The following is a 55,726-nucleotide window of genomic DNA, read 5'->3' as shown; positions in this document are numbered from 1 at the left end:
GAAGGCGGACCTGGAGGCCTTCGCGAGCCGCCTGTCGGCGGTGCGCAGCTGGCTGCGCGCGGAGATTGGCTCGGCGGAGATTTCCGGCCAGGACCTGGCGAGCCTGCGGGTGAAGGACGTGCTGCTGGTGGACGCGTTGTCGGCGCGCACGGACAAGGGCGAGGCGGGCACCGCGCGGCTGCGGGTGGGGAAGGGGACGGCGGGGTGGGCCGAGGCGGAGGTGTTCGTCGGCGAGGACGGGCGCTACCAGGCGCGCATCACCGATTTCGTTCAAGGAGAGCCGGGCCACCCGGGCTCCGCGGACGAGGCGAGCGCGGAGCCTGGGGATGAAGAAGAGGACTTCACGAACCCGGAGCTGGACGTGCCTCCGGAACTGGAAGGGGCGGCCTTGGACGATGTGAGCAAGCCGGACGGAAGCGACCTGCTCGGAGACGTGCCCCTGCAGATTGCGGTGGAGCTGGCGCGCGTGCCCGTCACCGCGCAGCAGGTGGTGGGGCTGCGCACCGGTCAGGTCCTCGAGCTGAACCGGGGGCCGGGAGAGCCGGTGGAGCTGTCCGTCAACGGCAAGGTGGTGGCCCGGGGTGAGCTGGTGGAGTTGGAAGGCCAGCTCGGCGTGCGCATCATCACCCTGGCGAGCTGAGTCCCAGTCGGGGCAGGGCAGGCGAGCAGGAGCGGCCGGCCGGGCGTGGGCCCGTGGCGGTCCTCCGGCCGATGCACTAGCCTCGCGCCCAGCCATGGCAGTCCTCCGTCCCCCCCTCATGCGCCTGTTGCTTGGTGCCGCGCTGGTGTTCGCGCCGCCCGCCGCCATGGCCCAGGCTCCGTCCACGTCCGCACCCGCCGTGAAGCCGGTGGTGCCCCCCGCGGAGCCTGCCCAGGCGCCGGCACCCGCGGTTGTTTCGCCCGCGACGCCAGCGCCGGCCGCTGAGAAGGCGGACCCCACGGCCGACGTCGAGTTGCTGGAAGCGGACCGGGCCCTGGACGCGGAGCTGTCTGCGCGCGAGTCCGCGAAGGCGGCCCGGAGCGGCGCGGGTGGGGACACCCTGTCGGAGTCCGAGGAAACGGACAGCCTGGGCTGGACGCTGGTGCGCACGCTGCTCGTGCTGGGCGTGGTGGTTGCGTCCATCTACCTCACGCTGAACGTGGGACTGCGCAAGCTGATGGGGCTCCAGGGGACGGCCGCGGGCCGTCAGCCCCTGGTCTCCGTGGTGGAGCGGCTGCCCCTGGACCAGCGCCGCAGCCTCTTCGTGGTGAAGGCCGCGGACGAATACCTGCTGTTGGGCGGCGGCGAGGGCGGCTTGCAACTGTTGTCGAAGCTGGATGTGGAGGCGGTGGAGCGCATCCGCGCGCAGCGCCCGCAGACGAATGCAGTTCCACTGAGCCCATTCCTCCAGAAGCTCCTCTCCCGCCGCAGTGGTGGCCCGCCTTCCCAGCCCCCCGGCTCCTGACGACCGTGCCCGTGAACCTCCCTTCCTCCGCCCGTTCCCGTCTCCCGCGCGTCCCGCCCTGGCTGTTCGCGGCCGTGGTCGCCGTTCATCCCTTCGCCGCGCTCGCTCAGAAGCGCGGGGGCGCGGCCATCCCCGACTCGGTGGTCAACGAGGCCGTCAACAGCGACTCGTTCGCCTCGCGCCCGCTCATCCTCATCCTGGCGCTCGCGGCCATGGGCCTGGTGCCCTTCGCGCTGATGATGGCGACCAGCTTCGTGAAGATTTCGGTGGTGCTCTCCATCGTCCGCTCGGCGCTGGGCACGCAGCAGATTCCGCCCACCCAGGTCATCACCGGCCTGGCCATCATCCTCACCGTCTACATCATGGCCCCGGTGGGCCAGCAGATGTACCGCGCGGCCGGCCTGGACATCTGGGCCAAGGGCCCCGGCGTGTTCTCCTCGGAGACGGTGGGCTCGATGCTGGGCGCCGCCAACAAGTCCAAGGAGCCGCTGCGCGAGTGGCTCATCAAGAAGGTCACCACCAAGGACCGGGCGCTCTTCTTCAACCTCGCCAAGAAGATGCGCAAGGGCGAGGACCGCGACGCCGTGGAGAGCAATGACTTCATGGTCATCATCCCGGCCTTCGTGGTGTCCGAACTCAAGGAGGCCTTCCAGATAGGCTTCCTCTTGTTCGTGCCGTTCATCGTCATCGACATGGTGGTGGCCAACATCCTGCTGGCGCTCGGCATGCACATGTTGTCACCGACCACCATCTCCATGCCGTTCAAGCTGCTGCTGTTCGTGCTCGTGGACGGCTGGTATCTCATCGCCAAGGGCCTGGTCGTCGGCTACCTGTAGGGAGAGGGCTCCATGAATCAGCTCACGTTCATTACCCAGGAGGCCCTGTTCCTGGTGCTCGTCGCGTCGGCGCCGCCGGTGCTGATGAGCCTGTTGGTGGGGTTCGTCATCTCCCTGTTCCAGGCCACCACGCAGATCCAGGAGCAGACGCTCACCTTCGCGCCGAAGGTCGTCGCCGTGTTCGGCATCCTGGCGTTGGCCGGCCCCTGGATTGGAAGCCAGCTGGTGCGCTTCACGTTCCACGTCTTCGACAGGTTCCCCGCGCTCATCAAATGAACGTCGCGGACCTCGTCGCAGAGCTGGGCACCCGGGCCAACGTCTCGGCCGTCATCTTCACGGTGGCGCTGGTGATGTGCCGGGTGATGCCCGTGCTCATCTTCAGCCCCTTCCTGGGCGGCGAGGTGGTCCCCACCGAGCTGAAGATGGGCATCGGGCTGACGCTCTCCATCGTCCTCTATCCCCTCATCGCGGGCTCGGTGACGTCCATCCCCCTGAGCGCTTTGCCGTACATCGCGCTGATGGCGAAGGAGGTGTTCGTCGGCTTCACCATCGCCTTCGTCGTCAACACGCTGTTCGAAGCCGCGCGCGTGGCCGGCAACCTGGTGGACACCATGTCCGGCAGCAACAACGCGCAGCTGTACGTGCCCCAGCTCGGGCAGCAGGTGACGCTGTTCTCCAGCTTCAAGGTGCAACTGGCGGTGGTGTTGTTCCTCACGCTGAACGGGCACCACCTGGTCATCGAAGCGCTGGCGGACAGCCTGGTGGCGGTGCCGCTGGATGGCTTCCCGCGCTTCCACGACGGGCCGTGGCCCTTCTTCGACCTGATTCTTCGCGTGTTCGCGGACCTGCTCCGGGTGAGCCTGGCGCTGGCCGCTCCGGCGATGCTGGCGACCTTCCTCACCGACGTGGCGCTGGGCGCCATCAACCGCGTGGCGCCGCAAATCCAGGTGTTCTTCATCTCCATGTCCGTCAAGCCCCTGGTGAGCGTGCTGCTCGTCTTCCTGGTGCTCGGCGCCCTGATGGACCGCATGCAGGGGGAAATGGTCGTCATGCTGCGGACCCTCAACCAAGCCCTGCGGCTCTTGTCCTGAGCCTCTTCATCCGGGACGCGCCATGTCGGACGAGAGCGGCGAAAAAACAGAAGAGCCATCCCAGAAGAAGCTGGATGACTCACGCAAGAAGGGGCAGGTCTGGAAGAGCAAGGACCTCAGCGGCGTGGGCGTGCTCCTGGTGGGGCTGGCCGCCGTCAAAGGCAGCTGGGACATGCTGGAGACGGAGCTGACGTCGCTCTTCCTGTTCTCCTTCGACCACCTGACGAACCCGGTGGACCTGTCGGTGGCCACCGGGCAGCTGCTCTACCTGGGCGTGCGCGCGGTGTTGCTGGTGTCGCTGCCGGTGCTGGCGGGCGGAGCCATTGTCGGCGGGCTGATGGAGTACCTCCAGGTGGGGACGCTCTTCACCATGGATCCGCTGATTCCGAAGATGGAGAAGCTCAATCCCATCCAAGGAATGAAGAACCTGTTCAACAAGAAGGCGATTGTTGAACTGCTGAAGAACCTCATCAAAATCTCCGTCACCGCCTACGTCGTCTACGGCGTGGTGCGTGACTCCATGCCCATGGTGGCCGAAACGCTGCGGCAGGACACGCGCGGCATCATGGCCATCATGGGAGAGCTGGTGACGCGCGTGGCCACGCGGGTGGCGCTCCTCTTCGTCCTCTTCGGCGTCTTCGACGTCTGGTGGCAGCGCAAGTCCTTCATGAAGGACATGATGATGACGAAGGAGGAGGTGAAGAAAGAGTACAAGCAGAGCGAGGGCGACCCGCACCACAAGGCCAAGCGCAAGGAGATGCACCAGGAGATCATGGAGGGGGCGCAGATGGAGGCCGTGCGCGAGGCCGACGTCATCGTCACCAACCCGGACCACGTGGCGGTGGCCCTCAAGTACGACCGGGAGAAGGATGGCGCGCCGCGCGTGCTGGCCCGGGGCATCGACTTCAAGGCCGAGCGCATCAAGGCCATTGCCCGCGAGCAGGACGTGCCCACGCTGCGCAACGTGCCCCTGGCCCACGCCCTGCTGCGGGTGGAGGTGGGGCACGAAGTCCCGGAGGAGCTGTACGACGCGGTCGCCGAGGTCCTCAACTTCGTCTACGGCTTGAAGTCCGGCCAGCCGGCCCCCGAGGGCCGCGCGTGAGGCGGCCGGGTGTGGCTATCATGCAGGGACAGCGGGGCCTCCCATGAGTGACGACGCCGAAATCGCCATCGCGTTGAAGTACGACAAGGAGAAGGACGGCGCGCCGCGCGTGGTGGCCAAGGGCATGCGGCTCAAGGCGGAGAAGATTCGCGAGATTGCCCGCGAGCACAACATCCCCCTCATGCGGAACGTGAACCTGGCCAATGCGCTCTACCGCGTGGAGGTGGGCCAGGAGGTCCCCGAGGAGCTGTATGACGCCGTGGCCGAGGTCCTGAACTTCGTCTACGAACTGCAACGTGAGCAGGCGGCCGCGGCTGCCAGGCGCTAGGGGGGCTGGACGTCCCCCACCCATCTGGAGTGAGGTTCGGTATCACGATGGCCAGAATCAACAATCCGCCTCCGAATACGTCCCTGTGGCCCTGGGGCGGTCCCCGCAGCGTCCGCGAGCGGCTCGTCGACCCGGCGCAGGTCGACCGGAAGAAGCTCCGCAAGACGGGCAACCCGAAGAACCCGGCGCTCGCGTCCGCGGCGCTGCTGGACTTCATCGGTCCGGCGCACTCCTCGGAGGAGCTCCGCCTGCCGCTGCCGCCGCACCCCGGCGGGCATGAGGCGGACCTGGAGCGGTTCAGCGACCGGCCCCACCTGTCCAGCGTGGCGGGCCGGGGGCACGAGGACCAGCGCCGGATGCTGGAGCGGGGCCTGGGGAAGGTGAAGGCGGCGCCCGACCGGCTGGAGCGGCTCAAGGCGCTGCTGCACCGCGAGTCCGCCATGCTCTCCCTGGTGGATCAGGTGAACGAGGAGACGAAGGAGATCATCCGCCGCATGTGGGACGCGCAGAAGGACGAGGGCTACTAGCGTCATGGCGGCCCTGGACCCGGATGATCCGAAGGACGAGGCGAAGCTGGACACGCTCCTGCAGCGCTGGGCGGATGGCAAGGCCACGCTGCGGGACGTGCGTGGCTACTCGGACGAAGAGCTCTACGCCATCGCCAAGACGGCCTACTACTTCTTCTATCAAGGCCGGGTGAGCGAGGCGCGCACGCTCTTCCAGGGCCTGTATGCCGTCAACCCGACGGACGCCTACTTCGCCAAGGCCCTGGGCGTGGTGGAGATGGCGGCTGGGAACGGGCAGGGGGCGCTGGCGGCCTTCGACGTGGCCGCCAAGCTGACGCCGCATGATCCGTCCGTCTACGTGGGGCGCGCGGAAGTGAAGCTGGCCATGGGCCAGAAGCCCCAGGCGCTGGAGGATCTACGCCGGGCGGCGGCGATGCAGCCGGGGGATGACCCCGTGGTGCGTAAGGCGGCGGCCATGATCTCCGCCTTGAGCCGCCGCTGACGGCCGCATTTCACATCCGGAATCGATTGTTCTTCCGGGGAGTCTGGTAGGCTGCCCGACGCTCAATTCTTCGTCGTCAGGGAGGTCGTTGACATGTCGAACCCGAATCCTGATCCGCGCGTTCCCGCCCAGATGCCTCCGGAGGCCCCGCCCGAACTGGTCGCCAAGCGCGAGCGTCTCGTCACCGAGTTGGAGAACCAGGCGAAGTCCGCGACGGGTACGTTGCAGCAGGTGATGCGGAAGATGTCGGCGCTGCTGGGCAACACCAAGCCCGGTGCTTCGCTGAGCTTCCAGCTCTACCAGGACGTGAAGGACGCCTTTACCCGGCACCTGAACGAGGCGACGAAGACGCCGGCCCTGGCCACCATGCCGCCCGTGCTGGTGGAGTCCGTGGAGTGGATGCAGGCGTACCTGAACGCCCGCGGCTTCTCCACCGACGAGGCCGCTGCCGCCGCGCCCGCCGCCACGGCGGCTCCGGCCGCCGCGCCCAAGGCCCCCGCCGGGCCGGGTGGTGCGAAGGACGCCTTTGAGACGAGCAGCAAGAAGCACGCATCGTTGACGGGGGACGTGCCGCCTCCGCCGGCCGCGCCGCCGGACGTCAAGGCCGAGCAGAAGGACCTGGAGTCCTTCAAGGCCTGGATGAAGAACCCCAGCCTGGGCAAGCTGAAGGGCTAGTCGCACAGCGTCGGCGCCTGGGCCCGAAGGACGCAACTTGGGGCCTGGCGCCGACGATAACTCCCTCGAGACGTTCTTTTCTTCCGAGGAGATTTCCCCGTGACCACCAAGATTGCGAACAACGCGCCCGCGACGACGCGCAAGTCGACGACGACGACCCCCGAGGCCCAGAAGCAGGCGTGGGAGGGCGTGCTGAACTCCGCCGTGGACCGGATGAACGAGCCGGAGATCAAGGGCAGCCTCCAGTACCTGGGCGAAGGCCGGATCAACACGGTGAAGGAGAAGGTCCAGGGCGAGATGGAGGCCTTCCTCAAGAGCAACCCGAACGCCTCCGCCGACGACGTCAAGTCGCACGCCGAGTCGACGACGAAGAAGCACGAGACGAACGCGATGTTCCAGAAGATGCGGGACGACAACTTCTTCGGGAAGCTGATGAGCCGTCGCAAGGAGCTCCTCAAGGACATGTGGGGCGAGTAGCCCCACCGCGAGCGGCCCTGCCGCGCGCCTGTCCTTGAAGCCGCCGCCCGGGTCTCTGACCGGGGCGGCGGTTTTGCTTTGCGGGGTGCTGGGGAAGGGGCGTGGGCGGCGCGGCGAGGCGCTCGAGCCCGCAAAAGCAAGGAGCCGGCATCCCGAGAGGGAAGCCGGCTCCGAGAGTCGCGCTACAGCGGCAGGATTAGATCTTGCCGATGACGGACATCGCGATCTCGTTGAGCTTCTTCATCAGGTTGGCCACGAAGGCGGTGGCCTCCTGCTGCTTCTGGAGCATGAGCTGCGCCTCGGCGCGCTCACGGTCCGGACCCGTCAGGCCGGAGAGGGACTTCTGCTCGAGGGCGGAGAGACCCTGGCTGGCTCCGAGGGCCTTCGTGGCGGCGGCGGCGGCGGTGGTGGCGGTGGTCATGGCGTTCTCCAGAAAGTTTGGGAAGCGGGTGGTTTGCGGCGGCGCTGCTTACAAAAGGATTATGGGAGAAAGGGGGCCGGAAGTTTCCTCGGGATTTTCTGATTCTTTTTCCCGCCCTGGCAAGAGGTGCCCCCGCCCCGTGTGATCGGCTCGTACCTTCTTTTTAAGAAAAGCGACGCACCGAGGCGAAACTCCCAGCGCTGAACACCGAAAATCACGGTGAAGCAGCATCGAACATTTCCCCCTCCTTAGGGAGCACCGAATATGTCGAACGGCATCGGCGGAGTTGGCGGTAACCGGCAACTCGCCACGACGCAGGGCGCGGGCAACGTCAACACCTCGACGATCGCGCGCAACGCGCAGCTCATCGAGTCGACGCTGAATCTGGTGGAGAAGGCCGTTGACCTGGCGGGCAAGGCGGTGAACGTCGCCGGCAAGGCCGTGGATCAGATGTCCCAGGCCGCGGCCTCCACGAAGCAGGCGGGTGCGACGGGCACCAACGCCGCCTTCCCCGCCGAGCGTCCCAACCCCCTGGACGCGGTGCGCGAGGCCCACTCCCTGAAGGTGGAAGAGGGCACCGGGAAGATCACCACCCCGGGTGGCTACACCATCGAGCAGCTGGGCCAGTTCGAGTGGCGCGTGACGGGGCCGGACGGCAACAACACCCGCGTCTGGGGTGATCCGCACGTCGACGAGAGCGACGGCGGCAAGTTCGACTTCAAGCGTGACACCTCCTTCGTCCTGGGCGACGGCACCCGCATCAACTGCACCTGCAAGCCCTGGGGCAACGGGATGACGGTGACGGGCCAGTTGGACGTCGTCTACGGCGACAGCCACGTGCGCGTGACGGACATCGACAAGGGCAAGGGCAAGGTCGGCCAGGTCACCAACAAGGGCATGGACGAGGTCGTCCGCTTCCACTCGAACCAGTCCGCGGACGTCTTCCACATGGGGCAGAACGCGGCCGACTGGACGTTCCATGGCAAGGAGATTGTCGGCCACGAGAACGGCGGCGACGTGCACAAGGTGGGCGAGGCCGTCATCACCGAGCGGCGCACCATGGCCTTCAACTACTCGGCGGCGGCGGACTCCCCCGCGGCGGGTGAGGTGGCCCAGAACTGGGACATGAACACCAACCTGCCCCAGGTGAAGCCGCTGCCCTGGGACATGAGCAGTGGCAAGCCCGAGCTGAACAAGCTGAACGAGACGTTCGACTCCATCAGCAAGGTGTTCGACCAGCTCAAGAACACCAACGCGAACGGCTTCAACCCGTTCCGCAAGGCGGACGACCTCTTCGGCGCCTACGACAAGAACCAGCACAAGTCCGGGCTGACCCAGTCCTTCAAGGCGCTGGGTGACATGTTCGGGACGCTGGAGAAGCTGTCCAAGCTGAATGATATGGTCCGCTTCCGCGGTCCCCAGTCGTTCTAGCCGCTGGACGTACTTCATCGGGCCAGGTGGGGGACTGCCTGGCCCTGCTCGAGGCTGTCGTGAGTGACTCCGCCCCCAGGGGTGAAAAAGAGAAGGTCGTCGTCCCGGAAGCACTCGCCGAGGCGGTGATCCGCGGCGAAATCACCCTGGGGCAGTTCCTCAACCTCTCCAACACGCAGCTCTACGCCTGGGCGGACAAGGCCTATCAGCTCCTCCAGGCGGGCAGCTCGCAGCAGGCCCTGCAGATCTTCCAGGGCCTCGTGGCCGCCTCGCCCACCGACGCCGTCTTCCACGCGCAGCTCGGGGCGACCCTCATGACGCTGGAGCGCTTCGACGAGGCGTTCGACGCCTTCCGGCTGGCGCTCCAGTTCAACGACGGCCACGTGGACGCGCTGGTCGGCCGGGGGGAAATCCAGCTGCGCCGGGGCAATGTCCCCGAGGCGCTCGCGGACCTCAGCAAGGCCATCCAGCTGGACCCGGGCCTCAAGCGCCGTGCCACGCAGCGCGCCCACGCGACGCTGCGCACCCTCAAGCAGCAGGCCGACCAGGCGAAGAAGTCCCGGTAGGCCCCAGGGGGGCATGCCCCTTTTCATCGCAACACGCACCAGGCCCGGGCCGCGCGAGTCGTCGCGCAGTCCGGGCTTCGTCGTTTCGGGTGAGGCGCTCGAGCCCGCAAAAGCAAGGAGCCGGCATCCCGAGAGGGAAGCCGGCTCCGAGAGTCGCGCTACAGCGGCAGGATTAGATCTTGCCGATGACGGACATCGCGATCTCGTTGAGCTTCTTCATCAGGTTGGCCACGAAGGCGGTGGCCTCCTGCTGCTTCTGGAGCATGAGCTGCGCCTCGGCGCGCTCACGGTCCGGACCCGTCAGACCGGAGAGGGACTTCTGCTCGAGGGCGGAGAGACCCTGGCTGGCTCCGAGGGCCTTCGTGGCGGCGGCGGCGGCGGTGGTGGCGGTGGTCATTTGCGTTCTCCAGGAAGTTTGGGAAGCGGGTGGTTTGCGGCGGCGCTGCTTACAAAAGGATTATGGGAGAATGGGGGCCAGAAGTTTCCTCCCCATTTTCTGATCCATTTTTTCGCGCCGGCGGCGCGAATATCGCTTCCGAAGTGGCGCACCGTTTTGGTGGAAAAGCCGATAACAGTCTAAGCTCCCGGCGCCCGGAACCGCTTGCCCTACCGGCTCCGGGGCCGTCCTCCCGCCCTCGTGAGGGATGTGTGCAGATGACGACTGAATCCAAGGCAACGGTGACCAACGACGACGTGAAGCCCCTGTCCGGCCCGGAGATGCTCGAACGGGCCACGGAAGGCTTCAACCTCTTCCAGGACGGCCGCTTCCGTGAGTCGCTGACCTTGTTCCAGTCCCTGGCGGCCATGGACCCCACCGAGGCCTACTTCCAGACGGCGCTGGGCGCCTGCCACCTGGCGCTGGAAGACCTGGACCTGGCCGAGTCCTACTTCAACCGCGCCATCGAGCTGGACCCCTCCGACCTCACGCCCTTCGTCAACCGCGGGGAAGTCCACCTGCGGCTCGGCAAGGTCCACGAGGCCGCCCGGGACTTCAATCACGCGGTGGGGCTGGATCCCGAAGGACAGGATCCGCTCAGCGCCCGGGCCCGGATGCTGGCCGCCGCGGCGCTGGAGAGCGCCGAGGAGTCGCCGTCCTCTGAATCCGACGGCGCGGCGTAGGCGCGGGCGGGGCCACTCGAAGGCCCCGGCCCGCCTTCCCTGGCCCTTGGGCTCAGGGGAACTTCAGCTCCACGTCCAGGCGGTACAACCCCTCCATGACGGGCTGGAAGTCGGCCGTCACGGATTCGGCGTAGGTGCCCTGGTCCTGCACGCGCACCAGCAGCGGCCGGACGGCCTGTCCCGGCGGCGCGTAGCGGCCCGTCACCGTGTAGCGCCCCAGCGGGAGGTCCGGGAGGCCGAAGCCGTCCGGCGTGTTGGTGCCCCGGGCCGTCACCGGCGTCCCGGCGCTGCCGTCCACCAACGAGCCCACCGGGGTGAGCGTCAACTCCACGTGCTCGCGCTGCAGGGCTTGATCCGGGTCGGCCGGATCCACGTAGTCCGTCAGGTTGAAGTAGACGCCGCTGCCGTAGGCGCCGCCCTCGGGCTTCGCGCCGGTCAGCTTCCAGCTGAAGTCCCGGACGGCGCCCTCGTTGCCCGCGAAGGGGGTGGCGTTGCTGGGGTGCAGCTCGAAGGTGTAGCTGCGGCCGTTGAAGTCGCGCTTGAGCCGCGCGCTGGCGTTCCAGGTGGTGGCCGCCTGGCCCAGCTCCAGCCGGTAGGTGCCGTCCGCGCCCGTCACGCCCACCACATTGGAGTCGTAGAGGACCTGATTGTCGGCCACCACCTCCACCCCCGCCAGGGGCTTGCCCGCGGTGTCCGTGGCCTTGCCCTTGACGACGTTCTTCTCCCGCTCGCCAGAGGGGCCAGGGCCGCTGGGGCCGCCGTCCGAGCAGGCCGAACAGGCCAGGGACGCCCCCAGCAACATCAGCGGAAGACCCCTGCTCAAGGCATTCTTCAGTCGCATCGTGTTCTCCCAGGTTTCGTGTGACCTGCCCCGGCCCTCCAGGACGGCAGGGCACGACAGGGGGATGAACCCGCGTGACGGGGCGCGGTGCAAGAACGAATGTCCACTTCGGTTGACTGCCCGGCTGCTTCCGCCCGGGGGAGAACGACGGGTTTCGCCGTGGGGAGGGGCCCTTCGCGACGCCCCCCCTGACAGAAGGCACCCGGGTTGGCCTAGGATGCCTGACCGCTGATGGCTGCCACCAATTCGAACAGCTTCCTCTCCAAGTACTCCGACATCGTCCTCGCCGTGGTGGTCGTGGCCATCGTCGGGATGATGATCGTCCCGCTGCCCACGCTGCTGCTGGACGTGCTGCTGACGCTGAACATCAGCATCTCGGTGGTGCTGCTCCTCGTATCCCTCTACGTGCCAGCGGCGCTGCACCTGTCGGTGTTCCCGACGCTGCTGCTCATCACCACGATGTTCCGGTTGGCCCTCACCATCTCCACCACGCGTCTCATCCTCCTCACCGGTGACCCGGGAGAGGTGGTGGTTGCGTTCGGAAACTTCGTGGTGCAGGGCAACTTCGTCGTCGGCGCCATCCTCTTCATCATCCTGGTCATCGTGAACTTCATCGTGATTTCCAAGGGCTCGGAGCGCGTCGCCGAAGTGGCCGCCCGCTTCACCCTGGACGCGATGCCCGGAAAGCAGATGTCCATCGACGCCGACCTGCGGGCCGGCTCCATCGACCAGGACCAGGGCAAGAAGAAGCGCCGCGACCTGGAGCGTGAGAGCCAGCTCTTCGGCGCCATGGACGGCGCCATGAAGTTCGTGAAGGGCGACGCCATCGCGAGCATCATCATCACCGTCGTCAACATCGTCGGTGGCCTCATCATCGGCGTGACGCAGAAGGGCATGTCCGCTGGCGACGCGGCGCAGAAGTACACGCTGCTCACCATCGGTGACGGTCTGGTCGGCATGATTCCCGCCATCCTCGTCTCCACCTGCGCCGGTATCATCGTGACGCGCGTGGCGGGTGAGGAAGAGGGCAATCACCTGGGCATGGACATGGGCTCCCAGCTGACGGCCTACCCGAAGGCCATCGCCATCGCCGCCGGCATGCTCATCGTCCTGGGCCTGGTGCCCGGTCTGCCCAAGATTCCCTTCTTCCTGCTGGGCATCGGCGCGGGCCTGGGCGCCTGGACGATGCTGAAGAAGCAGAAGCAGGCCGTGGAGGCGGAGGATGCCGGCCCGGCCATGGAGACGGACCTGGGCACGCCCATGGCATCGGAGCCCGCGCCCAAGGAAGCCCTCAATCCGGACTCCGAGCTGTTCATCCCCGTCGTCACGCCCATCGTCCTGGAAGTCTCCGACGCGCTGGTCCCCTTCGTGGACTCGCGCCAGGACAACGGGAAGTTCCTCTTCGAGCTCATCCCGTTCATGCGGGATGGCCTCTTCGTGGAACTGGGTGTGCGCTTCCCGGGCGTGCGTGCGCGTGGCAACGGCTCGCTGCCGCCGGGCGCGTACCAGATTCAAATCAACGAGGTGCCCGTCGTCACCGGCCAGGCCACGCTGGGCCACGTCCTGGTGAACGACACGGTGGACCGGCTGCGGCTGATGAACATCCAGGGCTTCGAGGCGGTGAACCCCGCCACCCGGCAGCCTGCCGCCTGGGTCCCCGAGCAGTACCGCGACACGCTGGAGGCCGCCGGCCTCACGACGTGGGACGTGCCCGGCTACATCATCCTGCACACCGCCGCCGTGCTGCGGCGCAACGCCCGTGAGTTCGTCGGCGTGCAGGAGACGCAGACGATGCTGGAGCAGTTGGAGAAGGCCTTCCCCGCCATCGTGAAGGAGGTCGTCCCCAAGGTCGTCAACGTGCTGAAGCTGACGGACATCCTCCAGCGCCTGGTGGAGGAGGAGATCTCCATCCGTGACTTGCGCGGCATCCTCCAGGCCCTGGCCGAGTACGGGCAGGTGGAGGCCGACAACGTCATGCTCACCGAGCATGTCCGCGCGGCCCAGCGCCGCTACATCTCCCACAAGTACGCGCGTGGCACCGGCACCCTGGTGGTGTACCTGTTGGACCCGAACATCGAGGACGCCATCCGCGGCTCGGTGAAGCGGACCTCCGCGGGCGCGCACCTGGCGCTGGAGCCGGAGCTGGCGCAGGAAATCGTCCAGGCCGTGCGTTCGGAGTGTGGCCACCTGCCGCCCAGCGCGCAGCGGCCCGTCATCCTCACGGCCATGGACATCCGCCGCTACGTCCGCAAGCTGCTGGAGTACGAGTTCAACCCGTCGTTCTCCGTGCTCAGCTACCAGGAGCTGTCGCCCGAGCTGAACATCCAGCCCGTGGCGCGCATCTCCACGCGATAGCCGCGGATGGCCCTCCGCCCGCGCGTGACAGGGACGCGCGGGCGGCAGGAAGGTCCTCTCCTGAGGGCAGGGGCCTGCTCGCGACGCTAGGCGCCCGCGAGCACGGCAATCATCAGCACCAGGAAGACCAGGCCCACCACGCTCATCACCACGAGGGGCACGAGCTTGCCCTTGTCCTTGAGCGCCGCCATCGCGCTCGGCTGGGCGGGCTCATCCGGCATGGGGTACTCCGCCGACACCGGCGGGGGCGGCTCTTCGGAGACCTGCTCCTCGGGCGGGGGCGCGGGCTCCTCGGCGGGTGGCTCTTCCGGCGCGGGCGCGGGCTCCTCGGGCGGAGGCGCGGGCTCCTCCTCCGGCGGGGGCTCCACGGGCTTGGGCTCCGGGCGCGGACGACGGGGCGAGGGCGGAGGCGGAGCCTTGACCTCGGCGGCGAGCTGAACGGGCTCCTCGGCCGGCTCGGTGGGGTCCACGTACAGGAAGCGGGTGGCGCCCACCTCCAGCTCGTCCCCGTCCTTGAGCTGCCGGCGGTTGATCCGCTTCTTGTTCACCTTGATGCCGTTGCGGCTGCCCAGGTCCTCCACGTGTGTCCCGGACCAGTCGCGGCGCACCTTGGCGTGCTTCCGGGAGACCAGGTCATCCTTGAGGATGATGTCCGCGTCCTTCTCGTCGCGGCCCAGGATGACTTCCTTCGCGTCCCCCAGCTCGATGCGCTCGCCTTCGCGGGGGCCGTTCATGAAGCGCAGGTAGCGCTCCTCGCCGCCGCCGGCCAGGCCGCGCATGGCGTCCTTCACCATGCCCCGGGCGATGAAGGACGTCTTCTCCCCGCCAGATTCGGGGTTCAGGTCCATCACCCGCTCGAAGCGGACGTCGAACGTGGCGATGGCGATGACGTCGCCGTTGCGCAGCAGCCGCTTCTCGCCCTTGGGCACGGGCTTGCCGTTGATCTGCGTGCCGTAGGAGCTGCCCAGGTCCTCCACGAAGAAGAGCGGCCCGTCCTGGCAGATGCGCGCATGGTTGCGCGACACCGCCTGCTGAGCGAGCACGACCTGGCAGGCCTTGTCGCGGCCCAGGGTGATGACCGCGTCGTCGAGGACGAACTCGGTGCTCTGGGCAGCGCCGGCCTCGCTGCGCTGCGTGACGGTGAGACGAACGCTCATCGAGAAGGAGGGGAGTCGGGAAGGCGGGACATCAGAACGTCGCGTCGCTCAGGAATCTCTCACACGTCTGGTACTCCGTGGGGAATTCCTCAGACGTCCCGTACTTCAGGAAGTTCTTGCAGGCGATCTGCGCGTGTTCGCGCTTGTGGGCTTCGAAGAAGAGTTCGTAGAGGCCGTAGTGGCAGGCGGCGTACTTCGCATCCAGCTTGACGCACTTGCGGTAGGTGGCCTCTTCCTCCGCCAGCAGGCCCTTCTCGCGGTACTGACGCGCGAGCATGAAGAGCGCGGGCGCGGAGTTCTCCGCCTGCTGCGTGTCCTTGATCTCCTTGAAGGCCGCGTCGGTAAGGGCCGCCTTGCGCTGGGCCAGGGACAGGTTGTTGATGCAGCTGCTGTTGCTGGGGTCCAGCTGGGCGCAGTTGGCAAAGGACTCGCGCGCTTCCTGGAAGCGGCCCAGCTCCATCAACGCGGTGCCCAGGTCGTGCCACAGCAGGGGCGAATCCTGGACCAGTTGCGTGGCCCGGGCGAGGTGCTCGCCGGCCTCGTCGTATTCACCCTCCGAGTAGGAGATGATACCCAGGAGGTGGTGCACGTCGGAGATGCCGGGATTGACGGCCAGGATTGTGCGCAGCTCCTTCCTGGACTCGTCCATCTTCCCCATCTTCATCAGGGTGAGTGCCAGATTGTAGCGCGACTCCAGGTTGTCCGGGTTCACCTTGAGGGCTCGCCGGAAGTTGTCGTGCGCCTTTCCGTACGCGCCTTCCTCCATGTAGATGGCGCCGAGGTTCTGGTACGCCTGGAGGTGTTCCTGGTTGTAGCGCAGGGCCTTGATGAAGTGCTTCTTCGCGTCGTCCTTCCGGCCCGAGGACATGGCGATGATGCCCTTGTTGGACCAGAGGTCCGCGTACTGGGGGGAGAACTCCAAACCCAGGTCGCAGAACGTCTCCGCGCGGGCCAGGTCGCCCTTGGCCATCTCTTGCGCGCACAGCTCGTTGTTGATGAGCGCCCGCTCGTGAGGCGGTGGGGTCCGAACGCAGGCGACGAAGGGCAGGGCGGAGACCAGGGACAGCGCAGCAACAAGTCGGCGGACACGCATGGCGGGGCGAGTGTAGGAGAGCGCCCGCGCCCAGGCAACGCCCGGAGTGGCATGAATCCAGGCTGTTTTCCGAGGGTTACGCCGGTAGAGTGGCGGCCCATGCGTACCCTGCTCTGCACCCTCGGCTTCACCCTGGCCCTGCTGTCGGCCAGCCCCGCGCATGCCCAGTTCGCCAACCGCAGCCTGGGCTTGTCACTGGGCTACATGGACTTCAACCGGACGAACGGCCTGGATGACGCGTTCTTCGTGGGCGTCGACGCCAGCCTCTACATCGAGAACGGCTTCGAGGTGGTCTCCCTGTCGAAGATTGCGTTCCCACGCGACACCACGGACCGCAACGAGAAGCGCGTGGTGGGCCTGGCGCCGTCCATCGGCATCCGGTACCTGCTGATGGAGGAGTCCATCCGCCCCTATGTGGGCTCGGACCTGAGCTACCTCATCGTCTTCAAGAACAGCGTCAGCAACTTCGTGGGCATTGGCCCCAACGTCGGCGTCGACTTCTTCGTGTCGGACTCGGTGAGCGTGGGCGCGCGCGCGCAGTACAACTTCTACATCGCGCTCAACGAGAAGACGCAGCGCACGCTCACGCTGTCTGCCGGCGCTGCGGCGTACTTCTAGGCTGTCCCTTCGGCGGTAGCAGGGCCGCGGCCACCAGCAGCGCCCACTTCTCGTCGGAGAGGTGGGGTGGCTTCTCCATGGCCAGCACGTCCTGCAGCCTTGCTCCCAGCGCCGCGAACAGGCGGAGCCGCGCCTCCATGCGCAGTTCCTCACGGCGCAGGGCCGCTGTCAGCACCACCTCCCGCTCCTCGCTGGACAGGCGCTTCACGCGCGACACGAAGAGCGGATCCGCCAGCAGCCCTTCGTCGCCGGGCATGCCCAGGGCGGAGGGCACCTTCAGGCGCCGCTCGCGCACCACCAGCGTTCCCGCCAGCATGTCCCCCAGCCGCTGCTGGGAGCCAGACACGAGCGCGGTGAGCCCTCCCACCAGGTAGAACAGGGGCAGCCGGTCCACCGGACGCGCCAGGTTGCGCAGCGCCGCGTGGTAGAAGCCGATGCGCACGCCGCTCTCCTGGATGACCCGCAGCGACATCACCCGCTTGCCCACGGTGCGTCCGCTCCACACCGTCTCCAGCGTTATCGCGTAGCCCCAGTCCACCAGGAAGTAGATGACGATGGACAGCGCGCTGGCGAAGCCCGGGAAGGCGAACATCACCAGGCTGAGCGACGTCAGGATGGCGCCGGTGAGCAGCGTGACGATGACGGCGTCCAGCATCCACGCAAGGAAGCGCGAGTACAGGCCCGCGAGCGTGAAGCGGAACTCCACGTACTCGGGGGTGAGCACCGTGTGGGTGCCGTCCAGCAGGGTGTCGGTGGCGGTCGTCACCGACACAGTCTAGCCGCGGCGGCGCACGTGCGGGCGGCTCGAGGCACATTCATCGCGGCTCCAACGATTTCAGTGGGGGCGGCGGAAGTCGGGTGAAGGTGTCGAAAGTGACTTGCCCGCAGCCCGGAGGGCAGGCGGGCGGCACCTCGCACGACAGCGCTATTCTTGGGGCGAGAGGGCGTGGGGTAGTCTGCCGCGCACTCGCACCGTGCTTCCCTCCGACTCCTCATCATGGAACCGCCGCCTTTGGCCGGCGGCAGCCTTTCAGTTCGCGCTCATCGCAGGGGTGACGCAGCTGAAGACGGCTTCCAACGCCCTGGTGCTGTCGCGCTTCGAGTCCCAGGCGCTGCCGTACCTGTACCTGCTGGGCGCGTTGATGACGGCGGCCATGACGGTGCTGCCGCGCTCCAAGCCGGGCTCGCCCTTCGAGTCCCCGGGCCTGCTCACGGGTATGGGCGGCGTGGTGGCCTTGGTGCTGGCGGCGGCCCTGTCCGCGGGGCAGCGCATGCCCGCACTGGCGCTGTACCTCTTCGCGGACACCTTCTCCACGTTCGTGTCCTTCCGCTTCTGGGGCCGCATGGCGGCCGCCTTCGACGCGCGTGAGGCGCGCCGGGCCTTCACCGCGCTCAACGGCTTCGCCATGGGCGGAGGCATCGCCGGAGGTCTGCTGGTGCAGGGCCTGGCGGTGAAGCTGGGCACGCCAGCCATCGTGGTGAGCGGCGCCGTGGGCCTGCTGGCCGCGGGCGCCATCTTCCACCACCTGTACAAGGGCCTGCCGCCCACGCCGCCGCGCGGCCGCCCCGCGTCCTTCCTGGGGCTGCGCTATCTGGCGGAGAGCCCCTACGCCCAGGTGCTGGCGGCGCTGGGCATCGCGTTCGCGGTGCTGTCGTCGTTCGTGGACTACCTCTTCCGGCTGCGCCTGGAAGGCACGCTGAGCGAGGATGCGCTGACGGCGCTCTTCGGTTCGCTCCAGCTCTGGATTGGCTTGTTCTGCGTGGCCTTCCAACTGCTGGTGGCGCAGCGCCTGCTGAAGCGGCTGGGGCTCTTGCGCTACGTGGCGATGGTGCCGCTGGTCCTGGCGCCGCTGGCGGGCGCGGCGCTCGTCACCCCCAGCTTGTGGCCGGTGCACATGCTGCGGCTGGTGGAGACGGCGGTGAGCTACTCCATCCTCCCGGTGGGCATCCAGTTGCTCTACACCGCGGTGCCGGACGACCAGCGAGAGGGCCTGCGCGCCACGGTGGATGGGCTGCTGCGCAAGGGCGGCGTCGTGCTGGCCGGTCTGTTGCTCATTGGCGCGGGACGCGCGGCCAACGGCGTCACCATGGCGGTGGCGGTGGTGGGCATGTGCGCGGCGCTGGGCCTGCTGCTGGTGCGGCTGAAGTCCGCGTACGTGGCCGCGCTGGGCGAGCAGGTGGGGGCGCCCGAAGAAGAGGACGTGGCGCTGGAGGGCGAGGAGGAGCAGCGGCTGCTGGCCGAAGCCCTGGCGGCCCCTTCTCCGGAGCGGGTGCTGCGCGCGGTGGCGATGATGGAGCAGGCGGAGGTGCCGCTGCGTCCGCACCTGCCCGCGCTGCTGCGTCACCCGCACGAGCGTGTGCTGGAGCGCGGCGTCTCCCTGGCGCTGGAGCTGGAGGCGCACGAACTGGCGCCGGTGCTGGAGCGGTTGGTGGAGGAAGGGCCGCGTCGGCCTCGGGACCAGGCCGTGTGGGCCCTGGCGCGGTTGTCACCGGAGCGGGCGGAGCGCTTGCTGCCCGCGCTGCTGAACCACCCGGACGTGGGCCTGCGCTGCGCGGCCATTGGCGCGCTGGTGAAGTCAACGGGGAGCGCCGTGGCGCTGGACGCGCTGCGGGCGATGTTGTCGCGCGGCGAGGGCGCACCGGTGCCCGAGCGCCGCGAGGTGGCTCGGCTGCTGGGGCGCATCCAGAACTCACGCTTCGCGGAGCCGCTGGCGCGCTATCTGGAGGACGCGGACGGCTCCGTGCGGCACGTGGCCCTGGTCGCGGTGGGCAAGGGCGGCTACGTGGAGCTGGCGCCCCGGCTGCTGCCGTTCCTCACCTGGCGGGAGGAACGCAAGGCGGCGCGCGAGGCGCTGGTGGCGCTGGGTGACGAGGTGACGCCGCTGGTGGAGGAGCAGCTCAACAAGCGCATGGCGCCGCTGGCGATGCGGCTGCAACTGCCTCGCGTGCTGCGCGGCATCGGAACACCGGCGGCGCTGGACGCGCTGCTGTTCTCCAACGTGCGCGACGACGCGTCCCTGCACTTCCGGATTGGCGCGCAGATGTCGCGCCTGCGCGATGAGCACCCCGAGCATCCCGTGGACGTGGAGCGCGTGCGCGAGGCCCTGGGCCGGCGTCGGGAGGTCTACCGCAACCTGGTGGGCGCCTTCCGCGACCTGCGCGCGGCGCTGGGGGATGGCTCGCTGCTCACGCGCGCGGTGGGCGACCGGATGGACCAGGCGTTGGAGTTGTCCTTCTTCCTCCTGGGGCTGCTCCATCCGTCGCACGTGATGCGCGGCATCCACTACAACCTGGTGGGGCCGGACCTGCGCCGTCGCGCGTTGGCGCTGGAGCTGTTGGAGAACCTGGTTGACGAAGAGGACCGGGAGCTGGTGATGGAGCAGGTGGAGGCGCACCACCGCGAGCTTCCACCCGGCGCGCCCGGCCGGTTGTGGCGGCGGCTGGCGGCGCTGGTCCAGAGCGAAGACGGCGTGCTGCGCGCGTGTGCCCGCCATGTGGCGTGGGTGAACGGGCTGCACGTGCTCCCACAGGAAGGTGACATGAGCGACAGGACAGTCCAGCGGATGTTCGCGCTGGAAGGAGTGAGTGTCTTCTCCCAGTGCGACGTGGATGACATCGCCGCCATCGCCGCCGTGGCCCGCGAGGCGTCGTTCCGCGCGGGAGAGCGCATCTACGCCCAGGGCGACCCGGGCGACGCGCTCTACGTCATCGTCGACGGCGCCGTGGATGCCTTCCACGACGGCGAGCACGTGCTGCGCTTCCAGGGCAAACAGGCCTTCGGGGAGGTGAGCCTGCTCGACGGCGCACCGCGTCCCACGGACATGGTGGCCGCGGTGGACACGCGGGTGCTCATCATCGACCGGCGTGACTTCTTGGATTTGCTCGCGGACCGGCCGGAGCTGCTGACGGGCTTCTTCCGCGCGGTGAGCCTGCAGCTCCAGGCGCTCATCGACCTGCCGGACTCGCGCGAGACGGGCGAGCGGCTGGAGATGACGGCGCCGCTGGGCCCCCTGGCGCCGCCGCTGCCGGATGGGCCGGCGCCGGATGGAAACGACGACCGCTCGCGCGACGACTCCTGAGCCGAGCGGGGCGGGGACGTCCCTCCCGTCACCACACGTCGGCGGGGCGGGGCACCTCGGCTTCGGGCGGCGAGGCGTTCGCACCGGCGGCGAGCGCCTTCCTGGCCGCGGCCACGTCCTCCTCCAGCAGGTGCGCGGAGGCGACGGGGATGAGCGGCCGGACGAAGAACTTCATCGGAGGAAATGAGCCCAGGAATCGGACCACCGCCAGCCCGGCGAACACCCAGGGGTGGCGCTCCGTGCTGGAGATGGGCGCGAAGACCTCCTCCGTGCGCCGTCCCCAGGACGCGCCGTACCGCTGAAGCGAGCCCCACCGAAAGCCCGGCACGCGCGTGGTGAGCACCGTCCATCCCCGCAGGAACCAGGGCGGCCGCGTGGGCCCCGCGGTTGGCTCCCAGGCCCGCGCGCTCTTGGCGGCGGTGAAGACCACCCACCACCACGCGCCCCAGGCGGTGAACAGGGCGGTGAAGATGAAGCGGGAGGCGCACATGAACGGGAGGGTGATCAGCACCAGCGCCGGCACGCCCACCATGAGCAGCAGGAAGGCCCGCCAGCGTCGCTTCACCTTCTTGCGCAGCCACGCCACGTTGAGGCGCACGCGCGGCGGGAACTCTTCGTCCTCTGGCTCCAGCCCCGTGAGCAGGCTGGCCTTGCGGGAGATGGCGTCGTGGTAGTCCCGCGACAGGGCGATGACCACCCACTGCGCCAACTGCAGCGCGGCGAACAGCGCCGCCCAGAAGGCCAGGCCCCACACGGAGAGGCCCTTCACCATCCAGGCGCTCTTTTCGTGAGCAGGCGCCTGGGTGTCCTCGGCGGTGTGGGGGACATCCTCCGTGGCGTCGGTGCGCTCCTTGGCGGAGGACGCCGGGGCCTCCGACTCCAGGTCCTTCGTGGCCTCCACCACCAACGCGATGATGGCCTCCGCCAGGGACGTGCCCGCATCGGCCCCCTGGGCCGCGGCCTCCACGTCCCGGATGCGCTGCTCCAGCCTCGCATCGGGCGTGTCCGCCGGGATGGGGGAGGGCTTCTGGGCGTCCGGAGTGGCTCTCGCGACGTCCGCTGCCTCTCCGGTGGGGGCGTTCTCGGGGGACTCGTCGTCCGAGAGGGCGGAGGAGGGGCTCGGGGGGGCGCCAGCCGTGTCGCCCGCTCCCGGCGGGGAGGGGACCACGGCCGCGGTCTCAGGCTGCGCTTCGGGACCTGAGGGCGTCCCCTCGCCAGCGTGCTGCGCGGCGGCCTGCTTGCGCCGGGCAACCTGCGCGTCGATTTCTCGGAGCCGTTGGATGGTCTGCGCTTCAACCTCTTTCGCACGCCGGGTGGCAGCAGCCGCCTCCTTCTCGACGTGCTGGTCGACGAGGGCCTCGGCGACTTTTTGAATCCCCGCCGCCTTGGCGCGTGCTTCGGCTCGGGACTCCCGCTTGCTCGCGCTTTCCGCCGCTTCAGTTCCGGAAGTCATGCAACTCAAGGCCAATGCCAGAGCTGCCATGGATTGAAGAAACCCGACACGAATGTACTGTTTGCGTGCGACCGGGTCGCCCAGCAGCGCTCCACCGATGTGGAACGGCAGGCTCATGCCGTAGAAGAACTGGCGCAGGCGCCCTTCGGGCGGTTTCCGGTCTGTCCGGGAGAAGTGACGCGCACCCGCGCTCACCTCTCCCCAGAACTCGCGCGCTCGGGCTTCGCCCTGGCCGGCAAACCCCTGCTCTGTGTGCTTGTGAACCTTGCCTTCGGGTGAGGAACCGCCGTGCCGCGTGTCGCTGTCTGCCACGTGTCTCAGCGTAGCACGAGCCGAGTTGTGCTAAAGGCGCACCTGTGAGCGCGAACCCCCTACGTCCTCGTCCCTTCCGCCAGCCGCTGTCCGGCGTGCTGGTCCTCGCCCTCGGTGCCGTCGCCGGCTGCGAGAAGAGCAATCCCACTCCTCCTCCGGCCGCCGCGCCGGAAGCCAAGGCTCCCGTTGCTCCTTCCGAAGTCACGCTGCTCGTGACGGGGGGCGCGTTCGGTCAGCTCCAGCCCTCCGAGGGCAAGGGCGGCGCGGCGGAGCTGCTCGGCCGCTGGATGGCCGATGAGAAGCACTGTCCCGGCCCCGTGAAGGAGGGCCAGCCTACGTGCGCGGACGCCAGCACGCTGGCGCTCGCCACGGGTGACCACTGGAACGGCCCGGCCATCTCCTCCTTCTTCCTGGGTACGCCCACGGCCGAGGTCATGGGCCGCATGGGCTACGCCGCCTCCGCCCTGGGCAACCATGAGCTGGCCTTCGGCAAGGAGGCCTTCCTCAAGAACCGCGGCGCGGGTGGCTTCCCGTTCCTCGCCGCCAACCTCAAGGTGAAGGACCCGGCGCTGGCGGGCGACCTGTCCATGCCGGCGTTCCAGATTTTCGAGCGCCGCGGCCTCAAGATTGGCGTGGTGGGCCTGGCGTCCGAGAAGACGGTCCGCACCGCCATGCCCGGCCGCGCGGATGGCCTGGAAGTGACGGGCTATGAGGAGGCGCTCACCACCGCCATTCCGGAGGCCCGCAAGGCCGGCGCGGACGTGGTCGTGGTGCTCGCCGACGAGTGCGTCACTGACCTGCAGCCCGCGGTGGCGAAGCACCCGGAGTGGAAGGTGGCGCTGGTGGCCGGTGGCCGCTGCGCGCAGCCCGTCGAGCTGAAGGACGGCGCGACCAGCTTCGTGTCGTTGGACCGTGGCTTCGGCAAGTACCTGCGCGCGCACGTCACCTTCGACCCGGCGAAGCCCGCGGGTGAGAAGCTGACCGGCCTGGAGACCAAGGTCGTCGAGGTGTCGGGCGGCGCGCCGGACGCGGAGACGGCGCAGCTGGTGGGCAAGTGGAAGACGCAGCTGGACGAGGTGCTGGGCCAGCAGATCGGCTTCTCCAAGGCCGGCATCCCCCACGCGTCACCCCAGATGGCGAAGTGGGTGGCGGGCGCGGTGCGCAACGTGCTCGGCACGGACGCGGCCGTCCTCAACAGCGGCGGCATCCGCGGCGACCTGCCCGCCGGTCCGGTGACTCGCGGCAGCATCTACTCGGTGATGCCCTTCGAGAACTCGCTCCTCGTCGTGAAGCTGAAGGGCGAGGACCTGGCCCGGCAGCTGGCCAACCCGAACGCGCTCGTCTCCGGCTTCACGGCCGCGGGCAAGGGCAAGTTCAAGGACGCCAAGGGCAAGGCCCTGGACCCGAACAAGGAGTACACGGTCGCCACGGTGGAGTACCTCTACTTCGGCGGTGACGGCTTCGAGTTCGAGAAGCTGGCCCCCGAGCCCACCGAGACGGGCATGGCGTGGCAGACGCCGGTGGTGGACTGGACCAAGGACCAGGCGAGCAGCGAGAAGAAGCCGCTGGAGAAGCTGCTGAAGTAGTCCTCGCCGTCCTGCTTCTGGCGGACCCCTGAAGCGCCGGAGGAGCCCACCTGGGCCCTTCCGGCGCTTCGTCGTTTCAGCGGGGCCAGGGGCTCACGGCGTTTCCAGGGCAGGCACCGCCGTGGGCGGGGGCGCCGCGGCGGGAGGGGCATCGGGTCCGCACACGGCCTGATAGCGGGCCAGCGTGTCATGCACGGTCCGCCGCAGCCGCTGCGGCGTGCCTTCGTGGAGCATGTCCACCGCGAGCTGCTGGGCGTCCAGCGCCTCCGGGCAGCGACCGAGCTGGAACAGGAGGGTGGACCACGTGTCCAACACCGACGCGTTCCCTGGCGCCAGCGACAGGGCCCGCTGCGCCGCCGTCAAGCCCTTCTCCGGCTGGGCCGTGCGCGCGTAGTAGCCGGCCAGTCCGTTCTGCGCGCTGACGCTGCCGGGCAGCAGCTCCACCGCGCGGAGCCTCGCGGCCTCCTGCTCCTCGGACGTATTGCCCGCGGCGTCCAGCGCCTGTGCCATGGCGTTCCACGCGTGCCCGCTGTCGGGGTGGTGCTCCACCAGCTCCCGCGCCAGGGCGAGCCTGCGGAACGGATCCTCCGTGGAGCGGATGCGCAGCAGCATGGCGTCCACGTTGCCGGGCTCCTCGCGCGTGGCCTCCGCCATCTCCCGTTCGATGTGGGGCAGCCGCTCCTCCATGGGGGACGCGCCCGGTGTCATCAGGAACAGCTGGGCGCGGATGGCGTGGACCTCGGCCGCGCGCATGGGGCGCGTTTGCAGCGGGCTCGTCACGGGCGCCAACGGCGCGGTGATGGTGCGGTAATTCATGTGCCCAGGGCGGCGCACGTAGCCATTCAGCTCGCCAGCCAGGTCCTCCTCGCCGCGGAAGGCGGCCTCGAAGGCTTGGCGGGGGGCCTCGCCCTGCATGAGGCGCTTCTGGAAGTCCTCGAAGCGCGCGCCGTGCCGGCTGATGAAGAAGTGCACCCACAGCCAGGAGGACGCGTAGTACTGCCGCGACTCGGCGGTACCGAGCAGCCCCTTGCTGTCCCACTCCCAGAGCTCGTCGAGCGTGCGCCAGCCGTGCCGCTGCACCTGGTTGTAGAAGGCCCCGTGGATGTGCCCGAGGATGACCTCGCGCCGCTCCGGCCTGAGCGCGATGGTCTCCAGGTAGCTGGCCAGTCCTTCGGAGAGCCAGCGTGGCTGGCGGACGAGCGCGAGCTCGGAGAGGTAGTGCGTCAGCTCGTGGGCCTGGGTGGTGATGTCCGCGGTGGCTTCGCTCAGCGCGTAGGCGTGCCCCGCCAGCACCAGCAGCGGGCCATCCTCGGTGTGGGTGGAGAAGCCTTCGATGCGGATGTTGGTGAACTCCTCCAGCGCGCTGCGGTTGTGGAGGACGATGATGTCCACCGTGCCCTGCGGGTCGAAGCTGCCGCCCCAGGCTTGCAGCAGCCCTTCGCGGAGCAGCTCCAGCTCCTGGGCCGCTTCCTCGGCCGTCTCCGTGTCCAGGTTGGTGCGGACGGTGAAGTGGGGGCTGCGCACCTCCACCCAGGGGCGGCCTCCCTCCAGGGGACACTGGGCGCGCATGCTCGTGCATCCCGACAGCAGGGCGAGCAGCCATCCCAGGAACGCCATCCGACACGTCATGGTCCCGCGTTTTCCCACAAAGCTTCATCGGAGGGCAGGGTGGGCCGCCACGTCACTGGGGTAGAGTGCCGGCCCATGGAGATGGCGGAGTTCATCGAGTCCCGCAAGCCGCGCTGGGAGCAACTGGAGTCGCTGCTGGACCGGTCCGAATCCCACGGCCTGCGCGAGCTGAGCCTGGAGGACGCCAGGACGCTGGGCCGGCTGTATCGCGCCGTCTCCAGTGACTTGCTGTGGGTTCGCGCGCGCAGTGGCTCGGCGGACGTGAACGCCTACCTCAACGATCTGGTGGGGCGGGCGTACGCGCTGACCTACCCGGGCCGGCGTCCGCGCCTGGCGGACGTGTGGGGCTTCGTGGCCCGGGGCTTCCCCGCGCTGATGCGGCGCGAGTGGCGGATGTACGTGGCGTCGTTGCTGCTGCTGCTGGCGGGCGTGGGCTTCGGCTACGTGGGGATGATGGTGGACCCCGACGCGGCGCACTATCTGGTCCCCGCCGAGCACCTGAACCTGGACCCCGTCGAACGCGCGGCCGACGAGGCCGCGGGTGACGGCATGTCGGTGGGAGACCAAGCCCAGTTCACCACCTACCTCTTCACCCACAACATCCAGGTGGCCTTCCTGGCCTTCGCGCTGGGAATCACCGTGGGCCTGGGCACGGCCATCATGCTCTTCGTCAACGGCCTGTTCCTGGGCGCGCTCGCGCAAGTCTATGCGGCCAAGGGAATGGCGGGCTGGTTCTGGGCGTGGATTCTTCCGCACGGCATTCCGGAAATCACCGCCATCTGCATCGCGGGCGCGGCGGGATTGGTGATTGCGCGAGGCATGGTGGCCCCACGAGGACTGCCCCGTGGACAGGCGGTGCGACAGGAGGCGGTGACGGCGGTGCGGCTGCTGTTCGGCACGCTCGTCCTGTTCGTGCTCGCGGGCTTCATCGAGGGCACGGTGTCCCAGATTCATCCGCCCAAGCTGTCGGTGGCGTTCAAGGTGTCCTTCGCGTTGACGGTGGGCGCGGGCGTGTACGCGTACCTGCTGTCGGACTGGCTGCGTGGGGGCCGCGCGGCGCCAGACGGCGGCGCTGAGTCCGCCCATGGATGAGCGCTTGTGGCTGCCTCCGCTTCCGAGTGAGCCGGAGGTCCTCATCGAGTGCCCGCGCTTCTCCTTCGTGAAGCGCCGCGCGGACGGGGCCGTGGACTTCGTGTCGCCGCTGCCGTGCCCGTACAACTACGGGAGCATCCCGGGCCTTGCGTCGGATGAAGGCGACCCGCTGGACGCCGTCGTGATGGGGCCCCGGCTGGCGCTGGGCCAGCGGCTGCGCGTGCCGGTGGTGGGCGTCATCGGCTTCGTCGACGCGGGGCGGGGGGACCCGAAGGTGGTGTGCGCCGCCGCGCCCCTGACGGACGCCGAGCGCGCGGGCCTGGAGCGCTTCTTCCGCGTCTACGCCCTCTTCAAGCAGGTGCTGCACCGCGTGCGGGGCAACGTCCCGGACACCCGCTTCATGGGGTGGTTGCCGCTGCCCGCCCCGGCGCCGGACGTGGCCCCGGAGGCTACAGCACGCCGCGCGCCTTGATGTCCAGGTAGCGGTTGACGGCGGCCAGACTCAGCTCGTCCGGCTGCACGTCGAGCATCTGCACGCCGCCCTGGCTCACCCGCGCCTTGAGCACTTCGCGGTCGGTGAGCAGCTCGGAGGCCACCGCGTGCTGGAAGGCCTCTTCCGGGCTGGGAGGCGGCGTGCGCAGCAGCTTCTGGAGCGCGGTGTCCTTCACCGACAAGCACAGGGGGACATGGCGTCGCGCCAGGCGGTGCAGCGGGGCCACCATGGTGGAGGCCTGCTCCTCGTCCAGGAAGTCGGTGAAGACACACAGCAGGCTGCGGCGCGTGAGGCGGAGGTTCAGCTCCTTGAAGAGGGCCAGGTAGTCCACGTACGTGAGGCTGGGCGTGGTGCCGTAGAGCGTGTCGACAATCTTCCGGTACTGCGTGCGTCCGGCCGCGGGCGGCAGGTAGGCCTTCACGCCATCCGCGAAGACGGCCAGCCCCACGCGGTCGCCGTTGCGCACGGCCACGAAGGCCAGGAAGAGGGCCGCGTTCACCGCGTGGTCCAGCTTGGTGAGGCCGTCCACCTGCGCGGCCATGGAGCGGCCCGCGTCCACGCAGATGAGGATGGACTGCGAGCGCTCCGACTCCAGCACGCGCGTCACCGGCCGCCCACGTCGCGCGGTGGCCTTCCAGTCCACGTCCCGCACGCTGTCGCCCTGGGCGTAGTCGCGCAGGCGGGCGAACTCGCTGCCACGCCCGTCGCGCCGCAGCTGCCTCAGGCCCAGGTTGACCAGGTCCAGCGCCGCGCCCGAAAGCAGCAGCCGGTTGGCGCCGCGCAGGTCCGGGTACACGGCGATGTCCTGCGCCGCGGGAAACACGCGCTCGTGGGACACCAGCCCCAGCGGCCCGCGCACGCGGACGTGCACGTCTCCAAACTGGAAGCGGCCGCGCTTCACGGGCGTCACCCGGTACACCCAGCGCGACTCGCTCCGCGCGGGCAGGTGCAGCGGGGCCTCGTCGGGCGTGGCGGCGAAGCCGTCCGGCACGTCGTCCCGGACGCGCACCTGGACGGCGCCGCCGCTCCGGTGAATCAGCCGCACCACCACCTTGTTGGCCACACCCACGTTGAGCCGCGCCGGCAGCACCCGGTGGACCTCCAGCCGGGCCCTCCGCGCGGTGAGCACGTCGAACACCGCCAGCGCCAGCACCAGCGCGTCCAGCGCGAGCACGGCGCCGCCAATGCCGGGGCTGAAGCCCGCCAGCATCATCGGCAGCGCGAGCAGCGCCAGCAGCACCCAGAGGCGCGGGGTGGGAATCACCGGGGGACCTCGACGCCGCGCACCACCTCGCGCAGCACGTCCGTTGGCGTGGCCCCATCCAGCTCCGCGTCCGGCGACAGCAGCAGGCGGTGCTTCAGCACGGGCGCCGCCAGGAAGCGCACGTCGTCCGGGGTGACGAAGCCGCGCCCGCGCAGCGCCGCCAGGGCCTTGGCCGCCAGCAGCAGGTGCACGCCCGCGCGAGGCCCGGCTCCCAAACGAATGCGGCTGGAGGCGCGCGTGGCCGCCACCAGCTTGCGGACGTAGGCCAGCACCGGCGGCTCCACCGTCACTTCATTCAGCGCGCCGCGCGCGGCCAGCAGCCCGTCCTTCGTCACCGCGGCATTGACGCCCGCGCGTTGCAGGTCCCCCGAATCGAAGCCCCGGTGCACGGAGGCCAGAATCGCGTCCTCCTCCTCCGGCGCGGGGTAGCCCACCTCGATTTTCAGCAGGAAGCGGTCGAGCTGCGCCTCGGGCAGCGGATAGGTGCCCTCGGACTCCACGGGGTTCTGCGTGGCGAACACGGTGAAGAGCGGGGACAGCGGCAGCACGCGGCCCTCCATGGACACCGAGCGCTCCTGCATGGCCTCCAGCAGCGCGGACTGCGTCTTCGCCGGGGCGCGGTTGATTTCGTCCGCCAGCAGCAGGTCCGTGAAGATGGGGCCGCGCACCAGCGTGAAGCCCTGCGTCTTCAGGTCGAACACGCTGGTGCCCAGGATGTCCGCGGGCATCAGGTCCGGGGTGAACTGGATGCGCTTGAACTCCGCGCCGATGCTGCGCGACAGGGCCTTGGCCATCAACGTCTTGGCCACGCCGGGCACGCCTTCCAGCAGGATGTGGCCGCCGGCGATGAGGCCACAGAGCATCAGCTCCAGGGCCTCGTCCTGGCCGACCACGGCCTTGCGCACCTCGGACAGCACGGCCTCGCGGATGGCGTGGGCGGCCTGCACGGCGTTACCAGCCGGGGCGGGGGAGGGGGCGGACAGGGTGTCGTTCATGTCGTTTCGGGAGGGCTGGGCCGGGCGGCGCCGGCGGAATGAAGGCGTTGTCGCAGCCGCGCCGCGCGCTCTGCGAGCTGCTGGAGGTCCGTGTCGCGCGTCACCGCGCGGCTGTCCGTGGTGAGCGCCTCGAGCCCCTGGGCCAGGTCCGCGCGGCCACGCTCGCGCAGGCCGTGGGTCACCGCGTCCGCGGACGCATGCGCGGGCAGGCCCGCGTGCAGGGCCAGGTCCTGGGTGAGGCCCCGGAGGATGAGCTGGGCGGAGAAGCCGTGGTGCCGGCCCTCGCGATAGAGCCGGCCCATGGCGAAGAGCGCGTCGGTGGCGCCCACGCGCGAGGACTCGGGCGGAGGCCGCGGCCGGCCGAAGCGCTTGAGCGACACCGACCACAGCGCCACGCCGAGCAGCAGCTGCAACACGGCGAAGTGCAGGCCGTAGCGGCGCGCGAAGTCCACCACCGAGCGCTCGTTGGTGAAGCCGTGGTGGAACTCATCGAATTCGATGGGGCCGGGGCCGATTGACGCCAGGGCGCTGAGCCAGAACTGCGCGTTGTCCGCGCGCGCCAGGGCCTGGTTCATCGCCAGCTCCGGGGCGCCCACCACCAGTACGCGGCCCTGCCCGTACGGCACCACCGCCGCCACGAACATGCCCAGCCGTTCATCCTCCAGGACGGGAACGGCCGTCTGCGGCAGCTCCAGGTAGGCCTGGACCTTCGCCTCCACGCGCTCCACGCCCAGCGTGTACGGCGTGGGCTGGGGCGGCACCAGCGTGCGCATGGGGAGGGTGGTGTCGGCCTTGAAGAGCTTCACGTCCAAGGCTTGCAGCACCGGGTTCTCCCGCGAGCCCCACGGCACGTAGATGGCGCTGCCGCCCTCGCGCACGTGCTTCAGCAGTTGCTCGGTTTCATCATCGTCCAGTTCGGCCGCGCGGAAGGCGTTGAAGCCGGTGCGGGGGACGTGTTCGTCGGCCAGGCCCGCGTCGGGCTCGGCGGCCAGCGCCGTCTGGTCCGGGTCGTGCTCGTAGGCGCCGGACACCTCCACCGCCAGCAGCACCGGCGTGCCCAGTCCGGACACGATGCGCAGGTCCGCCATGCGGCGCGTCACCGGCAAGCCGCTCTCCTGGGCCAGCAGGAACAGGGCCCGCGCGCCGTCCTCCTGCGCGCGGTACGTGGACAGCGTGTCCGCGAACGTGTTGCGCCGGGCGCCTCGGACCAGGAAGGTGGTCAGCACCGCGGTGAGCAGCAGGCCCCCCACCACCAGCAGCGGGAAACGGTCACGCACCGGCCACCTCCGGGCGCGCCGGCGCGGCCAGCAGGGGCTCGGTGAGCGCGCGGAACTCGCGGTAGCCATCCACGCCCACCGGCAGGTTGCCGTACCAGGCGAAGTCGAAGCGCCGCGTCAGCTCTCGGAAGGGGGCCTTCCATTCCGCGCGGCCCCGGAACTGAGACAGGTAGTCCCAGTTGCTCAGCGTCTCGTCATAGAGGATGGCGCCGTCGCGGTGGAGCCGGGACAGCAGCGCCAGGTAGAGGCTGCGCACCGCTTCGCGGTAGGCCCCCCGCGCCGCCAGTTCGTCCGCCAGGTGGGCCCAGCCCTCGGGAGGGCGTGACAGCGCGTGGTGGGCGTCCCCCGCCAGCGTGGACGCGTCCACCGTGGACACCTGCACACCTTCGGCGCCCGCGCGGCGCTTGTCGCGGTTCAGCGCCCGCAGCAGCACCACGCCCAGCACCGCGAGGGTGAGCGTCACCAGCACCACCACCAGCACGTTGGCCAGGCTGGCGCCAGTGAGGAATGGCTGTCCCGTCTCCTGCCGCGGTTCCGCCGGCTCCCGCTCGAACAGCTTCTTCAACTGCGCCCCCAGCCAGTCGATGAAGCGCTGCCACCAGCCCGGCGTCTCGGGTGGGACCGCGGGCTCGGGGGCGTCCTTCTCCGCCTTGGGCGCGGCCTCCGCGAACTCGGGCCGGGCCAGGATGTCCTTCGCCCGCGCGGCGGCGGCGCGTGCATCCGCCCGGGCCTGGGCGTCCACGGTGGCGCCCATCGTGGTGAGCCCCTGCGTCAGCGTGGCGCGGGCCTTGTCGCAGTCCTCCTCGTCGAAGGCCTGCCGCTCCACGCGGCGGACGAAGCGGTCCAGCTTCACGGCTTCGGCGGGCCCCAGGGACTCCAGGGGCGCGTACAGGCCCGCGGTGTCCTCATCCGTCGAGGCCTCACACGCCTCCGTAACCTCGCCCAGCCGCCGCAGCGCCTCGGCGGGGGCCAGGGGCTTCGCGTCCTCGGTGTCCTGGGCATGGGCCGGCGCCGCCGTCAGCAGGCCCAGGCCCAGCACCACCGCCAGCATCGCCGCGCCACGTGTCGCGCCCGGCGGAGGCAGCGGACGCCCCAAATCCCGGGACGGAAGCTGCTGGACGCTGGCCAGCAGGTCGAGCCCTTCCTGACGCACGCGCCCGTCCACCAGCAGCAGCGTGGCCGTCGCGGCGCGCACCGGCTCGAAGAGGGCGAACGTCGTCACCGCGAGGAAGATCAGCCACTGGCCGTTGTCCAGCGAGGCGAAGCGCTCCGCGAACGTCAGGTCCACGCCCACCAGCTTGCGCCCCAGGAACAGCAGGAAGTTGAAGGCGATGTGCAGGTTGAAGAAGGCCAGCACCTGCACGGACATCAGGACGCGAACCCACAGCGCGGTGCCGCGCGCCGGTCCCAGCAGCCGTGAGCACGTGCCGTAGAGCTTCAGCGGGCTGCCTCGCCCCTGCATCACCGCCGCGTAGCCCACCCCATGGGACTGCAGCAGGAGGTAGCCGAGGCCTCCCGTCACCATCACCACCAGGGTGTTGAGGCCCAGCAGGTACGCCACGGCGATGAAGAGCGCGGGCATCCGGCCCAGCGCGGCCTTGAGCGAGGCCCACGCGGAAGGCTCGCCCTGGGTGCCCAGCAGCAGCTCCTGCACGTAATGGCACGTCGCGCCCTGGCCCAGGCCCCGGAGGAACCACGCCAGCGTCAGCAGCAGCGAAGGCACCACGAGCGGCCAGCCCATGCGCACCGACTCCGCCAGGTACAACATGGCGGCCACCACGGCCGCGCCGCCGGGCAGGGTGAGGGCCCAGACGCCCGCGTTGCGGGTACACAGGCGCAGCGCGGCGTCCATCAAGGCCACCGCGTTGCGCGGGCGGAGTTCGAGCGCGGAGACGGCCATGGGCTAGCTCGCCGCCACTTGGGCCAGCAGGAGGATGCCGCCAAAGACGAGCGCCAGGCTCATCAGCGCCAGCACCACGTTGCCCGCCGACCACTCGCGGCGCTCACCCGGGCCCTCCAGCGCCTTGAGGCGCTGGTCCAGGCAGCTGGCGCAGCGGTTGATGCCCTCGAACTGCGTGGTGCATTCCCGGCAGATGACACGCCGGCACTCCACGCAGACGCCGAGGCCGGCGCGCTCCGGGTGGTAGTGGCAGCGGCCCGAGCCTTGAATCATGCCGCCACCTTAACGCACACCCGGGCCCGCCGTACCACTCCCGAAGCGGGGGACTACAGCTCGTCGAGGAACTCGTCGTTGTACGTGTAGCGGGACAGCCGCTTCACGAGCGCCTCCATGGCCTCCACCGGCTTCACGGAGAAGAGCATCTGCCGCAGCTTCTTCACCTTCTCGTACTCGCGCAGGGTGAAGAGCTTCTCCTCCTTGCGCGTGCCGGACTGGGCGATGTTGACGGCCGGGAAGACGCGCTTCTCCGCCAAGAGCCGGTCCAAAGTGACCTCGGAGTTACCCGTTCCCTTGAACTCCTCGAAGATGACCTCGTCCATGCGGCTGCCGGTGTCGATGAGCGCCGTGCCGATGATGGTCAGCGAGCCGGCCTCCTCCGTCGCGCGGGCGGCGCCGAAGATGCGCTTGGGGCGCTCCAGGGCGCGGCTGTCCACGCCGCCGGACATGGTGCGGCCGGAGTTGTCGACCTCCTTGTTGAAGGCGCGGGCCAGACGCGTAATCGAGTCCAGGAGGATGACCACGTCCTTGCCCGACTCCACCAGCCGGCGCGCGCGCTCCAGGGCCAGCTCCGCCACCTTGAGGTGGTCCGCGGTGGGGCGGTCGGAGCTGGAGGCCAGCACCTCCGCCTTGATGCTCCGCCGCATGTCCGTCACTTCTTCCGGACGCTCGTCGATGAGCACCACCATGACGTGGCACTCCGGGTGGTTGGAGAGGATGGCCTGGGCGATGCGCTGGAGCATGATCGTCTTGCCCGTCTTGGGCGGGGCGACGATGAGCGCGCGCTGTCCCTTGCCAATGGGGGAGATGAGGTCCAGCACCCGGGTCACCATCTCCTTGTGACCGTTCTCCAGCTTGAGCCGCTCGGTGGGGTCCACCGACGTCAGGTCCGCGAAGTGCGGCAGCCGCGGCGCGCCCTCGAGCGGCCGGCCGTCCACCGTGTCCACCTTCTGGATGACGCCCTTGTGGCCCCGCATCTGCGCGAAGGCGGTGATGTACTGGCCCTGCCGCAGCCGCAGCTTCTGGACCAGATTCTTGGGCAGCTCCGGGTCATCCGGCGCCGCCAGCAGGTTGCGCTTGAGCTGGCGCAGGAAGGCGTTGGGGCCCTTGGCCTCCGTGTCCAGCACGCCCTCCACCGGCGACAGGTTCGCTTGCTGCGAGGCCTGCTGGCCGCCGCCCCCGTGCTGCGCGTGGCGCGCGTGCTGCTGGCCCCCGCCGCCGTGCGCCGGCTGCGGTGGTTGCTGCTGTTGCTGTTGTTGCTGCGCCTGCCGCTGGCGGTACTGCTCCAGCTCCTGCGGCGTGAGGAAGACCTGGACCTGCTGGCCGTCCGGCCCCGGCTGCATCCGGTAGGCCTGGCCATCCGGGGTGAAGAGGACCTGCGCGCCACGGCGGCGGCGGCGACGGCGGCGGCGGCGGCCGGTGGCCTGGCCGGGCTGCCCGGGGGCGCCACCCTGTGCGCCCCCCGCGCTGGAGTCACCATCGTCGGGCCCCTCGTCGTCGCCCTCGTCGCCACCGTCATCGTCCGGCTCGGGCGGCGCCACGGCGCGGGCGGCGGGAACAGGGGGGGCATCACGTGGGTCGCGGTTATCGGGGTTTTCGCTCATGAACGTTCCAGACTGTGTGCGCCCCGGGCGGCCGCTCCAGGAGGAGGGCGGGGACGCAAGGTGACTCAGGCCGTGGGACAGGAAGCGGACGCGGGGCCCTGGTGACGAGCAGGCCGAACCGCCGTTTCCTGGAGCACCCTGGCGGCCCAAAGCCGTCCGGGGTGCAAGGGTAACAGTAACAGAGGCCGGGGACGGCGCCGCCGCTTTTTTCACGCGGTGTCGTCCGGCCGACCTCCCACCTGCTGATTCAGGCCGCCGCCAGGACCTCAGCGGACGGTTATCTGGAAGGGCAACATCGCCTTCACGCCCGGCTGGAGCAACATCAGATTCAGGCCCGCCGAGCGGGCCAGCGCCCGCAGGGACTCGGGCAGGGCGGGCTCTTGCGCGGGCAGCAGGGACAGCGCGGCGCGCACCCCGGGCTCACCGCCCAGCGCGGAGAAGAAGCCCCGCGCCTCGCCCATCACCACCAGGTCCAGCTCCTCGTCCGGAGGGATTCCGGCCCGCATCCGCGCGGAGTCCACCGCTTCCAGCAGGCCGCCCAGCTTGTCCACCAGTCCGCGGGCGAGCGCGTCCTGGCCGCTCCACACCCGTCCCCGGGCGACCTCGTCCACCTTCGCCTTGTCCATCCTCCGCCGCAGCGCCACCTCGGTGATGAAGCTGTCGTAGGAGGCGTCCGCCCACGCCTGGGCCGCCTCCTGCTCCTCCGGCGTCCAGGGGCGCCACACGTCCAGGATGTCCGCCAGCGGCGCGCGGGTCAGGCTCTCCTGGTGCACGCCCAACAGCCCGCCCAGCAGGCCCTCGACGGCGGGCTTGATGTAGAAGACGCCGATGCTGCCCGTCAGCGTGGTGGGCAGGGCGAACACCTCATGCGCGCCAATGGCGGCGTAGTAGCCACCGGACGCGGCCATGTCCCCCATGGAGGCGACGACGGGCTTGTGTTTGGCCGCCTCCATCACGGCTTCGTACATCAGGTGGGACGCCAGCACCTCGCCGCCGCCCGAGTCCACGCGCACCACGATGGCCGCCACGCTCGGGTCCGACTGCGCCTGCTCCAGCGCGCGAATGACCGTCTCCGCGCCCGCGAGGCGGCTGAAGCCCAGCGGGTCCTCGCGGCTGCGGCCGCCGATGATGTCGCCCAGCACCGGCACCACGGCGATGCGGCGCCGGCGGGCCCAGCGGCCATCGCGCTCGTCGCGCGGCGCGTACGTGGTGCTGAAGCGTCCACCCGGCACCAGCTCCGCCACCTTCTTGTCCAGCTCCGTCGAGGAGATGATGCCGTCCATCAACCCCAGCTCCACCGCGCGCTTCGGGTGGGGCAGGCCCAGGGCCCACAGCGCGTGCAGCCGCTCCACGGGCACCTTGCGGCCCTCCTGCACGGCCTTCTCGTAGACGGCCACCTCCGTGTCCAGGTAGGCGTTCGTGGACTCCAAGGATGCGTCGCTGGGCTCGGTGCGGGAGAGCTGCTCCGGGGCCGTCTTGAAGCGGCCCACTCGCGCCACGTCCCAGTGCACGCCCAGCTTCTCCATCGTCCCGCCGTACGTCTGGAGGTGCACGGCCAGCCCGTTGATGTAGAGAATCGACTCCTGCAGCGCGTAGATGCGGTCCGCCGCCGAGGCGACGAAGTAGCCCAGGTCGTCCGTGGACAGCACCACCGCCATCACCCGCTTGCCGGACGCGCGCAGCCGCAGCAGCGCCTGACGCAGCTCCTCCGCCTTGCCCCAGCTCACCCCGGGCAGGCTCTCCATCTTCACCACCACGCCGGCCAGCCGGTCGTCCTGGGTGGCCAGGTCCAGCCAGCGCGTCAGCCGCAGGTACGGGTCCGCCTCGCTGACGCCCAGCCATGAGAGGACGGGGCTGGTGCCGCCGCTCAATGCGTCATTCAAGTCCAGCAGCGTCACCACGCCGCCGCGCGGCGCGATGGAGCGGTAGGTCTCCGACGACAGCCGCACCGCCAGCAGGTGGTCCAGCCCCGCGTTCGTCCCACCCGCCGCGTAGGTGAGGCCCAGGTGCGAGGTGTCCACCGTGGCCGCCACCTGGAGCGCGATGGGCACCCCGGAGGTGAAGCCATGCGACACGCCCGCGCCCAGGCGGAGGCCCGGAATCACCTCCGCGTTGACGGTGTACGTCGCCTGGCCCTGGCGGAAGGCGCCCTCGGAGAAGCGCCAGTCCACGCCCAGCGTGTAGCGCTCATCCAGCGGGCGCACGCCCACGCCCAGGTTGTACTGCCGCTTCAGCGCCAGCGTGCCCTCGGTGGGGGCGTTGATGTCGCGCACCACCGCGCCCAGTGACAGCGCCCGCATGGGGCGCGCCGTGAGGCCCACGTCGAAGGTGTCCAGCGCGTCGATGTCCCGGTTGGATGAACCGTAGGCGTGCCACGAACCGCCGAGCTGCAGCGTGCGCGTGCCCAGGGAGAGACCCAGGGACGTGCGGCGGTAGTCCGGCTCCGCCCGTCCGCGAATCCACTCCATGGCGCCGCCCAGGCCCAGGCCGAGCAGGCGCGTGGCCAGGAAGACGCCGTCTCCCAGGCCGTCATGCACGAGGTTGCGCTCGTGCAGGTAGAAGAGCTGACTGCCGTTGACGAAGCCCAGTCCCGCGGGGTTGAGCGACAGGGCGGTGGCTTCATCCACCAGCGCGGCGCCCGTGGGCGGCAGCGTCAGCCCCCGGGAGGGCAGGGCGGGCTGGCTGACGACACTCGTCTGGGCGAGCGCGAGGCTGGGGAGGAGCAGGAGGGCGAGCAGGCGCATACGCCCCGGGACTCTAGGCATCAGCCGTCCCGGGACAAGCGCTCAGCGTTACCAGTCCTCGGTTCCGGACACACTGTCGAGCGGGTCGTCGCCGGGCTTGCTCTTCTTGTCCTGCGCCTTGCCACGGCCGCCTCGGTCCTCGGATGACCAGTCTTCCATGCCCCCGCGGTTGTCCAGCGGGTCCCGGCTCTTGGTCACCTTCTCACCGATGCTGTTCACCAGGTGGTTCACCACCCGCTCCATCTCCTGCTTCAGCTGGCCGAACTCGTCGCCCTGGACGGCCATGCGCCGCCCCGCCAGCCGCTGACCGGTGCGCGCGTCGTAGTAGCCCAGCGTCAGGTCGGTGCCCTCGCCATTGGAGCGAAGCGTGCCCACCATGACCCGGTCCAGCCCCAGCGACTGCGCCATGGCCGCCACGCCAGACGCCTTCTCACCGGCGCGGTTCACCTCGCCCGCCACCCGGTCCAGCTGCGCGTCGAAGGCCTTGTACGCAGAGGTAGGCACCAGCTTGGCGGTGACTTCGGCGTCGTCGGTGGCCACCTCCATGAACTGCCCGTACTGCCGGAAGCCCGGGCGCTCCACGCGCAGCAGGTGCTTGCCAATGGGCAGCGCGGGCAGCGTCACCGGCGTGTAGCCCACGACTTCGCCGTCCACGTACACGCGCGCGCCCGAGGGCCGCGAGTTCACCGTGGCCGAGCCGCGCAGCTGGGACGTGCGGCTGGTGGCCACCTGCACGCGCAGGGCGAGGAACTCGCGCGAGAAGCGCTTGGGAGACAGCTCATGCGTGGGGGACAGCGCGATGAGGTCGATGAGCGCCAGCTTCGCCTCCTCCACCTCGCCGCGCAGGTGCAGCACGGCGGCGTACAGCGCCAGCGCGTCACACAGCGGCGAGCACCCGCGCATGGCGCCCGCGGCCCCTTGAAGCTCCTTCAGGGTGGCGCGCACCTTGCGCTCCGCCTCCTCGTATTCCTTCTTGTCGAAGGCGGAGAGGCTCTCCGAGTACCCCTTGCGCCCGCGCTCCAGGGAGGCCTTGGCCTCCGGGTCCTCCGGCATGCCGAACAGCTCCTCCGACTTGCGGACCGTCATGCCGGCGAAGTTGGAGAGGGCGTCGTTCATGTAACCCTCCATCTGCACGCTGGACGCCTCGGAGGCCGGGTCCATGGGCACCAGGAGGGTGCTGACGCGGCGCGCCTGGGGCGGGGCCGCGAGGGTCAGCGCGGGGAGGAGGAGGAGGGCGAGGGCGGATTTCATGGGGTGACCTTTGAAACAGGCGACGCGGGTGGCGGTCCGGGCATTCAACACGCGGCGCTGCCTCAGAACCCGACTCCACCAGAAACGGGGTTGAACGGGCGGCTCTTGTCCTGAGACGTCGCCACGTAGACGGCCCCGGCCGTCACCGCCGCCGCGCCGCCGACCACCGCCCAGAACCACGGGCGCTTGATGAGGGTGGAGAACGAATGGCTCTCCGCCACGCGGGGCGCCGCGACGCCGGTGACGAAGGCGCGCACCTGGTCCGCCGCCGCGTCCGGGCCGTTCTTCTTCGCGCCCGGCGCCAGGGCAATCTCCACGCCACGCAGCCGCGCGTTGGAACGCAGGTCCCACGCCTGGAGCTCGGCCTGGAGGTGGCCCTTGTCCCCGCGAGCCACCGCCGCCAGCACCACGTAGCGGGCGTTGAGCCGCTCCCCAATGGCACGTGCCTCGGGCGGCGGAGTGTCCCGTTCGAAGGCCTGTTCGGTGCTGGCGTGGACCGCCGCGTCACGCACGGCGGACAGGCCCGGGGTGGGCTCCAGCGTCGCCTTCACCTCGGTGCTCTTGGCGGACGCCACCTCTGTGTACTGGGAGAAGGCCGAGTAGCCGGGCAGGGACACCACCACCGGGTGCTGGCCCGCGGGCAACTCCACGCCCTTGAGCGGCGTGACGCCCAGCTCCTGCCCCCGCACGAGGACGCTGGCGCCCGCCGGCTTCGACTCCACCACCAGCGTGCCGGCCGGGCGCGCCTTCACGTCGGCGCGGGCCTGGTCGAAGGTCTTCAGCACGTCCTGCCCGAAGAGGGCGGCGTCGGGGGTCGTGGACGGCTCCGCCACCACCGCGCGCTTGAACGCGTCCAGGGCTCCGGTGGAGTCGCCGTTGAGCATCCGCGAGGCGCCCAGGAACAGGTAGGCCTTGGCCAGTCGCTCCGGGCTCAGCTCCGCCGGGTGCTTCGTATAGGCCTCCGCCGCCGCCAGGAACTTCGCCTCGGCGGACTCGGGGTCCAGGTTGTCGTAGTCGGTGCGCCCCTGCTCGAAGAGCGTGTCCGCGCGCGCCAGCGAGGCTGGCGGGGACGGCGGGAAGGCCGCGCCCAGGTCCACCAGCGCCACGCCGCTCGCCTTGAGCCGGCTCAGCAGCTCGTCCTCCAGCTTCACCGCGGCTTCCTCCACCGCGGACGTCCGAGCCACCGCGAAGAGCGCCACTGGCCCGGAGGCCGTCACTGCCGCGCTGGCCACCGCCGGCTCACCCGAGGCTCCTGGCGCCGCCGCGGGCCTGGCCACGGCCGGAGCGTCCGGCGACACCAGCGGCGTGACGGCCGTCTCCGCGTCCTCGTTCGGAGAGCCGAAAGCCCGGGGCTCAACGGATTCATCGCCATCCGCGTCGTCCGCCGGGGCCGCCTTGGTCGTCTTCACCGGCTGAGTGGTGGCGGGGGGCTTCTTGCTGGACTTCTTCTTCCGCGTGGACTGCGCGTAGGCGGGAGAGGTGGCCAGCATGAACGCGAGGAGCAGGGAGGTTCGGCGGAACGTAGTCACGGCGCGGATGCTAGCCGAGCCAGGGCTCCGTCTCAAAAGCCCTGCTGCGCGCGGGCCCCTCCGGGGTGGGAGGGACCCGCGACGGTGATTCCGTCCTGACTAGACGTCCAGGTCCTGGACCTCGCTGGCGCGCTCCATGATGAACCTGAAGCGGGCGCTGACGTCCTTGCCCATCAAGTCGTTGATGAGCCGGTCCGTCTCCAGGGGCTTGTCGATGGTGACGCGCAGGCTCATGCGGTTCTTCGGGTCGAGCGTCGTCTGCTTGAGCTCGTCGGGCGTCATCTCGCCCAGTCCCTTGAAGCGCATGATGTTGGGCTTGGCGTTGCCCTTCGTCTTCTCCTTGATGATGCGGTCGCGGTCCGGCTCATCCAGCGCCCAGTACGTCTCCTTGCCGATGTCCACGCGGTACAGCGGCGGCTGGGCGATGTGGATGGCGCCGCTCTCAATCAGCGGGCGCAGGTGCCGGTAGAAGAAGGTGAGCAGCAGCGTGGCGATGTGGTGGCCGTCGCTGTCGGCGTCCATCAGCAGGAAGACGCGGCCGTAGCGCAGCTTGCTGATGTCGAAGTCGGAGCCGATGCCGCAGCCCAGCGCGGACACGATGTCCTGGAGCTCCTTGTTCGTCGTCACCTTGTCGGTGGACGCCTGCTCCGCGTTGAGCACCTTGCCGCGCAGCGGGAGGATGGCCTGGGTGCGCCGGTCACGCCCCTGCTTGGCGGAGCCGCCTGCGGAGTCACCCTCCACGATGAACAGCTCGCTCAGGCCCGGGTCCGTGGACGAGCAGTCCGCCAGCTTGCCCGGCAGGTTGAGCCGGTGGCTGACCGCCGTCTTGCGGCTCACCGCCTGCGACGCGGCCCGGCTGGCCTCGCGCGCGCGGGCGGCCAGGACGATGCGGGCCACCACCGACTCGGCGATGGACTTGTTGTCGTTGAGCCACTTCTCCAGCGCCGGACGCAGCACGCCGTCCACCTGGCCGGACACCTCGGGGTTGTTGAGCCGCCCCTTCGTCTGGCCCTGGAACTGCGGCTCCACCACGTAGGTGGACAGGATGGCGGTGATGCCCTCGCGGATGTCCTCCGCGGTGAGCGTCACGCCCTTGGGCGCGATGCCGTGCGTCTCGATGTAGTTGCGCACCGCCTTCACCACCGCGCTGCGCAGGCCCGCCTCGTGCGTGCCGCCCAGCGGGGTGGGGATGCCGTTGACATACGAGCGGATGTGCTCGTCGGTGGCCTCCGTCCACGCCAGCGCCGCCTCCAGCCGCACGCCGTTGTCACGCGAGTGGTAGAAGGCCGCGCTGCCCGCGGGCACCAGCGGCTTGTTCCGCTCCGTCACCACCTTGGTGAGGTACTCCGCGATGCCGCCGTCGTGCTTGTACGTCACCGACGTGGGCGGGCTGGACGTCTCGTCCTTCCAGACGACCGTCATGCCCTTGTGCAGGTAGCTCTTGGCCTCCAGCCGCTCGCGCACCAGCTCCGCGTCGAACTTCAGCTTCTCGCCGAAAATCTCCGGGTCCGGTTCAAACGTGACGGAGGTGCCCGTGCCACGCGCGGCGCCCTCCACCTTCAGCGTGCTGGTGGCCTTGCCGCGCGCGAACGTCTGCACGTGCTTCTTGCCGTGGAGCTTGATCTCCACGACGAGCTTGCGCGCCAGCGCGTTCACCACCGAGCTGCCCACGCCGTGCAGACCGCCGGAGTGGATGTAGTTGCCCTGCTCGAACTTGCCGCCCGCGTGAAGGGTCGTGAGGATGACCTCCACGGCCGGCTTCTTGTATTTGGGCATGATGTCAACGGGGATGCCACGCCCGTTGTCCACGATGGTGACGCTGCGGCCGTCCTTGTGGAGCGTCACTTCCACGGTGGTGGCGAAGCCGTTGATGACCTCGTCCACCGAGTTGTCGAGGATCTCCCACAGCAGGTGGTGATACCCCGTGCTGTCGGTGCCGCCGATGTACATGGCCGGGCGCTTGCGCACCGGCTCCAGGCCTTCCAGGACCTGGATGTCCGCGCCTGTGTAGGTTTCCTTCTTCGTCGCCATGGCGTCCTCTGCCTAGTCCTTCTTCTCGGGCAACGGGATGAAGGTGACGGGACGCGCCACCTCCTTCACGGCGTCGCGCTTCGACATCTCATGGCCCTTGCCGCCGCGGCCCGTCACCTCGTACTTCGCCGGGGACAGGTGCAGCTTGCGGCCCTTCTGCGTTTCGAACTCGAGCTTCGCGTCCTTCTGCGAGGGCGACACGGCGAGGAAGTCCACCACGCGGTCGCCGCCGTCCACCTTGATGACGGTGACGCCCTTGCCCGGGCCGGCCAGCTCGTTGACCTCCGCCACCTTGCACACCAGGGCGCTGGTCTTCTCCGTCAGCACCGCCAGCAGGTCGCGGTCCGTCACCGGCTGCACGCCGATGATTTCGTCGCCTTCGCCCGTCTTCGCGTAGCGGCGGCCCGCGCGCGTGGAGACCTCCAGGTGCGGCTCCAGCAGGAAGCGCATGCCCATGCCCTGCTTCGTCACGCCCACCAGCTTCTGCGGGCGCGGCAGCCGCGCGTCCAGCGACAGGGCGGACACCACGCGCTCGCCGTCGTCGAACTTGAAGAACTTCTGCACCGGCTCGCCGTAGCCCGTGGAGGCGGGCACGTCGTTGAAGCGGGTGACGTACGCGGTGCCGAAGTTGCTGAACAGCACCAGGTTCGCCTTCAGGCTGCCGGCCAGCACCGCCATCACCGCGTCGCCTTCACGCAGGCGCGTGGTGGACGGGTCCTTCACCTCGCGCACGCGCTTGACCCAGCCGTCGCGGGTGATGACCACGTGCGCGTCCTCGTCCGCGATGAACGCCTCGGCGCTGAACTCCATCTCCTCGGAGCCCGCGCCGCCAATGCGCGTGCGACGCTTGTCGTTGTAGCGGGCCTTCATCTCGCCCAGCTCGTCCTGGACGGTGCCCCACACCTTCTTCTTGTCCTTGAGGATGCCCTGGATGCGCTTGATTTCGGCGCGCTTCTCCTTGAGCTCCTTCTCCACGACGAGAATCTCCAGGCGGGCCAGCTTGTAGAGCTTCATCTCCAGGATGGCGTCCACCTGGGCTTCATCCAGCTTGAACCGGGCGATGAGCTTCCGGGCCGCGTCCTGCTTTCCTTCCGACGCGCGGATGATTTTGATCATCTCGTCGAGCGCGTCGTAGACCTTCTCGAAACCCTCCAGGATGTGGACGCGCCGCAGCAGCTCGCCCAGCTCGTGCTCGAAGCGCTTCGTCACCACGTCGAAGCGGAAGGTGAGGAAGTACCAGAGGATGTCCCTGAGGTTGAGCCGCTCGGGCGTGCTCAGCTCTGGCTTGTCCTTGATGGGCACCAGGCAGGTGAGGTTGACGCCGAAGTTCGTCTGCAGCGGCGTCTGCTTGTACAGGTACGCCATCACCAGCTCGGGGTTGGCGTCCTTCTTCAGCTCCAGGACGATGCGCACGTCCTTGGTGGATTCGTCGCGCACGTCGGTGATGAGCGGCAGCTTCCGCTCGCGCACCAGGTCGCCGAACTTGGCCACCAGCGTGGACTTGTTCACCGTGTAGGGGATGGAGGTGATGACGATCTGCTGGCCGCCTCGCTTGAGGTCCTCCAGCTTGTACTCACCGCGGATGCGGATGCTCCCCTGGCCCGACTCGTAGATGTCGCGCAGCTCCTTCTTGTCGTTGAGGATCTGCCCGCCGGTGGGGAAGTCCGGACCCTTCACCCACTTGAGCAGGTCCTTCGTCAGGAGCTGCGGGTTCTCGATGAGCGCCACCAGCGCGTCCACCAGCTCGCCCAGGTGGTGCGGCGGGATGTTGGTGGCCATGCCCACGGCGATGCCCGTGGTGCCGTTCATCAGCAGCTGCGGCACCCGCGCGGGGATGACCACCGGCTCCTGGAGCGTGCCGTCGTAGGTCGGCCGGAAGGCCACCGTCTTCTTGCCCAGCTCCGTCAGGAGCTCGCTGGACAGCATCGCCAGGCGGCACTCGGTGTAGCGCATGGCCGCCGCGCCGTCGCCGTCGAGCGAGCCGAAGTTGCCGTGGCCGTCCACCAGCGGGTAGCGCAACGAGAAGTCCTGCGCCATGCGCACCAGCGCCTCGTAGATGGAGGCGTCACCGTGCGGGTGGTACTGACCCATGACACTGCCAACCACCTTGGCGGACTTCTGGTACTTGGCTTCGTGCGTCAGCCGGTGGTCGTGGAACATGCCGAACAGGATGCGGCGCTGCACCGGCTTGAGGCCGTCACGCACGTCCGGCAGGGCGCGCGAGGTGATGACCGACAGGGCGTAGTTGATGTACCGGCGGCGCGCCTCGTCCGCGAGCGAAGCCGGCACGGACCCGTCGCCGTTGCCACCCGCGCCGCCGCCACTCCCGCTACCACCGCCTCCCCCGGCCCCCTGCTTCTTTCGCGATTTCGATTCGGCTTCTGCGAGCATGGTCGTCAATCCACAGGTGAGAACGCCCCGCACCCCGAACGCGGCGCGCGACCCGCGCACTCCTCACGTTGGGGGAACAGAGGTATGTAACAGGGCGCCGGGACTACCATGCCACCCTGACATTGGGAACGAATTCGGGGGGTTGCGCACTCTCCAACAGTGCCTACCTATACGTCTGTCCAGTCCTATTTGCCAGCAGAACCCCACTCCAACCCCGCGGAATTCCGAGGTCGGGGGCCTCCTGGCTGGGGCATGGGGCGGGACGGTGGGTGCGGGTAGGACAGGACGGCTCGTTCCCCTGGCGGCAGGCGGACGCCCTAGGGCGTCGCGTCGCGGGCCTTCCCCCACGAACCATCCTTGAAGATGCGCACGCCCTTGCCGCTCCCGCTGCCAATCATCCCAGGAATGGTGGCCTGGAGCGGCTTGGCGCCGGGCGGCTGGTAGACGACGCGAGCCTTGCGAGCGGAGGGCAGGGCGGCGCTGGTGGCGTCCACCAGCAGGTAGATGGTCTCTCCGTCCACGTGGAGGCGCTCGGGGTCCTGGCGGTGGTTGAACTCGGCCAGCAGCTCGCCGTCATCCACGGAGGAGGCCTCGCTGCCGAGCAGGCGGACCTTCACCCGCAGCCAGCTCACGGGCGGGGCGCCTTCCTGCTTCGCGTAGTCGCGCACGCCCTGGATGACGACGGCGACGTCGGCACCGTTGCCGGGCGCGTTCTTCGTCGCCAGGCGCAGGCCCGTCTGCTTGCTGTTGTCGGTGTCGAGCAGCAGCGTGGCGTTGGCGCAGCGGCTCTTGCACTCGTCGCCCCACGGCACCTTGTCGAAGCGCAGGCGCATGGCGAAGTCACTGCCTTGGGGGCCGATGACGGCGTTGACGATGACGGGACGCTCCCCATCCGGAGGCGCGGTATAGCGGAAGGTGGCGCGCTCCTTGGCGGCGAAGGCGGTGCCGGCGAGCAGGGTGCAAAGGAGCAGTGGGCGCTTCACGTGGAGACCTCCCCAGGGGCAAAAAGGGCCTATTCAAGAGGGAAGGGGCCCACCGCATCAAGCCCCGGGCGTTAGAGTGAGGCTTCCCACGAGGAGGATTTCGCGATGCGTGAACCGTACGTGCGGCAGCTCAAGCTCGGGCCCATGGACAACTTCGTCTACCTGGTGGGCCCCCAGCACTCGGACGAAGTGGTGGTGGTGGACCCCGCGTGGGACGTGGAGGCCATCGAGCAGGCGGTGAAGCAGGACGGCAAGCGCGTGGTGGGCGCGTTCGTCTCGCACTGCCACTTCGACCACATCAACGGGCTGCCGGACCTGCTGTCGAAGTGGGACGTGCCGGTGTTCGCGCAGCGGGAAGAAGTCCAGTTCTCTCCGGAGCTGCGCGAGCTGGGCGACGCGCTGCGGCCCCTGGGGCCGGGGGATGACGTGCGCGTCGGACCTGAGACGTTCCAGGCACTGCACACGCCCGGGCACACGCCGGGCTCGCATTGCCTGCTGGCCGGTGACGCGCTCGTGTCCGGGGACACCGTGTTCATCAACGGCTGCGGCCGGTGTGACATGAGCGGGGGCAACCCGGAGGCGATGTACCGCTCCCTGTCGCAGGTGCTGGCGAAGGTGCCCGATAGCGCGAAGCTGTTTCCGGGCCACGACTACGCGGACGTACCGGTGACCTCCATGGAGACGGTGCGGCGGAAGAACCCGTACTTCGCCTTCGACAACGTGGACGCCTTCGTCGCGTTCCGCATGCGGCCGCGCAAGTAGTGGCCTGTGCCGGGCCGCCGGTGTCTGGCGGCCAACGGGGCCTCACACCGAGGACACGTTTACCCTGAGTGCGTGCCTGTCTATTGAATCGCGCCCGGCAGGAGAGGGGGTTTCGCCTGCCGTGTTTCCTCGCAGTCCAGGCGTCGAGTCAGGAGCGTTCTCATGTTTCAGGAGCAGTTTTCTCCCCAGTCGCAGCAGATGTTCGGTGAGTCGCTGAAGGAGCGGGTCGTCGAAGCCGTTCGCGAGCAGATTGTCTCCGCGATTGAGGACCGGCTCGGCCGCGAGGTGCGCGAGCGCGTGGGGGAGGCCATCCGCCACGCGATGTTCGAGCGCGGCGGCGGGATGCCGCAGGGGTATGGGATGATGCCCCAGGGCTACGGCATGCCGGAACCGGAGCGCATCGCGGACGCGCTGTGTTCCCGCCTGTCGGAGACGCTGCGCGAGCGCATCGCCTCCGTGGTGCACGAGCGCATCCGCGACGGCATCCGCGAGCGGCTGGCCGAGTGCGTGCGCGCGGCGCTGATTGAGCAGTGGCAGATGTCCTCCCACGGCTTCGGCGCCCCGGATGCCGAGCGGCTGGCGGAGGCGGTGCGCACCCGGCTGATGGAGTCCCTGCGCGAGCGCATCAACACCGCCGCGCATGACGGCGTGCGCGAGGCCCTGCGCGAGCGGCTGGCGGACACGCTGCGCTCGGTGATGTCGGAGCGCATGCCCGGCTTCAGCCCCCACGAGGCGGAGCGGCTGGCGGACGCCATCCGCGGGCGCCTGGCCGAGGCCCTCCACGAGGGGCTGGTGTACAGCCTGCGTGAGCGCGTGCGCGAGGCCCTGCGCGAGCGGCTGTCCGACGGGCTCCGCGGCGTCATGACGCGCCAGTGGGGCGGCATGGCTGCCGGCATGTTCGACCCCGAGCGCATCGCGATGACGCTGCAGGACCGGCTGTCCGAGGGCCTCCGTGAGCGCATCAACTCGGCGGTCCGCGAGCGCGTCCGCGAGGTGCTGCGGGAGCGCATGGGCGAGATGCTGCGCGGCGCCATGGCCCGTCACCGGGGCATGATGGGACAGGGCGGGATGATGCCGCAGGGCATGATGATGGGGCAGGGGATGCAGGACGTGGAGCGCCTGGCGGACGCCATCCGCACGCGGCTGGCGGACTCCCTGCGTGAGCGGCTCATGAGCAGCATGCGCTCGGAGCTGGACTCGGCGCTCCGCTCGCAGCTCCCCGAGGCCGTCCGGGCCGCGTTCGGTGAGGCGATGCGCGCCGGTCCGTCCACGATGCCGATGCAGCAGGGCGGTGGTTCTGTCGACCCCGAGCGCATCGCGAGCGCGGTGCGTGAGAGCGTGAGCGCCGACGTCCGCGAGCGCGTGGGCGAGATGGTCCGCGAGCGCGTGTCCGAGGTCGTCCGCAACGAGCTGTCCAACGGCGTCCACGCTCCGCAGGCGTGATGCGCCGCTTCCTCGGAGGCGCGGTGGTGAGGTCCGCCGCCCGCCTCCGGGGAAGCATTCTCCCCTCGTTGGGCGATGGCGCGCAGCTGTGAGCTCGGCCCTCCCTGGGGTGGGCCTTTCGCCATCGCGCGGAGACGGTCTTGACCTCTTCGGGTGAGACGGAGATCTACTGGGGCCAGAGGGCCCATTTCTTGTGCGGGTAGCCGAGCAGGTTGTTTAGCGTGTTGTTGAGGGCGTACTTCTGTTTCGCCAGGTCGTCGCACGCGGGCCAGGATGCCAGGATGGCGGCGACCTCCGCTCGGTCGAGCCCGAACACGGAGGGGAACGCCCTTTCAGAAGAACGGCCCCTCGACTGCGGAACGAAGACACTCCTGGATGATCTGATCGCCGCGCGTCATGCCTTGCAGTCTCTGCGCGCTGCGAGAAGGTCGACGCGCTCAGGGCGCCCAATACATCGGTCCACCGTTCCAGGTGGTCGTGATCTCCATCTGCGGCGTCGCGTTCCAGGGCGACGGCGTGGTGAAGCCGAGTCCGACGCCCGCGGGCTGGTCCGTGCATCCGGACGTGAGGAGGGCACCGGCCATCAGGACGGTCCAGGACAGCGAGCGGGGGGAAGCGTGTCGACGCAGCTGCATGTGGGGTTCTCCTCCAGGGTGGCGCATCACGGCGCCGTTGCGGACTTGGACGATTCGAAGGGGTAGCGCTGGAGCGCGAGCACGGCGCCGCTCGGGTCGGCGATGAGCGCGAGCGAGCCACCCCGTGCGTCCGGACGCGGGGCCATCAACACGCGGCCACCCAGGGCCTGGGCCCGTGACGCGAGTGCCGCGGGGTCCTTCACGCGGACATAGGTGAGCCAGTTGGGGCGCGCGCCTTTCACCGGGTTGGCCAGCACGCCGCCTCGGGGATGCTGCCCCTGGGCGAGGACATAGTGCGGCCCGCCGCCGAGTGGGCGTTCGCGGACCTCGTAGCCCAGGAGTTCCTTGTAGAAGTCCGCCGCGGCGACGGGGTCCTGGGCCAGGTACTCCATCCACAAGAACTGGCCCTCATCCGGCACGCCCGTGTCGGCCGGGTCTCCGGGCCGGGAGCGCACGAAGCCCACCGCCGCGCCCTGCGGGTCGGCGACCACGGCGGCCCGGCCGATGTTCCGCACGTCGATGGGGCCGTCGAGCGCCTTTCCGCCGCGCGCGCTGACTTCGGTGACGGCGCGGTCCACGTCGGGCACGGAGAGGTAGCCGAGCCACAGCGCGCCTTCGCGTTTCTCGGCGGCGTTCGCCGGATGGACGATGCCGCCAATCCAGCGCCCCTGGGCGCGGATGAGGGAGTAGGGGCGGAGGCCGCCTCGGATGTCCACGAACTCCCATCCGAACAGGTCGCGATAGAAGCGTTTCGCGGCGGCGGGGTTGTCGGTGACGAGGTCGTGCCAGACGAACTTGCCGTAGAGCGGAGTGGGCGACAGGGAGATGCCCTCGCGGGCCGCGCTGTCAGGCGTGGACGCGCACCCGGCCTGGATGGCGACCGTGCCGCCCACGGCGCATACGCTGGTCAGCAGGAGTCCGCCGCGAAGCCACGCGCGCCACGTGCCAGGATGTTTCATCGTCTCTCCTCGTGCCGCGTCCGGAGCCGCTCGCGGGCTGGATGGCCGGCGGGCTCGGAGGTGGACGGGACAGGACGGGCCGGAGGCCTCGATATGAGGCGGCAGCCTTCACGCGACAACCCACGGGGCGCATCCGTGCGACTGTGGGAGGGGCCGCTGTGCCCGGCGCGACGCCGTCCGGCCCTCCGGGTGCGACACCCGCCGCGCCCGCGCCGTGATGGAGGGCCGCTGAATGGCGGGAGACTCCAGCGTCATCCGCGTGTGGGAATCTCGCGAAAGGCCATTCCTTCCAGACCGAGCTTGCGCACTGTCTCCATGAACCGTTCGGTGCAAACGATGACAGTGGCGTAGTCCCCTACGCGGAAGACATCGCGGTCGATGGGCAGGGATGCTGCGTCGAGAAGGGGCGCGTCCGGCAATCGAAGCGCGACCCGACCGCAGGCGTCGCATGGCGGAGCGAGGTCGGAGGGAAGGCAGCCCGCATGGAGCCGGCCGCGCGGTTCGATTTGGAGTTCAAGCAACTCCGGCGGCTCCTTCTGGCGAAACCTCAATTCTGTCTTGCAGCCGAGCAGCCCTCTGATTCCTTCTGCTTGAAGTCGCTCGAGGGCATCCCGTCGCACGACCCACAGAATGTCCCCCTGTGACGTCAGCGGGCCGAATCGCCCAGAGGCTGTGCCTTCAAGAGGCCCCAGATGCGTGCCTGGCGGAAGTGGCACGCCAGGGGGCACCCAGGGGCGAACCAGCTCTCGCAGTTGCGCGAGCTCCGAAACGAGAACAGGCCAGGGCCGCACGAAGCGTGACCGCTCGGGCACGTGAGACAGGTCCACCCCTGGGTACTGGTGCCCGGCCCCACCCCACGTGACTCCACAGGCATCGCACTTCACGCCGGGCAGGCGCCACTTGTGTGTGGCGTCGAAGCTGCCGTTGAAGGACGGAGTCCGCTCCTCGCGTATCCAGAAGAACCGCATCATGCACTCAATCTCTCAAGTACCTGGCTTGGAATGGTAGGCGCGAATGGGCCCGCCCATGAGCTGGAAGCGGTAGATGAGTTCGCCCGCGTGCTTGAAGATCTCCTCGGGGCTTGCGTTCTCATTGCGGAGTCTGAACTCGCGCCAGGCTCGGTTCCATGCCCCGCCACTCTCTCCCCCTTTGTGAATCCGCTGATGAATGTCTCGAGGAATCGGAAGTGTGTAGTCGTGAATCCTGAGCCCTCTATCCCTGAACCACTCCGCCAGGTCTCTGGCCTGGGGGAAGATGTGGTGCTTCTCCCACCGCCCGGCTGTGAGCCAACGTGAAGGTGGCACCACCCAGCCGGCAGCGCCGTTCCAGTTGGGGAACACCATGACGGCGCCCCGTGGAAGGTTCTGGCCTCCTCCCCAATTCCTCCGGGGACCGCGCCCAGGCGCCGCAGCCGCCACGGGAGGACGCGCAGGCGGGAAGCGCGCCAGTTCCACAGCTCCAGGCACGTCTTCGCAGCGATAGATTCCGCACGCGTCGCCATGACACAGGAGTGAGCCGCAATGGGCATCATCAGCGGTGGTGCACATCTCCTCCGCGGACTCCCAGGCCTCGGGCGCGGGCATCCTCGCGGCGCTGGAGCACCCCAGAAAAGTCAGCGCGAGCACCGAGAATGCAGAGACCAGAAATGTCCGCATCATCGGAGAAGTCTATCGCGTGGCCGATAGCCGGAGGCGCTACACCCGCCGCGCCCGCGCCGTGATGGAAGGCATCTGGAGCCCCTTGGGCCTGGCGTGCAGGGACGTGTACGCCGCCACCGCCAGCAGTCCGATGGCGATCAGCGACCACAGCGCCGCCCACACCACCGCGGGCACGTAGGTGAGGTCCGCCAGGAGCGCCGCGTCACTCTGCGAGCGCACCGCGCTGTTCCACAAGTCCGAGCGCAAATCGAACAGCGCATACAGCGCCGTGAAGGCCGCGATGAACAGGTTCAGCGCGTCCACCACCCCATCCGGCAGGAACTTCGCGCCCAGGGCCAGCACCACGGCCGTGCCCAGGCAGAAGAGCAGGGTGAAGCCGTCCCCCGCGTACACCAGGCCCATGACGGTGAGCCACACGCTGGCAGTGCCCAGCACCCAGCGGCGGAGCCGGAAGCGGAAGGTGGCCAGCATCAGCCCCGCGCCCGCCACCGCGCTGCCCAGGTACCCCCCGGAGTAGACGGCCACCTTGGCGAACAGCCCGGGCGGCAGGCGAGACAGGCAGGAGCCCGATTCGTTGGCCGCCAGGTGGATGCGGTCCACGGAGCCGCCCACCAGCAGCGTCGCCAGGGCATGCCCGCTCTCATGCATCATCACCACCAGCACCTTCATGGGCCACAGGGCGGGTGAATCCCAGAAATACCAGCCCACCCCCAGCATGAGGGCGAGCAGGGCCAACCGGCCGAAATCGAGCTGTGCACCGCTGGCGGTCCGCATCGGTCGCTCCCCTCCTGGGACACCCCAACACTTAATCCGGGTTCGTCTTCCACGAAAAAGCCCGGCCTCCTGGCCGCGAAGCGTCACGGCGAAGGGATTCGCTTGCGGGCGCCGGACGGAGTAGGGAGAGGACACCATGAAGAAGACGCTCCTCCTTCTGTCGCTCGTGGCTGCCCCCGCTCTGGCCGGGGAAGGCAAGTGGACTCCCCAGCAGGTCCTGGAGCTGGACCCGGCGTGGCTACGCGCCCAGGGCCTCCAGGTCTCCCCCAAGAAGCTCTGGGACCCGAAGCGTGGCACCGGCCTGCTCGCGGGCGCGGTCAACGTCGGCGGGTGCTCGGGCGCGTTCATCGCCGCCTCGGGACTGGTCATCACCAACCACCACTGTGCCTTCGGCGTCATCCAGGAGCACAGCACGCCGCAGCGTGACCTCATCACCCAGGGCTTCCTCGCCTCCAAGCGCGAGGACGAACTGCCCGGCAAGGGCTCCCGCGTCCAGGTCCCGCGCAGCTTCACCGATGTGACGAAGACGGTGCTCGCCGCGGTGCCCGCGGACGCGGACGACATCACGCGCTACAAGGCCATCGAGCGGAAGCAGAAGGAACTGGTCGCCGAGTGCGAGAAGCGCCCCGCGACCCGCTGCCAGGTCGCCACCTTCGATGGCGGCGTCAACTACACGCTGGTGGACGCGGTGGAGCTCACCGACGTGCGGCTCGTCTACGCGCCGCCGCGCGCGGTGGGTGAGTACGGCGGCGAGGAGGACAACTGGATGTGGCCGCGCCACACCGGTGACTTCGCCATCCTCCGCGCGTACACCGCGCCGGACGGCACCTCCGCGCCGTACAGCGACAAGAACGTCCCCTACAAGGCGGAGTTCTTCTTCCCGCTGGCCACCCAGGGCGTGAAGCCCAATGACTTCGTCATGGTGCTGGGCTACCCGGGCATGACGTACCGCGCGCTGCTCGCGGAGGAGATGGCCGAGCGCCAGTCCCGCCTCTACCCGCGCATGCGCGACGTGTTCGGCGAGGCCATCCGCATCCTCGAAGCGGAAGGGGAGAAGGACCCCGCGGGCAAGATTGCCACCGCCTCGCAGCTCAAGGGCCTGCACAACGTCTACAAGAACTCGGGCGGTCAGCTCGCCGGCCTGAAGCGCGGCCACATCGTGGAGAAGCAGCGCGAGGCGGAAGCCGCCGTCGCGGTGTGGGCCAAGAAGGCCGGCGCGAAGTGGCAGCCGGCGCTGGACGCGCGGGCCGCGCTGCTCGTCGAGCAGTCCGCCATCGCGAAGTCCTTCGAGCGTGAGTTCCTCCTGGCCGCGTCGTCGCGTCTGGCGCGGGGCCCGGCCCTGGCGGTGGTGGTGTCGCGGCTGGCCGCGGAGCGCGCGAAGCCGGACCTGGAGCGCCGCCCGGAGTACATGGAGCGCGAGCACGTCCGCATCAAGGACCGGCTGGAGCGCGAGCAGAAGAACCTGTTCCTCCCCGCCGAGCGTCAGCTGCTGCTGGCCTTCGTGCGCCGCGCGCAGGCGCTGGGCGCCGGTGAGCGCATCGCCGCGGTGGACAAGCACTTTGGCAAGACGTTCTCGGAGAAGGACGTCCTGGCGAAGATTGACGCCATGTACGCGGGCACCAAGGTGCTGACGCTGGACGAGCGCATGAAGATGGCCACCGAGTCGGTGGGCCAGCTCGAGGCGCGCAAGGACCCGTTGCTCGCGTTCGGCCTGGACCTGGCGAAGGAGCAGGCCGCGCTCGACGAGGTGAAGGACAAGCGCCAGGGCGCCGCGCTGCGGCTGCGGCCGGAGTGGCGCAAGGCGGTGCTGGCGCACGCGGGCAAGCCGGTGGCCCCCGACGCCAACAGCACGCTGCGCGTCAGCTTCGCCAAGGTGCAGGGCTACGCGCCGCGGGACGGCGCCATCTACACGCCGCAGACGACGCTGTCGGGCATGCTGGCCAAGCACACCGGCGAGGAGCCCTTCGACGTCCCGGAGAAGGTCGCCAAGGTCGCCGAGGCGAAGCGCTTTGGCGCGTGGCAGGACAAGAAGCTGAAGGACATCCCGGTGAACTTCCTGTCGGACGCGGACACCACCGGCGGCAACTCCGGCAGCCCCACCGTCAACGGCAAGGGCCAGCTCGTGGGCGTCAACTTCGACCGCGTCTGGGAGAACGTGGCCAACGACTTCGGCTACAACCCGGACGTGGCTCGCAACGTCAACGTGGACGTGCGCTACATCCTCTGGATGCTGGACCAGGTGGAGGACGCGGATGCGCTGCTGCGCGAGCTGGGCGTGCGCAAGGGCCCGCCGGTGGCGGGGGAGACGCGCTGATGTCGGACGCGGGGGACGGCTCGCTTCCTTTTCCGGTCTTCAAGCCGGAAGAGCGCGTGTGTGGCAATTGCAAGCTGTTCAGCCCGCAGTCGGTGGATGAGCGCCGGGGCTGGGTGGGCGCGTGCCGGCTGCACTCGTGGCGGGGCAACTTTCCCCCGTCCGCGCCCATTTGCGACAAGTACACGCCTCGGGGAAGCGCGGCCCCCTCGGCGGTTGCACCCGCGCGCGAGCGGACCGCGCGCAGCGTGGCGCCGGTGGTGGTGCGGCGTCGCGCGGACCCCAACGCCGTGGTGGACCTGGAAGGGTTGAGCATGACGCGTGAAGAGCTGATGGACATCTTCCGGGAGGCGTCCGGCTTGCTGGACGCGCCGCCCCTGGCCAACAAGTGGGAGGGCGGCACGATGCGGCTGGTGCCCGCCAACACCGAGCTGCAGCCCAAGGACCTGCCCATCGACAGCCTGTTCCACAAGGTCGTCATGGTGCGCGACAGGCTCCGGGTGCTGGAGCAGAAGCTCAACGCGCACCCGAAGCTGTCGGACGCGGAGAAGGTGGAGATGCAGAGCTACATCACCCGCGTCTACGGCTCGCTCACCAGCTTCAACGTCCTCTTCAAGGAGAAGGCGGACCAGTTCGTCGGCTCGAAGAGCGAGGACTGAGCCCGTCCCGGGCCCTCAGGGCTGCTGGCCGCGCTCTTCCATCAGGGAGAGCGTGCGCTGGCGGGCGCGGTGGAGCGTGCTCTTCACCGTGCCTTCGGGGATGCGCAGCAGCCGGGCGATTTCCGGGTAGCTCAGGCCGCGCACCTCGCGCAGGTAGAGCACCTGGCGCTGTTGCTCGTTGATGTCCTCCATCGCCTCACCGAAGTGGCGCTCCATCTCCGCGCCCACGGCGAGGGCTTCGGGGGACAGGGGCTCCTGGACGTCGTGGCTCAGCCGGTCTCGGCGCTTGCGCGCCCGCAGCCAGTTGATGCTGCTGTTCACCATGACCCGGTGCAGCCAGGTGCTCCACGCCGCGCGGCCACCGTAGCCGGGGGCGCGGCGGGCGAGCCGGGCGAAGACGTCCTGCACCACGTCTTCAGCGTCGGCGGTATCACCGACGATGCGTCGGGCAATGGCCAACGCGCGAGGACGGTGCTCGGTATACAACTCGGACAGCGGCGGAAGCGCGCATGCGTGCATGACGGGGGCTCTCCTGACACGCCGGGGTGGACGTACAGGACATGGAACGAATGAGCCGCCAGAAGGGTCTATCGCCCTTCAGGGCCATGCACCGTGGGCCACATTTTCCCGGGGCGGGGGCGTCCATCTGCTGACACCCCCACCTCCCTGGAAGACGGCCTCTACTCCTGCTCGTCCTGCTTCGTGAGGCCCCAGTCCTTCAGCCGCTTGAAGAGGGTGGAGCGGGCCACGCCCAGCTCACGGGCCACGCGCTCGCGGTTGTTGTTGTACCGCCGCAGCGCCGCCTCGACGATTTGACGCTCCAGCTTCTCCAACATCTGCTCCAGCGTCATCCCCGGCGGCAGCTCCGGCACGGCGATGCCCGTCTCGCGGTTCAGCTCCTGGTCGAAGGAGATGTCCCCCGCGTCGATGAGGGGCCCCTTGCGCAGCAGCAGCGCGCGGTGCACCACGTTGCGCAGCTCGCGGATGTTGCCCGGCCACGCGTGGTGCTGGAGCCGCTCCAGGGCCGCGGGCGTGAAGCGCACGGACTGGCCACGCGGGGCGTAGGTGCGCAC

The 55,726-nt window shown here is 69.4% G+C and carries 52 protein-coding genes (2 of these 52 running past the window's edge); 25 read left to right on the top strand and 27 right to left on the bottom strand.

From position 1 onward, the window contains the following. From sctQ to BLU09_RS12160, 11 genes are all read left to right on the top strand, one after another. A protein-coding gene (gene sctQ, locus BLU09_RS12210) for a type III secretion system cytoplasmic ring protein SctQ (RefSeq protein ID WP_090489475.1) crosses the window boundary here: on the top strand, window positions 1-640 show its 3' portion. Its footprint begins 764 nt before the window's first position; the window shows 640 of its 1,404 coding nt (coding positions 765-1,404); its start codon lies off the left edge, out of view; its stop codon occupies window positions 638-640. Window positions 641-758: 118 nt separating this feature from the next. Further along, window positions 759-1,445, top strand: a complete 687-nt coding sequence (locus BLU09_RS12205) for a flagellar biosynthetic protein FliO (RefSeq protein WP_090489473.1) — start codon at window positions 759-761, stop codon at window positions 1,443-1,445. Between the two features lie 11 nt (window positions 1,446-1,456). Beyond that, the gene (gene sctR / locus BLU09_RS12200; protein WP_020477619.1) at window positions 1,457-2,281 is read left to right on the top strand and encodes a type III secretion system export apparatus subunit SctR; all 825 of its coding nucleotides are present in this window, start codon (window positions 1,457-1,459) and stop codon (window positions 2,279-2,281) included. A 12-nt stretch (window positions 2,282-2,293) separates the two neighbouring features. Further along, window positions 2,294-2,557, top strand: coding sequence for a flagellar biosynthesis protein FliQ (gene fliQ / locus BLU09_RS12195; protein ID WP_090489471.1), 264 nt, complete (start codon window positions 2,294-2,296; stop codon window positions 2,555-2,557). Beyond that, window positions 2,554-3,372: a flagellar biosynthetic protein FliR gene (locus BLU09_RS12190; RefSeq protein ID WP_090489469.1), complete on the top strand. Its 819-nt coding sequence runs from the start codon at window positions 2,554-2,556 to the stop codon at window positions 3,370-3,372. The genes fliQ and BLU09_RS12190 overlap by 4 nt, the downstream gene beginning before the upstream one ends. Window positions 3,373-3,394: 22 nt before the next feature. Further along, window positions 3,395-4,474 (top strand): type III secretion system export apparatus subunit SctU, encoded by a 1,080-nt coding sequence (sctU, locus tag BLU09_RS12185; protein ID WP_090489467.1) that lies wholly within the window; start codon window positions 3,395-3,397, stop codon window positions 4,472-4,474. Window positions 4,475-4,517: 43 nt separating this feature from the next. Beyond that, window positions 4,518-4,802 (top strand): EscU/YscU/HrcU family type III secretion system export apparatus switch protein, encoded by a 285-nt coding sequence (locus BLU09_RS12180; protein WP_011552525.1) that lies wholly within the window; start codon window positions 4,518-4,520, stop codon window positions 4,800-4,802. Window positions 4,803-4,849: 47 nt separating this feature from the next. Beyond that, window positions 4,850-5,329, top strand: coding sequence for a hypothetical protein (locus BLU09_RS12175; protein ID WP_026113929.1), 480 nt, complete (start codon window positions 4,850-4,852; stop codon window positions 5,327-5,329). Between the two features lie 4 nt (window positions 5,330-5,333). Then, complete coding sequence (locus tag BLU09_RS12170; RefSeq protein WP_011552527.1) at window positions 5,334-5,810, top strand: SycD/LcrH family type III secretion system chaperone; 477 nt, start codon at window positions 5,334-5,336, stop codon at window positions 5,808-5,810. A 93-nt stretch (window positions 5,811-5,903) separates the two neighbouring features. Beyond that, on the top strand, window positions 5,904-6,485 hold the full coding sequence (locus BLU09_RS12165; protein WP_090489465.1) for a hypothetical protein: 582 nt from the start codon (window positions 5,904-5,906) through the stop codon (window positions 6,483-6,485). Between the two features lie 99 nt (window positions 6,486-6,584). After that, on the top strand, window positions 6,585-6,962 hold the full coding sequence (locus BLU09_RS12160) for a hypothetical protein (protein ID WP_090489463.1): 378 nt from the start codon (window positions 6,585-6,587) through the stop codon (window positions 6,960-6,962). A gap of 196 nt (window positions 6,963-7,158) precedes the next feature. On the opposite strand, the gene BLU09_RS12155 is transcribed toward BLU09_RS12160, so the two are convergent. Further along, window positions 7,159-7,383, bottom strand: a complete 225-nt coding sequence (locus BLU09_RS12155) for a hypothetical protein (protein ID WP_002640925.1) — start codon at window positions 7,381-7,383, stop codon at window positions 7,159-7,161. A gap of 264 nt (window positions 7,384-7,647) precedes the next feature. Here BLU09_RS12155 and BLU09_RS12150 point away from each other — a divergent pair, with 264 nt between their 5' ends. Beyond that, window positions 7,648-8,814: a DUF1521 domain-containing protein gene (locus tag BLU09_RS12150; RefSeq protein WP_090489461.1), complete on the top strand. Its 1,167-nt coding sequence runs from the start codon at window positions 7,648-7,650 to the stop codon at window positions 8,812-8,814. 59 nt (window positions 8,815-8,873) lie between these two features. Continuing rightward, window positions 8,874-9,380, top strand: coding sequence for a tetratricopeptide repeat protein (locus BLU09_RS12145; protein ID WP_244171641.1), 507 nt, complete (start codon window positions 8,874-8,876; stop codon window positions 9,378-9,380). Between the two features lie 172 nt (window positions 9,381-9,552). On the opposite strand, the gene BLU09_RS12140 is transcribed toward BLU09_RS12145, so the two are convergent. Beyond that, window positions 9,553-9,777 carry a hypothetical protein gene (locus tag BLU09_RS12140; protein WP_002640925.1) on the bottom strand — a complete coding sequence of 75 codons (225 nt, stop codon included), beginning with the start codon at window positions 9,775-9,777 and terminating at the stop codon, window positions 9,553-9,555. Window positions 9,778-10,034: 257 nt separating this feature from the next. Here BLU09_RS12140 and BLU09_RS12135 point away from each other — a divergent pair, with 257 nt between their 5' ends. Then, entirely contained in the window at window positions 10,035-10,499 is a 465-nt protein-coding gene (locus tag BLU09_RS12135) for a tetratricopeptide repeat protein (protein WP_090489457.1), read from the top strand. A 52-nt stretch (window positions 10,500-10,551) separates the two neighbouring features. Here BLU09_RS12135 and BLU09_RS12130 read toward each other — a convergent pair whose 3' ends face one another. Continuing rightward, window positions 10,552-11,340, bottom strand: a complete 789-nt coding sequence (locus BLU09_RS12130; RefSeq protein ID WP_244171640.1) for a carboxypeptidase-like regulatory domain-containing protein — start codon at window positions 11,338-11,340, stop codon at window positions 10,552-10,554. Window positions 11,341-11,571: 231 nt separating this feature from the next. Between BLU09_RS12130 and sctV the strand changes: the two genes are divergently transcribed. Beyond that, complete coding sequence (gene sctV / locus BLU09_RS12125) at window positions 11,572-13,695, top strand: type III secretion system export apparatus subunit SctV (RefSeq protein ID WP_090489453.1); 2,124 nt, start codon at window positions 11,572-11,574, stop codon at window positions 13,693-13,695. 86 nt (window positions 13,696-13,781) lie between these two features. Here the strand turns inward: sctV and BLU09_RS12120 are convergent, their stop codons facing one another. Together BLU09_RS12120 and BLU09_RS12115 are read right to left on the bottom strand one after the other, a co-directional pair. Continuing rightward, complete coding sequence (locus BLU09_RS12120; RefSeq protein WP_090489451.1) at window positions 13,782-14,852, bottom strand: FHA domain-containing protein; 1,071 nt, start codon at window positions 14,850-14,852, stop codon at window positions 13,782-13,784. Window positions 14,853-14,883: 31 nt separating this feature from the next. Further along, window positions 14,884-15,822 (bottom strand): tetratricopeptide repeat protein, encoded by a 939-nt coding sequence (locus BLU09_RS12115; protein WP_090489449.1) that lies wholly within the window; start codon window positions 15,820-15,822, stop codon window positions 14,884-14,886. A 222-nt stretch (window positions 15,823-16,044) separates the two neighbouring features. On the opposite strand from BLU09_RS12115, the gene BLU09_RS12110 reads away from it, so the two are divergent. Further along, the gene (locus BLU09_RS12110; protein ID WP_186817721.1) at window positions 16,045-16,563 is read left to right on the top strand and encodes an outer membrane beta-barrel protein; all 519 of its coding nucleotides are present in this window, start codon (window positions 16,045-16,047) and stop codon (window positions 16,561-16,563) included. Here the strand turns inward: BLU09_RS12110 and BLU09_RS12105 are convergent. Then, window positions 16,529-17,335 carry an RDD family protein gene (locus tag BLU09_RS12105; RefSeq protein ID WP_090489445.1) on the bottom strand — a complete coding sequence of 269 codons (807 nt, stop codon included), beginning with the start codon at window positions 17,333-17,335 and terminating at the stop codon, window positions 16,529-16,531. The two genes, BLU09_RS12110 and BLU09_RS12105, sit on opposite strands and share 35 nt — an antisense overlap. Before the next feature lie 202 nt (window positions 17,336-17,537). Here BLU09_RS12105 and BLU09_RS12100 point away from each other — a divergent pair, with 202 nt between their 5' ends. After that, window positions 17,538-20,642 (top strand): cyclic nucleotide-binding domain-containing protein, encoded by a 3,105-nt coding sequence (locus BLU09_RS12100; protein WP_090489444.1) that lies wholly within the window; start codon window positions 17,538-17,540, stop codon window positions 20,640-20,642. 28 nt (window positions 20,643-20,670) lie between these two features. On the opposite strand, the gene BLU09_RS12095 is transcribed toward BLU09_RS12100, so the two are convergent. Beyond that, a complete protein-coding gene (locus BLU09_RS12095) occupies window positions 20,671-21,810 on the bottom strand; it encodes a hypothetical protein (protein WP_244171638.1) in 1,140 nt (379 codons plus the stop codon). Between the two features lie 51 nt (window positions 21,811-21,861). Here BLU09_RS12095 and BLU09_RS39350 point away from each other — a divergent pair, with 51 nt between their 5' ends. Continuing rightward, window positions 21,862-22,374, top strand: coding sequence for a hypothetical protein (locus BLU09_RS39350; protein ID WP_244171637.1), 513 nt, complete (start codon window positions 21,862-21,864; stop codon window positions 22,372-22,374). 77 nt (window positions 22,375-22,451) lie between these two features. Beyond that, the gene (locus BLU09_RS12090) at window positions 22,452-23,993 is read left to right on the top strand and encodes a bifunctional metallophosphatase/5'-nucleotidase (RefSeq protein WP_090489440.1); all 1,542 of its coding nucleotides are present in this window, start codon (window positions 22,452-22,454) and stop codon (window positions 23,991-23,993) included. A 93-nt stretch (window positions 23,994-24,086) separates the two neighbouring features. Here the strand turns inward: BLU09_RS12090 and BLU09_RS12085 are convergent, their stop codons facing one another. Then, window positions 24,087-25,610, bottom strand: a complete 1,524-nt coding sequence (locus BLU09_RS12085) for a hypothetical protein (protein WP_090489439.1) — start codon at window positions 25,608-25,610, stop codon at window positions 24,087-24,089. 87 nt (window positions 25,611-25,697) lie between these two features. Between BLU09_RS12085 and BLU09_RS12080 the strand changes: the two genes are divergently transcribed. Next, complete coding sequence (locus BLU09_RS12080; protein WP_090489437.1) at window positions 25,698-26,714, top strand: stage II sporulation protein M; 1,017 nt, start codon at window positions 25,698-25,700, stop codon at window positions 26,712-26,714. Next, window positions 26,707-27,186 carry an inorganic diphosphatase gene (locus BLU09_RS12075; RefSeq protein ID WP_186817720.1) on the top strand — a complete coding sequence of 160 codons (480 nt, stop codon included), beginning with the start codon at window positions 26,707-26,709 and terminating at the stop codon, window positions 27,184-27,186. Before BLU09_RS12080 ends, BLU09_RS12075 begins: the two co-directional genes overlap by 8 nt. On the opposite strand, the gene BLU09_RS12070 is transcribed toward BLU09_RS12075, so the two are convergent. The 12 genes from BLU09_RS12070 to BLU09_RS12015 all read right to left on the bottom strand — a co-directional run bounded on the left by BLU09_RS12070 (window position 27,164) and on the right by BLU09_RS12015 (window position 45,452). After that, entirely contained in the window at window positions 27,164-28,471 is a 1,308-nt protein-coding gene (locus BLU09_RS12070; protein ID WP_020477622.1) for a DUF58 domain-containing protein, read from the bottom strand. The two genes, BLU09_RS12075 and BLU09_RS12070, sit on opposite strands and share 23 nt — an antisense overlap. After that, entirely contained in the window at window positions 28,468-29,466 is a 999-nt protein-coding gene (locus BLU09_RS12065) for an AAA family ATPase (protein WP_011552547.1), read from the bottom strand. The genes BLU09_RS12070 and BLU09_RS12065 overlap by 4 nt, the downstream gene beginning before the upstream one ends. Then, window positions 29,463-30,743: a DUF4350 domain-containing protein gene (locus BLU09_RS12060; RefSeq protein WP_090489433.1), complete on the bottom strand. Its 1,281-nt coding sequence runs from the start codon at window positions 30,741-30,743 to the stop codon at window positions 29,463-29,465. The genes BLU09_RS12065 and BLU09_RS12060 overlap by 4 nt, the downstream gene beginning before the upstream one ends. Then, the gene (locus BLU09_RS12055) at window positions 30,736-32,643 is read right to left on the bottom strand and encodes a DUF4129 domain-containing protein (RefSeq protein ID WP_090489431.1); all 1,908 of its coding nucleotides are present in this window, start codon (window positions 32,641-32,643) and stop codon (window positions 30,736-30,738) included. The genes BLU09_RS12060 and BLU09_RS12055 overlap by 8 nt, the downstream gene beginning before the upstream one ends. A gap of 3 nt (window positions 32,644-32,646) precedes the next feature. After that, window positions 32,647-32,916: a hypothetical protein gene (locus BLU09_RS12050; protein WP_011552550.1), complete on the bottom strand. Its 270-nt coding sequence runs from the start codon at window positions 32,914-32,916 to the stop codon at window positions 32,647-32,649. A 53-nt stretch (window positions 32,917-32,969) separates the two neighbouring features. Next, window positions 32,970-34,523: a transcription termination factor Rho gene (gene rho, locus BLU09_RS12045; RefSeq protein WP_090489428.1), complete on the bottom strand. Its 1,554-nt coding sequence runs from the start codon at window positions 34,521-34,523 to the stop codon at window positions 32,970-32,972. A gap of 266 nt (window positions 34,524-34,789) precedes the next feature. Continuing rightward, window positions 34,790-37,267: a signal peptide peptidase SppA gene (gene sppA / locus BLU09_RS12040; protein WP_186817719.1), complete on the bottom strand. Its 2,478-nt coding sequence runs from the start codon at window positions 37,265-37,267 to the stop codon at window positions 34,790-34,792. 48 nt (window positions 37,268-37,315) lie between these two features. Continuing rightward, window positions 37,316-38,518 (bottom strand): PEGA domain-containing protein, encoded by a 1,203-nt coding sequence (locus BLU09_RS12035; protein WP_186817718.1) that lies wholly within the window; start codon window positions 38,516-38,518, stop codon window positions 37,316-37,318. Between the two features lie 62 nt (window positions 38,519-38,580). After that, on the bottom strand, window positions 38,581-40,047 hold the full coding sequence (locus BLU09_RS12030) for a PEGA domain-containing protein (protein ID WP_244171635.1): 1,467 nt from the start codon (window positions 40,045-40,047) through the stop codon (window positions 38,581-38,583). A gap of 99 nt (window positions 40,048-40,146) precedes the next feature. After that, window positions 40,147-42,078, bottom strand: coding sequence for a DNA gyrase/topoisomerase IV subunit B (locus tag BLU09_RS12025; protein ID WP_090489420.1), 1,932 nt, complete (start codon window positions 42,076-42,078; stop codon window positions 40,147-40,149). A gap of 12 nt (window positions 42,079-42,090) precedes the next feature. After that, the gene (locus tag BLU09_RS12020) at window positions 42,091-44,469 is read right to left on the bottom strand and encodes a DNA gyrase/topoisomerase IV subunit A (RefSeq protein WP_186817717.1); all 2,379 of its coding nucleotides are present in this window, start codon (window positions 44,467-44,469) and stop codon (window positions 42,091-42,093) included. A 317-nt stretch (window positions 44,470-44,786) separates the two neighbouring features. After that, window positions 44,787-45,452: a hypothetical protein gene (locus BLU09_RS12015; RefSeq protein WP_090489416.1), complete on the bottom strand. Its 666-nt coding sequence runs from the start codon at window positions 45,450-45,452 to the stop codon at window positions 44,787-44,789. 105 nt (window positions 45,453-45,557) lie between these two features. Here BLU09_RS12015 and BLU09_RS12010 point away from each other — a divergent pair, with 105 nt between their 5' ends. Together BLU09_RS12010 and BLU09_RS12005 are read left to right on the top strand one after the other, a co-directional pair. Continuing rightward, window positions 45,558-46,214, top strand: coding sequence for an MBL fold metallo-hydrolase (locus tag BLU09_RS12010; protein ID WP_090489414.1), 657 nt, complete (start codon window positions 45,558-45,560; stop codon window positions 46,212-46,214). A gap of 162 nt (window positions 46,215-46,376) precedes the next feature. Further along, window positions 46,377-47,657 (top strand): hypothetical protein, encoded by a 1,281-nt coding sequence (locus tag BLU09_RS12005; protein WP_090489412.1) that lies wholly within the window; start codon window positions 46,377-46,379, stop codon window positions 47,655-47,657. Between the two features lie 437 nt (window positions 47,658-48,094). On the opposite strand, the gene BLU09_RS12000 is transcribed toward BLU09_RS12005, so the two are convergent. The 5 genes from BLU09_RS12000 to BLU09_RS11980 all read right to left on the bottom strand — a co-directional run bounded on the left by BLU09_RS12000 (window position 48,095) and on the right by BLU09_RS11980 (window position 51,683). Then, window positions 48,095-48,292 (bottom strand): hypothetical protein, encoded by a 198-nt coding sequence (locus BLU09_RS12000; RefSeq protein ID WP_090489410.1) that lies wholly within the window; start codon window positions 48,290-48,292, stop codon window positions 48,095-48,097. A gap of 26 nt (window positions 48,293-48,318) precedes the next feature. Continuing rightward, the gene (locus BLU09_RS11995; protein WP_090489408.1) at window positions 48,319-49,251 is read right to left on the bottom strand and encodes a VOC family protein; all 933 of its coding nucleotides are present in this window, start codon (window positions 49,249-49,251) and stop codon (window positions 48,319-48,321) included. Between the two features lie 251 nt (window positions 49,252-49,502). Beyond that, on the bottom strand, window positions 49,503-50,222 hold the full coding sequence (sitI6, locus tag BLU09_RS11990; RefSeq protein WP_090489406.1) for a SitI6 family double-CXXCG motif immunity protein: 720 nt from the start codon (window positions 50,220-50,222) through the stop codon (window positions 49,503-49,505). A 12-nt stretch (window positions 50,223-50,234) separates the two neighbouring features. Further along, window positions 50,235-50,906, bottom strand: coding sequence for a SitA6 family polymorphic toxin lipoprotein (sitA6, locus tag BLU09_RS11985; RefSeq protein WP_444543210.1), 672 nt, complete (start codon window positions 50,904-50,906; stop codon window positions 50,235-50,237). Between the two features lie 39 nt (window positions 50,907-50,945). After that, window positions 50,946-51,683 carry a M50 family metallopeptidase gene (locus tag BLU09_RS11980; RefSeq protein ID WP_011552568.1) on the bottom strand — a complete coding sequence of 246 codons (738 nt, stop codon included), beginning with the start codon at window positions 51,681-51,683 and terminating at the stop codon, window positions 50,946-50,948. A gap of 136 nt (window positions 51,684-51,819) precedes the next feature. On the opposite strand from BLU09_RS11980, the gene BLU09_RS11975 reads away from it, so the two are divergent. Beyond that, entirely contained in the window at window positions 51,820-53,997 is a 2,178-nt protein-coding gene (locus tag BLU09_RS11975) for a S46 family peptidase (protein WP_090489402.1), read from the top strand. Next, complete coding sequence (locus tag BLU09_RS11970) at window positions 53,997-54,653, top strand: hypothetical protein (RefSeq protein WP_090489400.1); 657 nt, start codon at window positions 53,997-53,999, stop codon at window positions 54,651-54,653. The genes BLU09_RS11975 and BLU09_RS11970 overlap by 1 nt, the downstream gene beginning before the upstream one ends. Window positions 54,654-54,668: 15 nt before the next feature. On the opposite strand, the gene BLU09_RS11965 is transcribed toward BLU09_RS11970, so the two are convergent. Further along, the gene (locus BLU09_RS11965; RefSeq protein WP_011552571.1) at window positions 54,669-55,172 is read right to left on the bottom strand and encodes an RNA polymerase sigma factor; all 504 of its coding nucleotides are present in this window, start codon (window positions 55,170-55,172) and stop codon (window positions 54,669-54,671) included. A 161-nt stretch (window positions 55,173-55,333) separates the two neighbouring features. Next, window positions 55,334-55,726, bottom strand: the end of a protein-coding gene (locus tag BLU09_RS11960) for a sigma 54-interacting transcriptional regulator (protein WP_090489398.1). Its footprint extends 1,248 nt past the window's final position; the window shows 393 of its 1,641 coding nt (coding positions 1,249-1,641); the start codon falls outside the window, past its right edge; it ends in the stop codon at window positions 55,334-55,336.

Origin of the sequence: Myxococcus virescens (genome assembly GCF_900101905.1) — a bacterium.
GTDB lineage: Bacteria > Myxococcota > Myxococcia > Myxococcales > Myxococcaceae > Myxococcus > Myxococcus virescens.
The sequence above is the reverse complement of the archived record's forward strand: the minus strand, read 5'-3'. Positions and strand labels throughout refer to the sequence as shown.

Excerpts from the sequence above, each read along its gene's own strand:
- BLU09_RS12205 (WP_090489473.1), top strand. The coding sequence starts at position 759 with ATGCGCCTGTTGCTTGGTGCCGCGCTGGTGTTCGCGCCGCCCGCCGCC.
- fliQ (WP_090489471.1), top strand. The coding sequence starts at position 2,294 with ATGAATCAGCTCACGTTCATTACCCAGGAGGCCCTGTTCCTGGTGCTC.
- BLU09_RS12190 (WP_090489469.1), top strand. The coding sequence starts at position 2,554 with ATGAACGTCGCGGACCTCGTCGCAGAGCTGGGCACCCGGGCCAACGTC.
- sctU (WP_090489467.1), top strand. The coding sequence starts at position 3,395 with ATGTCGGACGAGAGCGGCGAAAAAACAGAAGAGCCATCCCAGAAGAAG.
- BLU09_RS12180 (WP_011552525.1), top strand. The coding sequence starts at position 4,518 with ATGAGTGACGACGCCGAAATCGCCATCGCGTTGAAGTACGACAAGGAG.
- BLU09_RS12175 (WP_026113929.1), top strand. The coding sequence starts at position 4,850 with ATGGCCAGAATCAACAATCCGCCTCCGAATACGTCCCTGTGGCCCTGG.
- BLU09_RS12170 (WP_011552527.1), top strand. The coding sequence starts at position 5,334 with ATGGCGGCCCTGGACCCGGATGATCCGAAGGACGAGGCGAAGCTGGAC.
- BLU09_RS12165 (WP_090489465.1), top strand. The coding sequence starts at position 5,904 with ATGTCGAACCCGAATCCTGATCCGCGCGTTCCCGCCCAGATGCCTCCG.
- BLU09_RS12155 (WP_002640925.1), bottom strand. The coding sequence starts at position 7,383 with ATGACCACCGCCACCACCGCCGCCGCCGCCGCCACGAAGGCCCTCGGA.
- BLU09_RS12150 (WP_090489461.1), top strand. The coding sequence starts at position 7,648 with ATGTCGAACGGCATCGGCGGAGTTGGCGGTAACCGGCAACTCGCCACG.
- BLU09_RS12140 (WP_002640925.1), bottom strand. The coding sequence starts at position 9,777 with ATGACCACCGCCACCACCGCCGCCGCCGCCGCCACGAAGGCCCTCGGA.
- BLU09_RS12135 (WP_090489457.1), top strand. The coding sequence starts at position 10,035 with ATGACGACTGAATCCAAGGCAACGGTGACCAACGACGACGTGAAGCCC.
- BLU09_RS12130 (WP_244171640.1), bottom strand. The coding sequence starts at position 11,340 with ATGCGACTGAAGAATGCCTTGAGCAGGGGTCTTCCGCTGATGTTGCTG.
- sctV (WP_090489453.1), top strand. The coding sequence starts at position 11,572 with ATGGCTGCCACCAATTCGAACAGCTTCCTCTCCAAGTACTCCGACATC.
- BLU09_RS12120 (WP_090489451.1), bottom strand. The coding sequence starts at position 14,852 with ATGAGCGTTCGTCTCACCGTCACGCAGCGCAGCGAGGCCGGCGCTGCC.
- BLU09_RS12115 (WP_090489449.1), bottom strand. The coding sequence starts at position 15,822 with ATGGCCAAGGGCGACCTGGCCCGCGCGGAGACGTTCTGCGACCTGGGT.
- BLU09_RS12110 (WP_186817721.1), top strand. The coding sequence starts at position 16,045 with ATGCGTACCCTGCTCTGCACCCTCGGCTTCACCCTGGCCCTGCTGTCG.
- BLU09_RS12085 (WP_090489439.1), bottom strand. The coding sequence starts at position 25,610 with ATGGCGTTCCTGGGATGGCTGCTCGCCCTGCTGTCGGGATGCACGAGC.
- BLU09_RS12080 (WP_090489437.1), top strand. The coding sequence starts at position 25,698 with ATGGAGATGGCGGAGTTCATCGAGTCCCGCAAGCCGCGCTGGGAGCAA.
- BLU09_RS12075 (WP_186817720.1), top strand. The coding sequence starts at position 26,707 with ATGGATGAGCGCTTGTGGCTGCCTCCGCTTCCGAGTGAGCCGGAGGTC.
- BLU09_RS12065 (WP_011552547.1), bottom strand. The coding sequence starts at position 29,466 with ATGAACGACACCCTGTCCGCCCCCTCCCCCGCCCCGGCTGGTAACGCC.
- BLU09_RS12055 (WP_090489431.1), bottom strand. The coding sequence starts at position 32,643 with ATGGCCGTCTCCGCGCTCGAACTCCGCCCGCGCAACGCGGTGGCCTTG.
- BLU09_RS12050 (WP_011552550.1), bottom strand. The coding sequence starts at position 32,916 with ATGATTCAAGGCTCGGGCCGCTGCCACTACCACCCGGAGCGCGCCGGC.
- rho (WP_090489428.1), bottom strand. The coding sequence starts at position 34,523 with ATGAGCGAAAACCCCGATAACCGCGACCCACGTGATGCCCCCCCTGTT.
- sppA (WP_186817719.1), bottom strand. The coding sequence starts at position 37,267 with ATGCGCCTGCTCGCCCTCCTGCTCCTCCCCAGCCTCGCGCTCGCCCAG.
- BLU09_RS12035 (WP_186817718.1), bottom strand. The coding sequence starts at position 38,518 with ATGAAATCCGCCCTCGCCCTCCTCCTCCTCCCCGCGCTGACCCTCGCG.
- BLU09_RS12025 (WP_090489420.1), bottom strand. The coding sequence starts at position 42,078 with ATGGCGACGAAGAAGGAAACCTACACAGGCGCGGACATCCAGGTCCTG.
- BLU09_RS12020 (WP_186817717.1), bottom strand. The coding sequence starts at position 44,469 with ATGCTCGCAGAAGCCGAATCGAAATCGCGAAAGAAGCAGGGGGCCGGG.
- BLU09_RS12010 (WP_090489414.1), top strand. The coding sequence starts at position 45,558 with ATGCGTGAACCGTACGTGCGGCAGCTCAAGCTCGGGCCCATGGACAAC.
- BLU09_RS12005 (WP_090489412.1), top strand. The coding sequence starts at position 46,377 with ATGTTTCAGGAGCAGTTTTCTCCCCAGTCGCAGCAGATGTTCGGTGAG.
- BLU09_RS12000 (WP_090489410.1), bottom strand. The coding sequence starts at position 48,292 with ATGCAGCTGCGTCGACACGCTTCCCCCCGCTCGCTGTCCTGGACCGTC.
- BLU09_RS11995 (WP_090489408.1), bottom strand. The coding sequence starts at position 49,251 with ATGAAACATCCTGGCACGTGGCGCGCGTGGCTTCGCGGCGGACTCCTG.
- sitI6 (WP_090489406.1), bottom strand. The coding sequence starts at position 50,222 with ATGATGCGGTTCTTCTGGATACGCGAGGAGCGGACTCCGTCCTTCAAC.
- sitA6 (WP_444543210.1), bottom strand. The coding sequence starts at position 50,906 with ATGCGGACATTTCTGGTCTCTGCATTCTCGGTGCTCGCGCTGACTTTT.
- BLU09_RS11980 (WP_011552568.1), bottom strand. The coding sequence starts at position 51,683 with ATGCGGACCGCCAGCGGTGCACAGCTCGATTTCGGCCGGTTGGCCCTG.
- BLU09_RS11975 (WP_090489402.1), top strand. The coding sequence starts at position 51,820 with ATGAAGAAGACGCTCCTCCTTCTGTCGCTCGTGGCTGCCCCCGCTCTG.
- BLU09_RS11970 (WP_090489400.1), top strand. The coding sequence starts at position 53,997 with ATGTCGGACGCGGGGGACGGCTCGCTTCCTTTTCCGGTCTTCAAGCCG.
- BLU09_RS11965 (WP_011552571.1), bottom strand. The coding sequence starts at position 55,172 with ATGCACGCATGCGCGCTTCCGCCGCTGTCCGAGTTGTATACCGAGCAC.